The following is a 55,945-nucleotide window of genomic DNA, read 5'->3' on the forward strand; positions in this document are numbered from 1 at the left end:
AAAAACCCCGACGTGCCGGAGCTGGTACGCGGCAAGAGCGGCCGTGTATTCGGTGCGCTGATGGGCCTGTTGACCCTGATGAAAGGCCAACCGCTGGCCTACAACAAGGACAACCAGGAAGACAAGGAACCGCTATTCGACGCCGCCGATACCCTGCGCGACTCGCTGCGAGCCTTTGCCGACATGATCCCGGCGATCAAGCCCAAGCACGCCATCATGCGTGAAGCGGCCCTGCGCGGTTTCTCCACCGCCACAGACCTGGCGGACTACCTGGTACGCCGTGGCCTGCCGTTCCGCGACTGCCACGAGATCGTCGGGCATGCCGTGAAGTACGGCGTGGACACCGGCAAGGACCTGGCGGAAATGAGCCTGGAAGAACTGCGCCAGTTCAGCGACCAGATCGAGCAGGACGTGTTTGCGGTGCTGACCCTGGAAGGCTCGGTGAATGCCCGTAACCATATCGGCGGGACTGCGCCGGCGCAGGTGAAGGCTGCCGTGGTTCGCGGCCAGGCATTGCTCGCCAGCCGCTAAAAGCTTCGCGAGCAAGCCCGCTCCCACATTCGACTGCATTCCAAAGGTGGAACTCGGTCAATTGTGGGAGCGGGCTTGCTCGCGAAACCCTCATCACAAACACCCAAGATCTATTTCTTCGCAGCAATCATCGCCATAAACGCCGGCATCGCCGCTTCCTTGTCCGCCGCCACCCGCTGGGCATTCGGCAGCGCCTGCAAGCGCTCCAGCAACGCCTTGGCCTTCGGCAACTCAGCCAACAGATCCAGCCCGAACAGCTTCCCGGCCACGGCACAGGCCAGGTCCACGCTGTACACAAAATACAAATCCGCAATCGTGAAACTGTCCCCCGCCACATACGGCGCAAACTTCCCGTGCCGCCCCAGCGATGCGATCCCCAGCAATAACTCCGCCCTGGACTTTTCCTTGATCGCCTCCGGCACCGGCATTCCGAAAAACGCCTCGGCAAAACACGCCCGGGCCGGCAACTCGATGTACAGCTCGATTTCCCTGCACAACGCCAGCACTTGGGCGCGCTGGAACGGCTCGCTCGGCAGCAGCGATCGCCCGCCCTGGGTCTGTTCGAGGTATTCGAGGATCACGCTGGTTTCGTTGATAAACCCTTGCTCGACACCCAGCACCGGCACCTTGCCCCGGGGGCTCACAGCCAAGGCTTCAGGGGTCTGGCCTGCGTAGAACGGCACCTCTTCGAAGGGCAGCCCTTTCTCCAGCAGCGCCAGTTTGACCATGTTGTAGTAGTTGCTGACCGAAAATCCATAAAGCTTGAGCATCACAAAGCCTCCAGGCCGTGTACGGGGTTGGCAGCAGTGGTTATAGATCGGGAGGCCGCGCCTGGCCAGCAGCATCAGCCGAGTGAATGGGGGTAGACTGGCGCCCTTTCCTCCAGGAGCCTGCCATGAGCGAGCCAACCGATATCGACAACGACGAAGAAGAGTTCGCCGAGACCACCTTGATTGAAGCGATCGAAAACCAGATCGAAAGCGACAACCCGCCCGCCGCCAAGGCCACGTTCAACAAGCTGACCCTGGTGGGCTACGAGCGCGAAGACATCCTGCAAATGATGGCCCACGTCCTCGCCATCGAAATTGACGCGCTGCTCGAAGAAGATCGCGCCTTCAATACCGAATGGTATGAAACTGCGTTGCGTGCGCTGCCGGAGCTGCCGCCCGAGAAGCAATAAGCCTCACACCGCGCTGGCCAGCAAACTCTTGCTGGCCACAATCCTGCCCCACATCAACACCGCATGAGTTCCGACTGGACAGCTCGCCCAAGTGCGTTCACCTTATGGCTGCTAACGTCTAAAAATTCCTAGAAAGTCTGGAGTCCTTATGTCGTATACCCCTGAGTTGGTTGCCGAACTGGAAATCCTTGCACTCTTCAACCTGGGCAGCTCCCAGGAAGGTCTGAAAGTTCATCAGACTGCCGCTCCCACTGCCATTGCCGCCGCCCGGCGCCTGTTTGATAAAGACCTGATCGACCAGCCAGACGGTGGTTACCTCACCAGCCTCGGCCGGGACGCTGCCGAACACGCACAAAGCCTGCTGACTATTCTGACGACCGCCAAAGAAGCCGCCTGACACCTCGTATCGCCCACGGGATCCTCTCTTCACGGATTCCGCGGGCATTCCCGCGCCCGGGATAAAATTCCGGCGTCAAAAACAAATTCCCTCTAAACCTCCTACGCTACTGGCTGTAAACTCCCACACGGCCGCCCACGTCGGGCCCTGCGAGCCACCGAGTTCGACATGACCCGCACCCACGAAATCCGCCCCGACCTGGACGAAGGCATCGACCGCAAGGTGCTGGCCCAGTTGCGCGCGCGGTTTCTGGCTCTGAACGAAGGCCGCATGGCCCGGGCCGTCGAGGGGCTGACGCCACGCCAGCAAAGCGTATTGACCCTGCTGCCGCTGTTTTTCCACGTGAATCACCCGCTGTTGCCGGGCTATGTGTCGGGCAGCACGCCGGCCGGCCTGTCGAATTTTGAACCCGACGCGCAAGCCTTGGCCGAGGCCCAGCGCCTGACCCGCACGTTTTCCTACAAGCCCCGCCACGGCAACCCACCGCGGCCGATTCACGGCCTGTTCCTGATGGGCAGCCTGGGCACCCTGGCCCAGGCCGATCAAAGTGATATGGACGTGTGGGTCTGCCATGCGGCCGATCTCAGCGAGAACGAGCTGGCCGAGTTGCGCAAGAAATGCCAACTGCTCGAAACCTGGGCCCTGAGCATGGGCGCCGAGGCGCACTTCTTCCTGATCGAGCCGACGCGGTTTATCCAGGGCGAGCGCGACACCCAACTGAGTTCAGAAGACTGCGGCACCAGCCAGCATTACCTGCTGCTGGACGAGTTCTACCGCACCGCCATCTGGCTGGCCGGGCGCACGCCGATCTGGTGGCTGGTGCCGGTGTACGAAGAAACCCGCTATGCCGACTTCACCCACGCGCTGATTTCCAAACGCTTTATTCGCGCCGATGAAACCCTCGACCTGGGCCACCTGGCGCACATCCCGCCGGGTGAATTTATCGGTGCCGGCTTGTGGCAGTTGTTCAAGGGCATCGAATCGCCCTACAAATCAGTACTGAAACTCCTGCTGACCGAGGTCTACGCCAGCGAGCACCCGAAGGTGCAGTGCCTGAGCCTGCGCTTCAAGCGCGCTGTGTTTGCCAATCAGCTGGACCTGGACGAGCTGGACCCGTACATCGTCGTCTACCGCCGGATCGAGGAGTACCTCAAGGCCCGTAATGAGCCGGAACGCCTGGAACTGGTGCGGCGCAGCCTGTACCTGAAGGTCAACCGCAAGCTCAGCGCGGGCCAGCGCACCGGGTGGCAGCGTTTGCTGCTGGAGCGCCTGGCCAGCGAATGGGGTTGGGACCAGCGCCAACTGGCCCTGCTGGACAGCCGCAGCCAATGGAAAGTCCGCCAGGTGGCCTCCGAGCGCCGGGCGCTGGTCAACGAGCTGAACTACAGCTATCGCTTCCTGACCCAGTTTGCCCGCACCGAACAGACCGTCAGCCTGATCAACAAGCGCGATCTCAATGTGCTGGGCCGGCGCCTGTACGCCGCCTTCGAGCGCAAGGCCGGCAAGGTCGAGTTCATCAACCCCGGCATTGCGCCCGACCTTGCCGAAGACACCCTGACCCTGGTGCAGTCGCCCAACCGCAAAGAGCCCGGCCAGCATCATTGGGGCTTGTACAACGGCAGCCTGACCGCCCTGGAATGGGAGCACTTCGCGCCGATCAAGCGCAGCCGCGATTTGCTGGAAATGCTCACCTGGTGCCACCGCAACGGCGTGATCGACAGCAGTACCCGCCTGGCGCTGCATCCCGGCAGCAGTGACATGACCGAATTCGAGCTGTTCAACCTGCTGGGCAGCCTGCAACAAACCGTCGTCCTGCCCCTGGCCAGCGTCGATGAAGACCGCCTGCTGCGCTCGGCAGTGCCCGAGGAAGTGCTGCTGCTGATCAACGTCGGCGTCGACCCGCTCAAGCATCACCGGGACTTGAACATCCTGATGACCACCGAGCGCACCGACTCCCTGAGTTACGCGGGCGTACGGGAAAACCTGGTGCTGACCCTGGACCAGGTCACGCTCAACAGTTGGAACGAGGTGATGGTCAGCCGCTATGACGGCCCCCACGCGCTGCTCGATTGCCTGCGCGACTACCTCAATCAGCTACCGCCCAATCACTTGCCGCGCTTGCGGGTGCGCTGTTTCTGCCACAACCGCGCGCAGTTCATTGCCCAGCGCGTGGAAGAAATCTTCGACACTGCGCAAAACCTGCTGCTGGGCCAGGAAAACCATCGCTACCTGGTGCAGGTGCAACAGCACTACCACGTGATGGAGCTGACACCCGGCCAGGCCAACCATGTGTCACTGGCGACCCAGGACGCGCTGATCGCCTACCTCAGTGAGGAACTGGCCAGCTACAGCCCGCTGCACCTGGACACCATGGCCCTGGAAGACCACGACCTGGCGCTGCTGCTGCCCATGGGCCTGCCCGACTGTGTGCAGGTGTTCTACCGGATCAACGACGGGGTTGCCGAGCTGTACGTGCTGGATGAGTTCAACGCGCTCTGGCAGCAGCGCCTGCCGTTCCACGACGAGCAAAGCCTGTTGGTGCCGTTGCAGCGCTTCCTGCAGTCGATCATTTATCGCCGCGACGCGCTGCTGCCGCTGGATCCGCAACAGCCCTTCGGCGCGGTGCAAATCCTGTATTACCAGCTGTTGCCGTCAGGCAGCGGCCGTGCACGGCGGGCCGAACCGCGCCCAGCGCCGCAAACCCCGGCCAACAAGCCGTTCTACGACGTGCAGGCGATTATCGGCAAGGCAGCACCGGGCCAGGTGGGGATCACCTTGTACTGCAATCAACGGGAGTTTTCCGAGCTGGAATTTGGCGACCAACTGTTTGCGGTGGTCGCCCAGCAAATCGTCGGGCAACGCCGGGAAGCCGAGCGTTACCGCTGCTACATCACCGATCTGGACCTGTCCGGCCTGCTCGGTGATGTTCAAAGCCCGAGCAATCTGTACCTGCGCTACAAGGCTGATCTGGAACTGGCGCTCAATGAAGCGCTGAACCAGGTTTAGAGAGGAAAGGCGCCACCGTCTTTCGGCTGGCCTTCGACGCCGAGCAATTCAAGCTTGAGGGTCTTGCCACCCGGTGCTGGCCAGTCGATGTGCTGGCCGACTTGCAGGCCCAGCAATGCACTGCCCACCGGCGCCAGGATCGAGATTTTGCCTTCGTCGGCGTTCGCGTCCTTGGGGTAGACCAGGGTCAGGTGATAGTCCTTGCCACTGCCTTGTTCACGGCAATGCACGCTGGAGTTCATGGTCACGACAGATGCAGGCACTTCATCGTGGCCAACCACTTCTTCGGCGCGGTCGAGTTCGTGTTGCAGGGCTTCAACGCCCGGCGACGCCTCGCCGACACGGTCGATCAGTTGCTCAAGACGCTGCACGTCAAGACGGGTGAGGATGATGGAAGGTGCGGTCATGATTCAGGCAGACTCCTTTTTTCTGCACAAAAAAGCAAAACCCCGCCAGGAAAAGGCGGGGTTCTCACGGACCTCGATGAGTTGAGGTGTATCCGGACACTACCACAGCACAATAAATAAACAAGACGGCCTCAGGCGCAGGTCCTGCGCTGCTCGGCCTGGGCGACGATCACGCGGCGTCGCGCATCGTCGGCAGAGCGCCATTCGCGGATGTCTTCCACATGACGGAAGCAACCGAGGCAGACTTTGTGCTCATCCAGCCGACATAAACTGATACAAGGTGACGGCACCGCCGGGCTGACATTGCTGAACAGCGGCTTGGGCGGGCGTACGGGAACGGGCTGCGTCACGATCAGATCTCGTCGAAGTCCAGCTCGACGCCGGCTTGTTCCTGGGTGAGGCGCGCGAGCATTTCGCTCAGCAGCTCATCGGTGGTGTCGTGGGTCCAGCGTTTTTCTTCTTCATCGTAATCGAAGTGGAAACCACCGGAACGCGCCGCCAGCCATAGCTGACGCAGGGGCTCCTGGCGGCTGAAAATCAATTGGGTGCCATTTTCAAACTTGACGGTGAGCACACCGGCCGAGTTCTCCAGGTCCACATCCAGACCGCTGTCGTCGAAAATATCCTCCAGCGCTTGCTGGGTCGCATCCACCAGGTCGTGAAAACGCGCTTCGGTCAAACTCATTGTGGGAACCTCGAAAAGTGTCTGGTCTCGCTCAAGCGCCGCACAATACGGACGCGCCATCATGATTGCAAAGGATACCGATTTCATTACCCGCAGCTGCGTGAATTATCCCTGATTGGTGTAAGCACAATCGCGACAAACTCGGCAAAGCCCCGCCGGACGGGTATTTCGGCGCATAGGCAATCCGGCGGGTGGTCGGTATACTCGGGCGCAATTAATGCATATTCAAGGATTTCGCCATGAAGCGCCTGATCTCTTCCCTTGCTGCGCTCGTCGCGGTCGCTTGCCTCGTTAGTGCCTGTGGTCAAAAAGGCCCGCTGTATCTGCCCGATGACAGCAAAGACCCGAATGAACAGGCGCAATCGTCGCAAACCAAAGCGCACAAGCACGACACCTATTAAGGGAACATCATGGACGCTTTTAACTACCGGGACGGCGAGCTGTTCGCGGAAGGTGTCGCGCTGTCCGCCATCGCCGAGCGCTTTGGTACCCCGACCTACGTGTACTCCCGTGCCCACATCGAAGCGCAATACCGCTCCTTTGCCGATGCGCTGGAAGGCACGCCGAGCCTGGTGTGCTTCGCCGTAAAAGCCAACTCCAACCTGGGTGTACTCAATGTCCTGGCGCGCCTGGGCGCCGGTTTCGACATCGTGTCCCGGGGCGAGCTTGAGCGTGTACTGGCCGCCGGCGGCAAGGCTGACAAAATTGTGTTCTCCGGTGTCGGCAAGAGCCGCGAAGACATGCGCCGCGCCCTGGAAGTTGGCGTGCACTGCTTCAACGTCGAATCCACCGACGAGCTGGAGCGCCTGCAAGTGGTGGCCGCCGAGATGGGCGTTCGCGCGCCGATCTCCCTGCGGGTCAACCCGGACGTCGACGCCGGCACTCACCCGTACATTTCCACCGGTCTCAAAGAGAACAAGTTCGGCATCGCCATTGCCGACGCCGAGGACGTGTACATCCGCGCCGCGCAGTTGCCGAACCTGGAAGTCTTGGGTGTCGACTGCCATATCGGCTCGCAACTGACCAGCCTGCCACCGTTCCTCGACGCCCTCGACCGCCTGCTGGCGCTGGTCGACCGCCTCGGCGAGTGCGGCATCTACCTGCACCACATCGACCTCGGTGGCGGCGTGGGTGTGCGTTATCGCGACGAAGAGCCGCCGCTGGTGTCCGACTACATCAAGGCCGTGCGCGAGCGCCTCGAAGGCCGCGACCTGACGCTGATGTTCGAGCCGGGCCGCTACATCGTCGCCAACGCCGGCCTGCTGCTGACCCAGGTCGAGTACCTCAAGCACACCGAGCACAAGGATTTCGCCATCGTCGACGCGGCGATGAACGACCTGATCCGTCCGGCGCTGTACCAGGCCTGGATGAATGTGACGGCCGTCAAGCCACGCGCAGGCGAAGGCCGCAGCTACGATATCGTCGGCCCGATCTGCGAGACCGGCGACTTCCTGGCCAAGGAACGTCAGCTGGCCCTGGAAGAAGGCGACCTGCTGGCCGTGCATTCGGCCGGTGCCTATGGGTTTGTCATGAGCTCCAACTACAACACCCGCGGGCGTACCGCCGAGGTGCTGGTGGACGGTGATCAAGCGTTTGAAGTGCGTCGCCGCGAGACGGTAGCCGAGTTGTTTGCTGGCGAAAGCCTGCTGCCGGAGTAAGGTCATGTTGCTGCGTTTTACCAAGATGCACGGGCTGGGCAATGACTTCATGGTCCTCGACCTGGTCAGCCAGCACGCGCACATCCTGCCCAAGCACGCCAAGCTGTGGGGCGACCGGCACACCGGTGTCGGCTTCGACCAATTGTTGCTGGTGGAAGCGCCGAGTAACCCGGAAGTGGATTTCCGTTACCGGATCTTCAACTCCGATGGCTCCGAAGTGGAACAGTGCGGCAACGGTGCCCGCTGTTTCGCCCGTTTTGTCCTGGACAAGCGCCTGACCGCCAAGCGGCAGATTCGCGTCGAGACCAAAAGCGGCATCATCGAGCTGGATATTCGCAGCGACGGCCAGATCGGCGTCAACATGGGCGCGCCACGGCTGGTGCCGGCGGACATTCCGTTCCAGGCCACCGAGCAAGCCCTGAGCTACCCGGTGGACGTGGACGGCAAGACCGTCAACCTGGCCGCCGTGTCCATGGGCAACCCCCATGCCGTGCTGCGGGTGGATGACATCAACAACGCGCCGGTGCATGAACTGGGGCCGAAGATCGAAAACCATCCGCGCTTTCCCGCGCGGGTCAATGTGGGCTTCCTGCAGGTCATCGACCGTTCCCGTGCGCAGTTGCGCGTCTGGGAACGCGGGGCCGGCGAAACCCAGGCTTGCGGTACCGGCGCCTGCGCCGCTGCCGTAGCCGCGATCAGCCAGGGGTGGATGGATTCGCCGCTGCTGATCGACCTGCCCGGTGGACGCCTGTCCATCGAATGGGCAGGCCCCGGCCAACCGGTGAAAATGACCGGCCCGGCCACCCGCGTCTACGAAGGACAGGTCCGTCTATGAGTGAGCAAATCTAATGACTGATAAGCCTCAAGTACCCGCGCAAGCATCCCCAAGCGAAAGTCTGGAGGCCGCAGCCGTTGCGGCGTATCTGGAGGCTAACCCGGACTTCTTCGTTGAACACGAAGAACTGCTGCCGGCCCTGCGTATTCCCCACCAGCGCGGCGATACCGTGTCGCTGGTGGAGCGGCAGATGAAGATCCTGCGCGAGCGCAATATCGAAATGCGCCATCGGCTCTCGCAGCTGATGGATGTGGCCCGCGACAACGACCGCCTGTTCGACAAGACTCGCCGCCTGGTCCTGACCCTGATGGACGCCGCCAGCCTGGAAGAAGCGGTGATCGCCGTCGAAGACAGCCTGCGCCAGGACTTCCAGGTACCCTTTGTCAGCCTGATCCTGTTCAGCGACAACCCGATGCCGGTGGGTCGCTGGGTCAGCGGCAGCGATGCCCAGACCGCGATTGGCGGCCTGCTGTCCGAAGGCAAGACCATCAGCGGCACCTTGCGCGAGCATGAACTGGACTTCCTGTTTGGCGCCGAGCAGCGCCAGCAGATCGGCTCCACCGCCGTGGTTGCCCTCAGTCATCAAGGTTTGCATGGCGTGCTGGCCATCGCCAGCCGTGATCCGCAGCATTACAAAAGCTCGGTGGGCACGCTGTTCCTGAGCTACATCGCCGAAGTGCTGGGCCGCGTCCTGCCACGCTTCACCAGCGCATTGCGCGCGGTGCGCTAGCCATGGAACGACAACTGGACGCCTACTGCGCTCACCTGCGCAGCGAGCGCCAGGTGTCGCCGCATACCCTGGAAGCCTACCGGCGGGACTTGAACAAGGTCCTGGCGTTCTGCGAGAAACAACACATCGGCAGCTGGAAGGCCCTGGACATCCAGGGTCTGCGCAGCCTGATCGCCCGCCTGCACCAGCAAGGCCAATCCTCCCGCAGCCTGGCACGCCTGCTGTCGGCGGTACGCGGCCTCTATCACTACCTGAACCGCGAAGGTCTGTGCGACCACGACCCGGCCAACGGCCTGGCGCCGCCCAAGGGTGAACGCCGCCTGCCCAAGACCCTCGACACGGATCGCGCCCTGCAATTGCTCGATGGCGCCGTGGAGGACGACTTCCTGGCCCATCGCGACCAGGCAATCCTTGAACTCTTCTACTCCTCGGGCCTGCGCCTGTCGGAGCTGACCGGGCTTAACCTCGATCAACTGGACCTGGCGGATGGCCTGGTGCAGGTGCTCGGCAAAGGCAGCAAGACCCGCGTATTACCGGTGGGCAAGAAGGCCCGCGAAGCCTTGCTGCTATGGCTGCCCCTGCGCGCCCTGGCCAACCCGGCGGACGACGCGGTGTTTATCAGCCAGCAAGGCCGGCGCCTCGGGCCCCGGGCCATACAAGTGCGGGTCAAGGCCGCCGGCGAGCGCGAGCTGGGGCAGAACCTGCACCCGCACATGCTCCGGCACTCCTTTGCCAGCCACTTGCTGGAGTCCTCCCAGGACCTGCGTGCGGTGCAGGAACTGCTGGGCCACTCCGACATCAAGACCACCCAGATCTACACCCACCTGGACTTCCAGCACCTGGCAACGGTGTACGACAGCGCCCATCCACGGGCCAAACGCATTAAGGGCAGTGACTCATGAGCATCAAGCTGATCACCTTCGACCTGGACGATACGCTCTGGGATAACGTGCCGGTCATCATCAGCGCCGAGGCATCGATGCGCGAGTGGCTGGCGACCCACGCCACCAAGGTGGGCGACTTGCCCCTGGAGAAGTTTGCCAGCCTTCGCCAGCAGGTGCTGGAGCGTCATCCCGAGCTGAAATATCGCATCAGCGTGTTGCGTCACAAGGTGCTGCAATACGCCTTCGAGGAAGCCGGGTACCCGCTGCCGGAAGCGGCGCAGATGGCGGATGTGTGCTTTGAAGCGTTCATCCATGCCCGGCATCAACTCACCGTATTCCCCGAAGCGGAACCGATGCTGCAAGCACTGCGCCGCGACTATCTGCTGGGGGTGATTACCAACGGTAATGCCGATGTGCAACGTGTGGGGTTGGCGGACTACTTCCACTTTGCACTGCGGGCTGAAGACATGGGTATTGCCAAGCCGGATGCGCGGTTGTTTCAGGAAGCCTTGCAGCGCGGTGGCGTAGCGCCGGGCGCGGCAGTGCATGTGGGTGACCATCCAGGGGATGACATTGCCGGTGCGCAGCAGGCGGGGCTGCGGGCCGTGTGGTTCAACCCGGCAGGCAAGGCCTGGGAGGCCGAGAAATTGCCGGATGCCGAGATTCGCAGCCTGACCGAGCTACCCGACGTGCTAGCCCGCTGGAACGCATAACCTGATGATGAAGGGCTTTTGTGGCGAGGGAGCTTGCTCCCGCTGGCCTGCGAAGCGGCCCCTGAACCAGCCACGACGGCCTTTCTGAAAGACCGCGTCGACCCAACCAGGGGCCGCTTCGCGCCCCAACGGGAGCAAGCTCCCTCGCCACACACGCTCTTCATCCTTGGATGGGTGTTGGCCCTGACCATTTTGTAGCGCCCATGAAAAAGCCCGCAGCGACGGCGGGCTTTTTCAGCAAGCAAGCAGCAGGCCTTAGATAGGCCGGCTGCCGTACTTGTTATCCGGCTTCTTCGGTGGATCTGCCACCACGTTAGCCTCGACTTCCTGCACTTTGCCGCCTTTGGCGAGGAATTCTTCCATCGCCCGGGCCAGCGCATCGCGCTCTTTGTTCTTGGCTTCTACGCTCGGCAACTCGTCAACCGACACTGCAGCCTTGGCCTTGCCCTTGGCTGCCGGGACCGGTGCATCGTCGCCACCGTCGTCGTCAGCCACGTCTTCGGCAGCCGCCTCAAGACCTTCCTCGGTTTCGTCGTCGTCGCCTACTTCGAGGTCGTCGTTTTCCAGATCATCGTCGCTCATGTTCTACCTCATGACTTGCGAAAAGCAGATTAGTTATAGCCCAGCTTCGCCGCCTGTCGACGGCCGCCGGAAAAAAATCAACATCCACCGGTTAACCAGTGGCTTATGCCCCATCACCGTGCAAGGTGGCGAGGACTTTACGAGCACCGCCATGATCACGGTGCTCGCCCAGATAAACACCTTGCCAGGTCCCCATCGCCAAGCGGCCGGCCCTTACCGGCAAACTCAGCTGACAGCCCAGCAGACTGGCCTTGAAGTGCGCCGGCAGATCATCCGGACCCTCGTCGTTGTGTTCATATCCCGCCGTGCCTTGCGGCACCAGCGCATTGAAAAAACGCTCGAAGTCACGGCGAACCGCCGGGTCGGCATTCTCGTTGACCGTCAACGAGGCCGAGGTGTGCTGCAGCCACAAATGCAACAGTCCCACCCGACAGGCCTTCAATTCAGGCAGGCCGGCGAGCAACTCGTCCGTCACCAGATGAAAGCCCCGGGGCTTGGCCCGCAGGGTTATCAGGGTCTGTTGCCACATACAGTTCTCCGCCTATCGGCGCGCATTCTAGCGCGCTCAGGGAAAAAACAAAGTGCCGAATACGCCTACATGCCTGTAAGACATTCGCACACTGAAAAGTGCAGTGCGGATCCCATCACAAAGTCGCAAAAAAACCCATACACCTTTAGCCACAGACAAACCCAAGGCAAAAAAATGCCCGGCAAGCCGGGCATCTTTTTTTCGCGTACTTACAAGTTGTAGCCGCGCTCGTTGTGTTGCGCCAGATCGAGGCCAACCGCCTCTTCTTCTTCGGTCACCCGCAGGCCCATCACCACGTCCAGCACCTTGAGGATGATGTACGTAACGATAGCGGTGTAGATGACGGTGAAGCCGACGCCTTTGCACTGGATCCAGACTTGAGCCGCGATATCAGTGGTGGTGGCGTTGAAGCCGCCCATCGCCGGTGCCGCGAACACGCCGGTCAGGATCGCGCCGAGGATACCGCCGATACCGTGCACGCCGAAGGCGTCCAGGGAGTCGTCGTAGCCCAGTTTGCGTTTCAGGGTAGTGGCGCAGAAGAAGCACACTACACCAGCAGCCAGGCCGATCACCAGGGCACCCATCGGGCCCACGGTGCCAGCGGCTGGGGTGATTGCCACCAGGCCCGCAACCACACCCGAGGCGATGCCCAGTGCGCTCGGTTTGCCGTGGGTGACCCACTCGGCGAACATCCAGCCCAGGGCCGCAGCAGCGGTAGCGATCTGGGTCACCAGCATCGCCATGCCGGCAGTGCCGTTGGCCGCAGCAGCGGAGCCGGCGTTGAAGCCGAACCAGCCGACCCACAGCATCGCCGCGCCCACCAGGGTGTAACCGAGGTTGTGCGGGGCCATTGGGGTGGTTGGGAAGCCTTTACGCTTGCCGAGTACCAGGCACGCTACCAGGCCGGCCACACCGGCGTTGATGTGCACCACGGTGCCGCCTGCGAAGTCGAGCACGCCCCAGTCGCCCAGCAACGAACCCGGACCGCCCCATACCATGTGGGCGATCGGTGCGTAGACCAGGGTGAACCAGACGCCCATGAAGATCAGCATCGCGGAGAACTTCATCCGCTCGGCGAATGCACCGACGATCAGCGCCGGGGTGATGATCGCGAAGGTCATCTGGAAGGTCACGAACACGGCCTCAGGGAACAACGCCGCCGGGCCGGTGATGCTGGCCGGGGTCACACCCGAGAGGAACAGTTTGGACAAGCCACCCACAAACGAGTTGAGGTTGACGACGCCTGCTTCCATACCGGTGGTGTCGAACGCCATGCTGTAGCCGTACACGAACCACAGGATGGTGATCAGGCCGGTGATGGCAAAGCACTGCATCATCACGGAAAGAATGTTTTTGGAGCGAACCATGCCGCCGTAGAACAGCGCGAGGCCTGGAATGGTCATGAACAGCACCAGCGCGGTGGACGTGAGCATCCACGCGGTGTCGCCGGAATTGAGGACTGGAGCAGGTACTGGGTCCGCCGCCATGGCCAGGGCCGGCATTACGAGGGACAACAGGGCTCCTAGCCCTGCGAATTTACGCAGAGTCATATTGTTTTCTCCTGGGGCGTTGGGGTTTGGCGGCTTAGATTGCGTCGGTATCGGTTTCGCCGGTACGGATGCGAATAGCCTGTTCCAGATTGACCACGAAGATCTTGCCGTCACCGATCTTGCCGGTGTTGGCGGCCTTGGTTATCGCCTCGATAACCCGGTCAAGATCCTTGTCGTCAATGGCGACATCAATCTTCACCTTTGGCAGGAAATCGACCACGTATTCCGCGCCGCGATACAGCTCGGTGTGACCCTTCTGCCGACCGAAGCCTTTGACCTCAGTAACGGTAATGCCCTGCACGCCGATCTCGGACAGTGACTCGCGTACATCGTCCAACTTGAACGGCTTGATGATGGCAGTGACTAGCTTCATGAAAACTCTCTCCCGAATTGGTGGACTTGCCCCAGGAAAACAAACCCGTCTCAAGTCTAAGCGCAGTGCCTGGCTTTGTAACGCTTCGTCGCCCTGGCATTTGCCATTGCGACGCTCGCTAACCACTGGTGACGAAACATGTACCGCTGGTCCGTCGGCGCACTGCATCGTCACAGCGACTGCATCAGTGCATGGGTCATGATCGTCTAAGCAGAAAGCTTGCCAGCTCCGTAAAAATCACTGAAATCAGTCCTTTGTTCGCCTGTGCCCACCTACCGGGCGCCACGACAGCGAAGATACGCACGAAAACGGTGCGCGACCGCCCGTCCTCATGCGCGAAAAGCGTGCGCCGCAGGGGCTGGAAAAGACTATAGACGCTGCGTGATACACTGCCGGCCAACAGATTTTCCGGACGATTTCCCATGCTCGCGCCCAAAGACCTCCTCGACGCCCTGAGCGGCCACGCCTCCCGCCTGTTCAGCAGCGACACGCCGCTGCCACGCAATGAAATTGAAAGCCAGTTCAAGGCGCTGCTGCAAAGCGGTTTCAGCAAGCTGGACCTGGTAAGCCGGGAAGAGTTTGATAGCCAGATGGTGGTGTTGGCGCGCACTCGGGCGCGATTGGAAAGCCTTGAGGCCAAGGTGGCGGAGCTGGAAGCGCGATTGACGCCTGCCGCCGAATAAGCCGGCCCAACCGGGGCAGGTTTCGCCTGTCCCCGTTAAACCGTTGCAACCCTCAGCTCACCCGCTGATACCCGCCGACAACCCCCTTCTTCGACAATACCCACTGCCACAGCTGGATATCCCGCGCGCGAAACGCCCCTGCACACGACAGCAGGTAGTAGCGCCACATCCGGTAGAAGCGCTGGCCGAAGGTGTCTGCGAAATCCGGCCACGCCAGTTCGAAGTTTTCACACCAGGCCATCAGCGTCTTGTCGTAGTCGGCGCCAAAGTTGTGCAAATCCTCGGCAACAAATAACCCGTCCATGGCGTCGCCGATCTGCCCGATCGAGGGCAAATCACCGTTGGGAAAGATGTATTTGTCGATCCACGGATCCGGCGTGCTGTTGCGTTGGTTCTTGCCGATAGTGTGTAGCAGGAACAACCCATCGTCTTTCAGGCAGCGGTTGGCGACCTCCATATACGCCCGATGGTTCTTGCGCCCCACATGCTCGAACATGCCGACACTGGCGATATGGTCGAACTGCTCGTCGATATCCCGATAGTCCTGCAGACGAAACTCGATCGGCAGATGTGAATACTTGGCCCGCCCCCACTCCGCCTGCTCCTTGGAGATGGTCACGCCGACACACTCGACCCCATAGTGCTCGGCCGCATGGCTCATGAAACTGCCCCAGCCACAGCCGATATCCAGCACGCGCATGCCCGGCTTGAGCCCCAGTTTTTTACAGATCAGGTCCAGCTTGGCGAACTGCGCCTGCTCCAGGGTGGTGGCATCTTTCCAGTAGCCACAGGTGTAGGTCATGCGCGAGTCGAGCATGCGTGCGTAGAAGTCATTGCCGAGGTCGTAATGTGCTTCGCCGACTTGCCAGGCGCGTTTCTTGTTTTGCAGGTTCAGCCAGCGGGAGCTGAACGCGTGAAACAACAAGGTGGCCGGGTTGGCCTGGTCGATCACGCCGGAGCGCATGAGGCGGAAAAAAAACTCATCCAGCGCCTCGGCGTCCCAGCCGCCATCCATGTAGTCTTCGCCAAGGCCAAGATTGCCCTTGGCCAGGGCGAGATCAAATGTGGCACTGTGGTGCAGTTGCATATCGGCAGCCGATGGCCCGTTGACCTCGATCTGCGCCTGCGCCAGCAACTCCTTAACGAAGCGCGCTCCCTGAGACATCTCATCAGAACCGGAAAAAGAATGACGCGTTTTGTTAAGCACAGTTGCTCTCCAGAAATAGCGTTGCCTTTGATTCATACACTGCGAGAAATCTGGCCATGGAAGCGTCTGGCAAGGCCCTTAAGGCGTCATGGAAGCGCTGGCTGGGAACAGATGTAACAAATCTTATCCAGCCATTTTTTAAAGATATAATGAATTAATATTATGAAAACCATGCAAAATTGGAATGCAAGATGGACATCCGGGCGCTCCGTTATTTCGTAGAAGTCGTCGACCAGCAGAGCTTTACCAAAGCCGCTGTGAAGCTGCACCTGACCCAGCCAACAGTCAGCAAGATGGTGCAGCAATTGGAGTCGAGCCTGGGCCTGAAGCTGCTCGACCGCATGGGAAAACGCTTCACCCTGACGGACGCCGGGGAAATTGTGCTCAAGCGCGCCAAGGAAATGATCGCGCTGCACGATGAAATGACGGTAGAGCTGCAAGACTTGCAGCAAGTCGGGCGCGGCGCCCTGCGCATGGGGCTTTCGCCCTCCACCCACCTCGCACTGGCGCCGATTTTTGCGGAGTATCATGCCCGTTACCCGAAGATCGAACTGAAACTGTTCGAAAGCGGCGGCAATATCACCATCCAGGATCTGCGCCAGGGCACGCTGGAGTTCGGCACCATCCTGGACTCGCCGCGCGTGGCGGATATCTGGTCCGAATTCGAATCCATGCCCCTGTTCGAATCGCCACTGTGCCTGCTCGCGCCCCATGACTCGCCCTGGCAAGGCCGCAGCTCGGTGGAGTTGAGCGAACTGCAAGCCTGCGAATTCATCTTTTACGATGACACCTTCACCCTGAACCAATTCGTACTTGATGCCTGTGCACAAGCCGGTTTTGAGCCGCGGATCAGTGGCCGCAGCAGCCAATGGGACTTTATCGCCTCCCTGGTACGACTGGGCGTGGGCATCACCCTGCTGCCCCGGGCATTCTGCGAAACCCTTGATGCGAGCCAGTTCAGCATCGCGGAAATACAGTCGCCGGCCCTGAACTGGCGACTGATGCTGGCGTGGCGGCGGCAGTGCAAGTTGTCGTTTGCGGCGCAGGCGTGGTTGACGTTGGCGAAGGAGTTTTTGTGTGTGCCGCCGTCGGACCGTTAGCGCGATACGTTCTGTAAAACCTCGCCGCCGCGCGCCGCCATCATTCGACTACCCTTGAAAAACCGCAGGAAGCGGCCACTCATTTCAAGGAACCAGCATGTCCCTCGCAATCGTCCATAGTCGCGCCCAGATAGGCGTCGAAGCGCCCGCCGTCACTGTCGAGGTGCACATGGCCAACGGCTTGCCGTCGCTGACGCTGGTGGGCCTGCCGGAAACCGCCGTCAAGGAAAGCAAAGACCGCGTGCGCAGCGCCATTCTCAATTCTGCGCTGCAATACCCGTCCCGCCGCATCACCCTCAACCTCGCGCCCGCCGACCTGCCCAAGGACGGCGGGCGTTTTGATTTGGCGATTGCCCTGGGGATTCTCGCCGCCAGCGTGCAGGTACCGGCGCTGACCCTCGATAACGTGGAATGCCTGGGCGAGCTGGCGCTGTCCGGCGAGGTGCGGCCGGTGAAAGGTGTGTTGCCGGCAGCCCTGGCGGCGCGCAAGGTCGGGCGCACCTTGATCGTGCCACGGGCCAATGCCGAGGAAGCCTGCCTGGCTTCGGGGTTGAAGGTGATTGCCGTGGATCACCTGCTGCAAGTGGTGGCGCACCTGAACGGTCACGTGCCGATCGAGCCCTTCGTTTCCAGTGGCCTGATGTACTTGAACAAACCCTACCCCGACCTGAGTGAAGTGCAGGGCCAACTGGCGGCCAAGCGTGCGCTGTTGATCGCTGCGGCGGGCGCCCACAACCTGTTGCTCAGCGGGCCACCGGGCACCGGCAAGACCTTGCTCGCCAGCCGTCTACCAGGGTTGTTGCCGCCCTTGAGTGAACAGGAAGCGCTGGAGGTGGCGGCGATTCAATCGGTGGTCAGCCTGGCGCCGCTGAGCCATTGGCCACACCGGCCATTTCGCCAGCCGCATCATTCGGCATCCGGCCCGGCGCTGGTGGGCGGCGGCTCGAAACCGCAGCCGGGGGAAATAACCCTGGCCCATCACGGTGTGTTGTTTCTCGACGAGTTGCCGGAGTTTGATCGCAAGGTCCTGGAGGTGCTGCGTGAGCCGCTGGAGTCCGGGCATATCGTGATTTGCCGCGCTCGCGACCGGGTGCGTTTCCCGGCGCGCTTTCAGTTGGTGGCGGCGATGAACCCCTGCCCTTGCGGCTATGTGGGCGAGCCCAGTGGGCGCTGTCGCTGCACGCCGGAGCAGATCCAGCGCTATCGCAACAAACTCTCGGGGCCGCTGCTGGACCGGATCGACCTGCACGTGACCGTCGCCCGGGAAAGCACCGCGCTGAACCCGGGCATACAGTCCGGTGATGACACCGCCAGCGCCTCCGTCCTCGTCGCCGATGCCCGGGACCGCCAACAACGGCGCCAGGGCTGCGCCAATGCATTTCTCGATCTGCCGGGGCTACGCCAGCACTGCAAACTGAAAAAGGCTGATGAAGGCTGGCTGGAAAGCGCCTGCGAACGGCTGACGCTGTCGTTGCGGGCGGCCCATCGCCTGCTCAAGGTCGCCCGCACCCTGGCCGACCTGGAACAAGTGGAAGCCATCGCCCGCCATCATCTGGCGGAGGCCTTGCAGTACCGCCCTGCTAGCGCGTCCTAGGCAACGCCAGAAGCAGCCCCGCCACTTCCATCACCTCATCCATCACCGCTTCAGCTGACTCAACGGAGGGTTTGAGCAACAAGTCATCGGCATAGCCCATGGCGACGGCGAACAGTTGCCGCGCGGCGCGCTTGGGCGACTCACAGCGAAACACCTTGGCCGCTACACCGTGCTCGATGATCTCGGCGAGCATGGCTTGCCATTGGGCGTTGATCACCAGGTAGGCCTGGGCCAATGGCTCGTCATGCATGGCTTCGTCCCAGGCATCCAGCCACAGCGCCCAACCGGCGTCTGCCGTGGAGGGCAGGCAGTCACGCAGGAAACCTTCGAGGGCTTCCAATGGTGGCAGATCCACCAGCGGCGCCCTCACCTCGTCCAGTTGCTCGTTGGCGAACCGCACGAACGCTTCGCGGCGCAGTTCTTTCCAGTCGCTGAAGTAGTGATAGACGTGGCTGCGGGACAGCCCGGCATGCTCCGCCAGGTCGCGGGTGGAAACATCGGCAAACCCTTTGCTGCGAAATAGCTCCAGGGCGGCGGCGATGATCTGGTCTTTACGGTCGATACGCGACATGAGGCTTTTCCTTCAGGCACCGGCAGATCGACGGCGCTTGCTTTTTGAGCGGTCGCTCAAGGATACTTGAGCAGTCGCTCAATAATAGCGTTTATCTCACTCTCGGTGCACCCCATGTCATCCGTAACACCCCAGATCCTGATCGAAGAAAGCAAAAAGATCGGGCAACAATCCGCCAGCCAAACCCTCAAGGCGATCGCCAAGGCCTATCCCGGCAAGTTGTTCTGCACCTTGTCGCTGGTGGCCCTGGAGAACGCATTGCTGCTGGCCTACCCACTGTTTGCGGGGTTCGCGGTGGACTCGATTATCCGCGGCGATGCCGGCAGCGCGCTGTTCTACGCCGCCGTGGTGCTGGCGTTCTGGGTGGTCGGGGCGGCGCGACGGGCGCTGGATACGCGCACCTTCACCCGTATCTACGCGGACCTTGCGGTGCCGGTGATTCTCAACCAGCGCCTGCAAAACCACAGCACTTCACGAGCGGCGGCGCGGGTGGTGCTGGCGCGGGACTTTGTCGACTTCTTCGAAAAACACGTGCCGATCATCGCGACGGCGCTGGTTTCCATCGTCGGTGCGGCAGTGATGCTGTTGGTGATCGAGCCGTGGATAGGCCTGGCGTGCCTGACGGCGCTGGTGCTGTGCACAACCCTGCTGCCACGCTTTGCCCGGCGCAATCAGGAACTGCATGAGCGCTTGAATGACCGCCTGGAAAAGGAAATCGGCCTGGTGGAAAAGGTCGGCGCACAGACCTTGCAGCGCCACTACCAGGTGCTGTCACGCCTGCGCATCTGGCTGTCGGACCGCGAGGCCGCAGCGTTCCTGTTTATCGGCACGCTGGCGGCGCTGTTGTTTGTGGTCGCCATCAGCCAGTTGGCGCTGTCGCCGGCGGTCAAGGCCGGCCATGTGTATGCGGTGATGACTTACCTGTGGACCTTTGTCAGCAGCCTGGATGAAGCGCCAGGGATGGTTGATCAACTGGCGCGACTCAAGGACATTGGCAAGCGTGTGGACCCGGGGCTGGGCGACCGATCCGACGTTTGACGCGTCGGGTAGGCCGTCATCGCGGGCAAGCCCGGCTCCCACAGTGGACCGCGTACTCCAGAACAACACGGTCAACTGTGGGAGCGGGCTTGCCCGCGATGAGGCCCGAACAGTCAATCAACGAAACCGGTCAACCTCATGCCGCAAGCCCGCCGCCAGGGTCTCCAGTTCCTTGGCGGTGATCGCAAGGTTGGACACCACTTCACGCTGCTCGCTGTTGGCCAGGGCGATGCTCTGCAAGTTGCTGCTCAGCAGGGTCGCCGTGCTGCTCTGCTCCTGGGTCGCCGTGGTAATGGCCGCAAACTGCTGGCCCGCCGAGCGGCTTTGCTCGTCGATCCGCGCCAGCGCAGAGGCGACGTCAGCGTTGCGAGCCAGGCCTTCCTGCATCAGCACGTTGCCTTGCTCCATGGTGCTGATGGCGTTGCCGGTTTCCTGCTGGATACTCTGGATCATCCCGGAAATCTCATCCGTAGCCTGACGAGTGCGCGATGCGAGGTTGCGCACTTCATCGGCCACCACCGCAAACCCGCGCCCCTGCTCACCGGCCCGCGCCGCTTCGATGGCGGCGTTGAGCGCCAGCAGGTTGGTCTGTTCGGCAATCGCGGTAATCACCCCGACGATCCCGCCGATTTCCTGGGAGCGCTGGCCCAGGGTGTTGATCACCGTGGCCGTGCTGTTCAGCGCGGTGGCGATGTGTTCCAGGGACGACGACGCTTCCTGCATCGAGGTGCGGCCGATCCTGGTTTGCTGGGCGTTGTCCTGGGCCAGGCGCTCGGTGTTGCCCATGTTGTCGGCAATATTCAGCGAGGTGGCGCTGAACTCCTCCACCGCGCCGGCCATGCTGGTGATCTCGCCGGACTGTTGCTCCATGCCTTCGTACGCACCGCCGGACAAACCCGACAACGCCTGGGCGCGGCTGTTCACGTCTTCAGCCGCCTTGCGGATATGCGACACCATGGTCGACAGCGCTTCGCCCATCTGGTTGAAACTGCGGGCTAGTTGGCCGATTTCATCATGGCTGGAAACGTTCAGCCGTGCGCTCAAATCACCGGCGCCCAGGGCTTCGGCCTGACGCACCAGGTCGCCCAATGGCTGCAACTTGCTGCGCAGCAACCAGACCGCCGCGCCCACCGCCAGCAGCATCGCGAGCAAGCTGCCGATCGCCAGGCGAATCCCCACCGACCAGGTCACCGCGCGAATTTCGGCTTTCGGCATGCTCGCCACCACCGACCACGGGCCGCCTTCAAACGGCACGGCAACGCTGTAGAAGTCTTCGTTCTTGTCGCTCCAGAAACGGCCTTTTCCAGGTTTGGCGGCCAGGTCGAGCATCACCGGAATCGACTGATCCAGCGCCTGCACGCCAGCGGGCGGTACCAGCCAGTGCTTCTGTTCGTCCAGCAGCGCCAGGGAACCGGTCTGGCCGATGCGGAAACGCTTGAGGTTGTCGAACTGGGCGTTCTGCGCATCGGTGTAGTCGAAGCCGACAAACAGCACCGCAATCACTTTGCCGCTGGCGTCCCGCACCGGGCTGTACTGGGTCATGTAGGAGCGATCGAACAATACCGCACGGCCAACGTAGCCCTGCCCGCCCAGCAAGCGTTGATAGGCCGGATGCTGGTGATCCAGCGCCGTACCGATGGCGCGGCTGCCATCCTGCTTGGTCAGGGAGGTGCTGACGCGGATAAAGTCCTCGCCGCTGCGTACGAACAAGGTCGCCACGCCGCCGGACATCTGCTTGAACTCATCGACTTCAGCGAAGTTGTTGTTGAGCACTTCCTCGCCCATGTACAGGCCCGGCGTCTGCACGCCCGCCACCGTCACCGGTTGCTCAGGGCGCGTACTCAAGCCGGCGCTGAAGCGCTTTTCAAACAGCCCGCTCAAACGCTGGGTACTTTCGCGCAAGGTGCTGTGGAAGGTATTGAGTTGGTCGGCCAGCAAGCGGGCCTCGCTGGCCAGGTGCTCCTCGCGGGTGTCGAGGTTGGCGGAATCCAGCGAACGCAACGCGAATACCGTGCTGCCGCTGATGACGACAGCCAGTATCACGGCGAGGGCAAGCCCCAGTTGAGAGGCAATCCGGGCGCGAGGTTGAGACATGAAGGCTCCTGGCCGAGGCCAGGATCATCCTGATCTCATAGCGCTGCTCGGCAAAATTCTAATAGGGGAAACGTTGCAGAACGGTAGTTCCAACAACCCTACTTCGGCGGGCAGGCTCAATACTTGAGCGAATCACAGGGGTATCGCGCAAACGATTGCTGGCCGGTGCGCAATCCACTCAGTCGAGGCGCTCGACCTGGGGCAATTCCATGGCCTGCACTTCGCCCTGGAGAAAGTCACCCAGCCGTCGCAAACGCTCGCCACCCGGCCGGGTCTTCGGCCACACCAGATAGTAATTTTCCCCACTGGCCACAGCGGTGGGCCATGGCAGACTCAGGCGGCCCTGGGCCACGTCTTCGGCCACCATCAGCAAGTCGCCCATGGACACGCCGTACCCTCGGGCGGCGGCGATCATGCCCAACTCCAAGGTGTCGAACACCTGCCCGCCCTTGAGCGAAACCTGGGATGACAGCCCCATGCGCTCCAGCCAGTTGCGCCAGTCACGCCGGTCCGGCGTCGGGTGGAGCAGCTCGGCAGAGGCCAGGCGTGCAACGTCCCAGGGTCCGTCGCTCAACAGGTTCGGCGCGCCCACCGGAATCAGCAACTCCGGAAACAGGTAGCTGGCTTCCCAGTCCGGCGGGAAATGCCCGTTGCTCAACAACACCGCGCAATCGAATGGTTCCTGGTTGAAATCCACCTCATCGACGCTCATCCAGGCGCTGGTCAGTTGCACTTCATTGCCCGGCTGCAGGTGCCGGAAGCGACTGAGGCGCGCCAGCAGCCAGCGCATGGTCAGGGTGGACGGCGCCTTCATGCGCAAGATGTCGTCCTCGGCATTCAAGGTATGGCAGGCGCGCTCCAGGGCCGCAAAGCCTTCACGCACGCCCGGCAGCAACAGGCGCGCCGCCTCGGTGAGTTGCAAGGTGCGGCCGCTGCGCTGGAACAGGCGGCAGGCGAAATGCTCTTCCAGGGTACGAATGTGCCGGCTCACCGCACTTTGGGTAATCGACAACTCTTCCGCCGCCCGGGTGAACGAGTTGTAGCGGGACGCAGCTTCAAACGCGCGCAAGGCGTAAAGAGGAGGAAGACGACGAGACATGGCGAAAACTCCGACGGCGCAATATCGAAACCCTACCAGAATCATTCAGGCATGAGTTTTAATCATGCAAACCATCGGATTTATCCCTTTGTGCAATGCGCTGTGAGCGCCGAGAATCAACCCTTCCACCCTTCCCTGACTTTTTGAGCGTGATGATCATGCAGCATCCGGCACGTACCGAACTCTGGGCCATTCTGCGGTTGTCAGGGCCGCTGATTGCCTCACAGTTGGCCCACATGCTGATGGTGCTGACCGACACCCTGATGATGGCCCGCCTGAGCCCCGAGGCCCTGGCCGGCGGAGGCCTGGGGGCGGCGAGCTATTCGTTCGTGTCGATTTTCTGCATCGGCGTGATCGCTGCCGTGGGCACGCTGGTCGCGATCCGCCAGGGCGCCGGCGACATCGAAGGCGCCACCCGCCTGACCCAGGCCGGGCTGTGGCTGGCCTGGTTGATGGCGCTGGTGGCTGGTTTGCTGCTGTGGAACCTCAAGCCAGTGCTGCTGATGTTCGGCCAGACCGAAACCAACGTCGCGTCCGCCGGCCAGTTCCTGACCATCCTGCCGTTCGCCCTGCCCGGCTACCTGACGTTCATGGCGCTACGCGGCTTCACCAGCGCTATCGGCAAGGCCACGCCGGTGATGGTGATCAGCCTGTGCGGCACGGTGATCAACTACCTGCTCAACCACGCGTTGATCGAAGGCATGTTCGGCCTGCCGAAACTCGGGCTGGTGGGCATTGGCCTGGTCACCGCCATCGTTGCCAACTGCATGGCCCTGGCGCTGATCTGGTACATCAAATACAACCGTGCCTACGACGCGTATCCGCTGCGCAAGGGCCTGCTGCGGCCCAACCTGCATTACCTGCGGGAACTGTGGCGCCTGGGCCTGCCGATTGGTGGCACCTATGCGGTGGAAGTCGGGCTGTTTGCGTTCGCCGCGCTGTGCATGGGCACCATGGGCAGTACGCAATTGGCTGCGCACCAGATCGCCCTGCAGATCGTGTCGGTGGCGTTCATGGTGCCGGCGGGCATGTCGTACGCGATCACCATGCGTATCGGCCAGCATTATGGTGCTGGGCAGTTGCTGGAAGCGCGGCTGGCCGGGCGAGTTGGCATAGGCTTTGGCGCGGTGGTGATGCTGGGCTTTGCAGCGGTGCTGTGGTTGTTCTCGCACCAACTGATCAGCCTGTTCCTCGACCAGCATGACCCAGCGTTTCGCGACGTGATCAACCTCGCCGTCAGCCTGCTGGCGGTGGCCGCATGGTTTGAGCTGTTCGACGGCGTGCAGACCATCGCCATGGGCTGCATTCGCGGGCTCAAGGATGCCAAGACCACCTTCCTGGTCGGGCTGGGCTGCTACTGGCTGATCGGCGCACCGGCCGCATGGTTGATGGCGTTCAATCTCGGCTGGGGGCCGACGGGCGTTTGGTGGGGCCTGGCCCTGGGCCTGGCGTGCGCGGCAGTCAGCCTGACCTGGGCGTTTGAACGGAAGATGAAGCGGATGATTCGCCAGGAGCCTGAAACCCACCAAGGATTTCAAGCCGCGCAGCCGGAGTAACGGCTGTACTCGGTCAAATGTGGGAGCGGGTTTACACGGTCAGATCACGCCGCCCACCAGTTCCTGGCTGTCACCAAACGTCAGGTAGTCCACCAGTTCCGCCAACGGCAACGGCTTGCTGATCAGGTAACCCTGGGCCTGATCGCAGCCGAACAACCGCAGCAACGCCAGTTGCTCGGCGGTTTCCACGCCCTCGGCGACCACTTCCAGGTTCAGGTTATGAGCCAGGTTGATCATGGCGTGCACCAGCTTGCGATTCTCTTCGCGCTCTTCCATGCCGCCGACAAAGCTCTTGTCGATCTTCAGCAAGGCAATCGGCAGGCTGTTGAGGTGCACGAACGACGAAAAGCCGGTGCCAAAGTCATCCAGGGAAAAGCGCACACCCAGGCGGCCCAGTGCATCCATGGTCTGCTTGACCAGGTCGCTGCGGCGCATCACGGCGGTTTCCGTCAGCTCAAATTCCAGCCACTGGGCTTCCACGCCGCGCTCGGCAATCAGCCGGCTGAGGGTGCTGAGCAGTTGGCTGTCCTGAAACTGGCGGAACGACAGGTTGACCGCCATGTGCAACGGCGCAATCCCGCGTTCGCGCAGGTCCTGCATGTCGCGCAGGGCCCGGGAAATCACCCAGTAGCCCAGCGGCACGATCAAGCCGCTCTGCTCGGCCAGCGGCACGAACTCGCTCGGCGGCAACAGGCCGCGCTCACCGTGGCGCCAGCGCACCAGTGCTTCCAGGCCGACAATATGCCCATCGTCGAGGTCCAGGCGGGGCTGGTAATGCAGCTCCAGTTCGTCACGGCGCAACGCCCGGCGCAGTTCGCTCTCAAGGTCGGCGAGGCTGCGGGCATTGCGGTTGATGCGTTCGTTGAAGATATGAAAGGTGCAGCCCTGGGTGCTTTTGGCTTGCTGCATGGCGATGTGGGCGTGCCACATCAACGGGTCGGCGCCAGCCTTGGCGCGGGCATGGGCCACGCCGAGGCTGCAACCGATCAGCAGGCTTTCGCCATCGACCCAATAGGGTTCGGCCATGGCTTCGACGATGCGCTCGGCCATCCATTCGGCGCGCTGGGGCGCACGGCGGGTATCGATCAGCAGGGCAAATTCGTCGCTGCCCAGGCGCGCCAGTTGATCGCCGGCCTCCAGCTGGCTCTTGAGCCGCGAGACCACTTGCAGGATCAGCCGGTCGCCGGCCTGGTGGCCGAGGGCGTCGTTGGCGTGACGGAAGTTGTCCAGGTCGAGGTGGCCGAGGGCAACGCCACGGCCTTCGTTTTCCGCCAGGCGGGCGGTCAGCAGGGTCTGGAAGCCCTGGCGGTTGGCGATACCGGTCAGCGGGTCCTGTTCGGCCAGGCGTTGCAGGGTGTTTTCCAGTACACCGCGCTCGCGCACATGCCGCAGGCAACGGCGCAATGTATCGACATCCAATGCATTCAGGATCAGCCAGTCACTGACGCCGAGGGGCGAAACCAGGGGTTCCTCTTCCAACAGCAATACCGTTGGCAAGCTGCAGCGACCGGGGCCGGGCTGAAGGTTGGCCGTGGTCAACAGCACCGCGCTGTGATCGTCGTCGAACAGGTTGCTCACAGACTCCCAGTTTGGCGCGCTGATCAGCACAGCTCCGTCGCCCATCGGCGCCAGGCACTCGCGCAATAACGCTGCCCACGCTGGCTCATCGGCCAGTAGCAGCAAACGCAAGGGTTCGACAGGCGTAGACAAGCTAGCTCCCTAGACTCTGCAAAATTTCGTTGGCGGCGGGCATTATGACGCGCGCCCCGATAATGACCAATGATATGGGTTATCAAATGCGCACTGTGCAGCTCTAGACCGAACAATAGTCCTAAATACCCTGCACATCCTGCGGCAAAGTAACAAAACCGGCAAATTTAGATCGAGTGGTACGTCACACTGTCGTTCAGAGGCAGCAGAATCTTGCCAGCCTGTTAAAATGCCCGCCCTTTTGATCAATGACCTCCTGAATTTCGTATGTCCCGACTCAATCCCCGGCAGCAAGAAGCCGTGAACTACGTCGGCGGCCCTCTATTGGTGCTCGCCGGTGCCGGTTCCGGCAAGACCAGCGTGATCACCCGCAAGATCGCGCACCTGATCCAGAGCTGTGGCATCCGTGCCCAGTACATCGTCGCCATGACCTTTACCAACAAGGCGGCGCGGGAAATGAAAGAGCGCGTCGGCACCCTGCTCAAGGGTGGCGAAGGCCGTGGCCTCACCGTGTGTACCTTCCACAACCTGGGGCTGAACATCATCCGCAAGGAACACGTGCGGTTGGGCTACAAGCCGGGCTTCTCGATCTTTGACGAGACAGACGTCAAGGCGCTGATGACCGACATCATGCAGAAGGAATACGCGGGCGACGACGGCGTCGACGAGATCAAGAACATGATCGGCTCGTGGAAAAACGACCTGATCCTGCCCGCCGAAGCCCTGGAAGCTGCGCGCAACCCCAAGGAGCAGACTGCCGCCATTGTCTACACCCACTACCAGCGCACGCTCAAGGCGTTCAACGCGGTGGACTTCGACGACCTGATCCTGCTGCCGGTGAAGCTGTTCCAGGAACACGCCGACATCCTCGAAAAGTGGCAGAACAAAGTCCGCTACCTGCTGGTGGACGAATACCAGGACACCAACGCCAGCCAATACCTGCTGGTGAAGCTGCTGATCGGCAAGCGCAACCAGTTCACCGTGGTGGGCGATGACGACCAGTCGATCTACGCCTGGCGCGGCGCCCGCCCGGAAAACCTGATGCTGCTCAAGGACGACTACCCGTCCCTGAAAGTGGTGATGCTGGAGCAGAACTACCGCTCCACCAGCCGCATCCTGCGTTGCGCCAACGTGCTGATCTCCAACAACCCCCACGAGTTTGAAAAGCAACTGTGGAGCGAGATGGGCCACGGCGACGAGATCCGCGTGATCCGCTGCCGCAACGAAGACGCCGAAGCCGAGCGCGTGGCCGTCGAACTGCTCACGCTGCACCTGCGTACCGACCGGCCCTACAGCGATTTCGCGATCCTGTACCGCGGCAACTACCAGGCCAAGCTGATCGAGCTGAAGCTGCAGCACCACCAGATTCCGTATCGCCTGTCGGGCGGCAACAGCTTTTTCGGACGCCAGGAAGTGAAAGACCTGATGGCCTACTTCCGGCTGATCGTGAACCCGGACGACGACAACGCCTTCCTGCGGGTGATCAACGTCCCACGCCGGGAAATCGGTTCGACTACCCTGGAAAAGCTCGGCAACTACGCCACCGAACGCAAGATCTCGATGTACGCCGCCACCGACGAAATCGGCCTGGGCGAGCACCTCGACACTCGTTTCACCGACCGCCTGGCGCGCTTCAAGCGCTTCATGGACAAGGTGCGCGAGCAGTGCGCCGGCGAAGACCCGATCAGCGCCCTGCGCAGCATGGTCATGGACATCGACTACGAGAACTGGCTGCGCACCAACAGCTCCAGCGACAAGGCTGCCGATTACCGCATGGGCAACGTGTGGTTCCTGATCGAGGCGTTGAAAAATACCCTGGAGAAGGACGAAGAAGGCGAGATGACCGTCGAGGACGCCATCGGCAAGCTGGTGCTGCGGGACATGCTTGAACGCCAGCAGGAAGAGGAAGACGGCGCCGAAGGCGTGCAGATGATGACCTTGCATGCGTCCAAGGGCCTGGAATTCCCCTACGTGTTCATCATGGGCATGGAAGAGGAAATCCTCCCGCACCGCTCCAGCATCGAAGCCGACACCATCGAAGAAGAACGGCGCCTGGCCTACGTGGGCATTACCCGCGCGCGTCAGACCCTGGCCTTCACCTTTGCCGCCAAGCGCAAGCAGTACGGCGAGATCATCGATTGTGCCCCCAGCCGGTTCCTCGACGAACTGCCGCCGGACGACCTGGCCTGGGAAGGCAACGACGACACACCGACCGAAGTCAAAGCCGTTCGCGGCAACACCGCCCTGGCGGATATACGCGCGATGTTAAAGCGCTAGAATCGACTACTTTTTAATCTACTTTCGGCGCGTGTTGCGCCAACAGAGGAAGCTTTCGTGGAAGCACTGCACAAGAAAATTCGCGAAGAAGGCATCGTGCTTTCCGATCAGGTACTCAAGGTCGACGCCTTTCTGAACCACCAGATCGACCCGGCGCTGATGAAACTGATCGGTGACGAGTTTGCTGCGTTGTTCAAGGATTCGGGCATTACCAAGATCGTCACCATCGAAGCCTCGGGCATTGCACCGGCGATCATGACCGGCCTGAACCTCGGCGTGCCGGTGATTTTCGCCCGCAAGCAACAGTCCCTGACCCTGACCGAAAACCTGCTGTCGGCGACGGTGTATTCCTTCACCAAGAAAACCGAAAGCACCGTGGCGATTTCCCCGCGCCACCTGACCAGCAGCGACCGCGTGCTGATCATTGACGACTTCCTGGCCAACGGTAAGGCGTCCCAGGCGCTGATCTCGATCATCAAACAGGCCGGCGCGACCGTTGCAGGTTTGGGGATCGTGATCGAGAAGTCGTTCCAGGGTGGCCGTGCGGAGCTGGATGCCCAGGGTTACCGGGTTGAGTCGCTGGCGCGGGTGCAGTCGTTGGCGGGTGGGGTTGTGACCTTTATCGAGTAATCGGTGCGGGCACGGTTAAACATGTGGGAGCGGGCTTGCTCGCGAAAGCGGTGTGTCAGTCACCGGATAGGTCGACTGATCCACCGCTTTCGCGAGCAAGCCCGCTCCCACATTTGATCTCCTGTGTTTGTTAGTGCGCGGTAGCTTGTAGGCCCGCTAGCAACAGGCGCTGATACAAGTCCTCCTTCAACCCCTCCGGCTTATCCAGTCGCATCCGTACCAAATGCTCGGGAAACGCTTCCGGCTCCGGTGCATCCAGCGCTGCCTTGCCCAGCTCCAGAATCTCCGTCAGCTTGAATTTGCTCTTGAGCCAGTTCAACGCCCGCAACAAATCCCGCTCTTCATCCGTGAAGTCACTGCCCAGCGGATACTCCGGGAACAGCCGTGGATGCCGCGCCTGAATCCCCTGCAGACGCTCCGGCGTGTTGTCGGCAAACCGCGGATCCAGCTGGAAATCCTTCGGCAACTTCCCGGCCTTTTGCGCCTGCTCGATCAAATCTTCCTGGAACCGTGAGTCGGTGATATTCAGCAGCGCCTCGATCACCCTGGCATCAGTCTGCCCGCGTAAATCCGCGATGCCGTATTCGGTGATGACGATGTCTCGCAGGTGCCGGGGAATCGTGCAGTGCCCGTATTCCCAGACGATATTGGAACTGACCTCGCCGCCCGATTCGCGCCAGCTGCGCAGGATCAGGATCGAGCGCGCGCCTTCCAGCGCATGGCCCTGGGCGACAAAGTTGTATTGCCCGCCAACACCGCTGAGCACGCGGCCGTCTTCCAACTGGTCGGCCACGCCCGCGCCCAACAGGGTCACGGTAAACGCGCTGTTGATGAAGCGCGCATCCAGGCGCTGCAAACGCTTGAGTTCTTCCTGGCCGTACAGCTCGTTGATGTAGCTGATGCGGGTCATGTTGAATTCCAGGCGCTTGCTCTGCGGCAAGTCCCGCAAACGCTCGTAAAAGCTACGAGGCCCGAGGAAGAAGCCGCCATGCACCGAGATGCCGTCGGTCTGTGCCGCTTCGTCCAGGGTGCCGGCGTTGGCCCGCTCCTGGGTCGCGACGTCCGGGTATACCTTGCGCCGCACAATCCCGGCATCGGCCAGCACCAGCAGGCCGTTGACGAACATTTCGCTGCAACCGTACAGCCCACGGGCGAAAGGCGCGACGCCGCCTTCGTGGCTGATCAGCGGTGCCCATTGGTACACATCCAGGTCGGTGAGCAACAGGCGATACGCCTCGTTATCGGCCTGGCGCGCCAGCAAGGCCGCAGTCAGTGCATCGCCCATGGAGCCGATGCCGATCTGCAAGGTGCCGCCGTCGCGCACCAGGGTGCTGGCGTGCAAACCGATAAAGTGATCCTGGAAACCCACCGGCATGTTCGGGGTGGAGAACAGCGTGGTGCTGTCCTTCTCGTCGATCAGGAAGTCGAACTCATCCATGCCCAGCTCGGCGTCACCGGGCATGTAGGGCAAATCACTGTGAACCTGGCCTACCACCAGGATGGTTTCACCGGCCTCGCGGCGCTTGGCGATCATCGGCAACAGGTCGAGGGTGATGTCGGGGTTGCAGCTCAGGCTCAGGCGATCCGGATGTTCGGCGCTGCTGGCCACCAATTGCGCGACGAGGTTCAGGCCGGCGGCATTGATATCACGGGCAGCGTGGCTGTAGTTGCTGCTGACGTAATCCTGCTGCGCCGAAAGGCTGTGAAGCAAACTGCCGGGCTGCATGAAGAACTGCTGCACGTGAATGTTCGACGGCAGGCTGTCCTTGCGCAGTGCGGCGAGGAAGTCCAGCTCGGGATAGTCACCGAAGACCCGTTCGATAAAGGGCTCGAGAAAGCGCTTCTGCAAACCATCGCCCAAGGTAGGGCGACCCAGGGCCAGGGCTGTGTAGATGGTCAGCGCCCGGTCCGGCAACTTGGCGATACGCCGGTACAGCGCGTTGACGAACAGGTTGGGTTTGCCCAGGCCCAGGGGCATGCCCATGTGAATATGCGCCGGCAGCCGTGCCAGTACGTCGTCGACTGCTTGCTCGATTGAACACAACTGCACCATCCGACTTCTCCCGAACATTCCATGAATTGGGGTTGGACCGAGCTTGCCGGGTCTTTGCTGCAAAGAACAGCCTCAAAAGGCAAATCGCGGGCACAAAAAAGCCGCTGGTCAGCGGCTCTTTTGGCGAAGATCGGTTTATTTCAGACCCGACATCTTCTCGATCGCGCCTTTAAGCTCGGCATCCGAGCAATCGGCGCAGGTGCCTTTTGGCGGCATGGCGTTCAGACCGGTAATGGCCTTGGCCAGCAGGCCATCGAGGCCACCCTGATGGTCCGCGCGGTCTTTCCAGGCGGCAGTGTCGCCAATTTTCGGTGCGCCCAACAGGCCGGTACCGTGGCAAGCGTTGCAGTGCTTGGCGATTACGTCATCCGGCGATTTCGCGCCACCGCCGCCGCCCGCAGCCACTGCCACTTCCATCCCCTTGCACTCTTGCCCCTGGACGCACACCTGGCCGACAGGCTCCAGGCGTTTGGCAATTTCATCATTGGTCGCAGCTTGAGCGCTGACAGCCCATAGGGCCAGTACGGTTGCTGGTGCAGCCAGCATTTTCATAATTAGGTTCACGCGTTCACCCTCAATGGTGGCTATTCACGCCTGCGGCCACGGTTTCGCAGGCGGCGAAAGTATAACGGTTAGCCCGCCCCGCCGAAACAACCCTATTAACCAAGGGGAGATTCAGCAGGACAGAATGCTGCTACGGGCGTCTCTGCGACATAGGCAGGACGCCTCTTTTCTTAAAAGTTCGCGGGTGTGGCTGCGCTGATTAGTCGCGCCGGCACTTCGAACGGATTGCGAAAACGGTGCGGCTTGGTGCTTTCAAAGTAGTAGCTATCGCCGGCTTCGAGCACAAAAGTTTCAAGGCCGACCACCAGTTCCAGGCGACCTTCCACCAGGATCCCGGTTTCCTCGCCCTCGTGGGTGAGCATCTCTTCGCCGGTATCAGCACCTGGCGGGTAGATCTCGTTGAGGAACGCAATCGCCCGGCTCGGATGCGCGCGGCCCACCAGTTTCATGGTGACGGCGCCGTCGGAGATATCGATCAGCTCATTGGCTTTATAGACGATCTGGGTCGGTTTTTCCTGGAGGATCTCCTCGGAAAAGAACTCCACCATCGACATGGGAATGCCGCCCAGCACCTTGCGCAAGGAGCTGATGGAGGGGCTGACACTGTTTTTTTCGATCATCGAAATGGTGCTGTTGGTGACGCCCGCGCGCTTGGCTAGCTCACGCTGGGAAAGACCTTTCAGTTTACGGATGGATTGCAGTCGTTCGCCGACGTCCAATGCAGGAGCCTCCTAGGATTCAGGCGTTGTTGTAATTGAGCGTTATCATGGCGACAGCGTTCAGTATTTACAACACTTTGGCCTAAATCCCGGGATCTGCCATTCGTGGGTGCCGCTCAAGCGCCGGAATAGAGCCGTGGCACTCGGCGCAGGTTGCAGAAGATCTGGTACGGAATGGTGTCGGCGGCGGTGGCAACGTCACTGGCGAGGATGTTTTTGCCCCACAATTCGACGGTGGAACCGAGCCCGGCCTGGGGCACGTCGGTCAGGTCGACACACAGCATGTCCATCGACACACGGCCCAGCAACTGGCTGCGCTGGCCGGCCACCATCACCGGGGTGCCGGTGGGTGCGTGGCGCGGGTAGCCGTCGGCGTAGCCCATGGCAACTACCCCGATGCGCATCGGTTTCGGGGTAATGAACCTGGCCCCGTAGCCCACAGGTTCGCCGGCCGGCAGTTCACGTACGCAGATGACTTTCGATTCGAGGGTCATCACCGGCTGCAAGCGTGCGGCGATGGCCTGGTCTTCGCCAAACGGCGTGGCGCCGTAGAGCATGATGCCCGGGCGTACCCAGTCACTGGAAACGTTCGGCCAGCCCAGCACCGATGGCGAATTGCGCAGGCTGACCTGGGCCGACAAGCCCTGGCGCGCCGCTTCAAACACCGCTACTTGCTCTTCGCTGCTGGTGCTGTCCAGCTCATCGGCGCGGGCGAAGTGGCTCATCAGCACGATCTTCGCGACTTTGCCGCTGGCCAGCAGGCGCTGGTAAGCGTCGTGATAATCCTTGGGGTGCAAGCCAACGCGGTGCATGCCCGAATCAAGCTTGAGCCAGACGGTCAGCGGCTTGCTGAGTTGCGCCTGTTCAATCGCGTCCAGCTGCCACAGCGAATGCACCACGCACCAGAAATCATGCTCGATGATCAGCGGCAGCTCGTCGGCTTCGAAAAAACCCTCGAGCAACAGCACCGGCCCGCGAATCCCGGCGGCCCGCAGCTCCAGCGCTTCCTCGATGCAGGCCACGGCAAACCCGTCCGCCTCGGCTTCCAGCGCCTGGGCAACACGCACGGCACCGTGGCCGTAGGCATCCGCCTTGATCACGGCGAGGGCCTTGGCCCCACCCGTGACTTCACGGGCCAGTTGGTAGTTATGGCGCAGGGCTTGGAGGTCGATCAGGGCACGGGCAGGACGCATGGCGGCAGGCTTCTAGGCGGCGGTGGGAAGAAAAAACCGGTACCCGCTGACAACGCAGGCACCGGGAGAGGATTTTTTGCTTACGGCAGAGCGGCCACAACCGACAGCTCCACCAGGATTTCCGGTTCGCAGAGTTTCGCTTCAACCGTGGCACGGGCCGGCGCGACGCCTTTTGGCAGCCACTTGTCCCATACCGCGTTCATTCCGGCGAAATCGGCGTCGATGTCTTTCAGGTAGATGGTCACCGACAGCAGCTTGGTCTTGTCGGTACCGGCCAGGTCCAGCAAACGCTCGATATTGACGAGGGTTTCGCGGGTCTGCTGTTCAATCCCGGCACTCATGTCGTCGCCGACCTGCCCTGCCAGATACACGGTACCGCTGTGAACAACGATCTGGCTCATGCGCTCATTGGTGAGCTGGCGCTGGATTGACATGTTTTGCGGACTCCTGGTGGTTGCCATAACGGGAAATATCGAGGCCTTCGGCACTGATTTGCGGAGTTTTCTTCGCCATCAAATCGGCCAGCAAACGACCAGAGCCACAGGCCATGGTCCAACCGAGGGTGCCGTGGCCGGTGTTCAGGAACAGGTTTTTGAACGGGGTTGCACCCACGATCGGCGTGCCGTCCGGGGTGGTCGGGCGCAGGCCGGTCCAGAAACTGGCCTGGCTCAAATCACCGCCCTGAGGATAAAGGTCGTTGACGATCATCTCCAGGGTTTCCCGCCGACGCGGGTTCAGCGACAGGTCAAAACCGGCTATCTCAGCCATGCCACCGACGCGAATACGGTTGTCGAAACGGGTGATCGCGACTTTGTAGGTCTCATCGAGAATGGTCGAGGTCGGGGCCATCGCCGGGTTGGTGATCGGCACGGTCATCGAGTAACCCTTGAGCGGGTACACCGGCGCCTTGATTCCCAGCGGCTTGAGCAATTTCGGCGAGTAGCTGCCGAGGGCCAGCACGTAGCGGTCGGCAGTTTCCAGCTTGCCGTCGATCCACACGCCGTTGATCCGGTCACCGGCGTAGTCCAGGCGCTGGATATCTTGCTCGAAGCGGAATTCGACACCCAGTTGCTTGCACATGTCGGCAAGGCGGGTGGTAAACATCTGACAGTCGCCGGTCTGGTCGTTCGGCAGGCGCAGGGCACCGGCGAGGATATCGGTGACGCTGGCCAGGGCTGGTTCAACCCGGGCAATGCCGGCGCGGTCCAGCAGCTCGTAAGGCACACCGGACTCTTTCAACACGGCGATGTCCTTGGCAGCACCGTCCAGCTGAGCCTGGGTACGGAACAGTTGGGTAGTCCCCAAGGTGCGCCCTTCGTAGGCGATGCCGGTCTCGGCACGCAGCTCGTCGATACAATCGCGGCTGTATTCGGACAGGCGCACCATGCGCTCCTTGTTCACCGCATAACGGCTGGCGGTGCAGTTGCGCAGCATCTGCGCCATCCACAGGTACTGGTCGATATCGGCGGTGGCCTTGATCGCCAGGGGCGCATGGCGCTCCAGCAGCCATTTGATGGCCTTGAGCGGCACACCCGGCGCAGCCCATGGCGAGGCGTAGCCTGGCGAGATCTGCCCGGCGTTGGCGAAACTGGTCTCCATGGCCACAGCCGGCTGACGGTCGACCACGACCACTTCAAAACCAGCTCGTGCCAAATAGTAGGCACTGGCCACGCCAATGACACCGCTACCCAAGACCAGAACGCGCATTTTTATTCCCTCATCACGGCTTGACCGCTGACGTTTGTTGTTCAGCACAAAGATGTGGGCAGTATAAAAAGCAATCACCAGTGCATTTCACTATATAACTGCCTATATTTGGCGACAATTCTCGGCAAAAACCCTTTTCACGGAGGAGCATCCCCTATGCGGACCAACACTCAGACCAAGCGGGAGCTGGACAAGATCGACCGCAACATCCTGCGCATCCTGCAGGCCGACGGGCGAATTTCGTTTACTGAACTGGGGGAAAAGGTCGGGCTGTCGACCACGCCGTGCACCGAGCGGGTCCGGCGCCTGGAGCGCGAAGGGATCATCATGGGCTACAACGCCCGGCTCAACCCGCAGCATCTGAAGGGCAGCCTGCTGGTGTTTGTCGAGATCAGCCTCGACTACAAGTCCGGCGACACCTTTGAAGAATTCCGACGCGCCGTGCTGAAACTGCCCCACGTGCTGGAGTGCCACCTGGTGTCGGGGGATTTTGACTATCTGGTGAAGGCGCGCATTTCGGAGATGGCGTCGTACCGCAAGTTGCTCGGCGATATCCTGCTCAAGCTGCCCCACGTACGGGAGTCCAAGAGCTATATCGTGATGGAAGAGGTGAAAGAGAGCCTGAACCTGCCGATCCCGGATTAAGACAGCACCACAGGCCAATGTGGGAGCGGGCTTGCTCGCGAATGCGGAGTGTCAGTCACCTGATGTATTGACTGATCCACCGCATTCGCGAGCAAGCCCGTTCCCACACTAGTTGATCGGGGACATCCGTTAGACCAATACCTGACGCGTCGACGCCATGTACGCATGAATCTGCTTTTCCACCCGTGGGTGGATCAACTCCACCGGGCGGCGGTCGTTGGGGCATGGCAAGGTCGGCGTGGTGCCGAACAAGCGGCAAATCAGCGGGCGCTCGTCGTACACGGTGCAGCCATTGGGGCCAAGGTGCACGCAGTTGAGTTCGTCCATCGCCGCTTCCTGCTCGGCAGCGGTCTTGCGCGGCAGGCGCGACATTTCCTCGGGGGACGTGGTCACCGGCCCACAGCAGTCGTGGCAACCCGGGACACACTCGAACGAGGGAATCTGCCGGCGCAGCGCGTTGACTTTCTGACTGTTGCAACTCATCGACACAGGGACCGAACGGCGAATAGGCGTGGATTCTGCCCTAAAAGCCCCCGGTGAGACAGCTTCGCCCGACCGCTGTATCCTGCGTCAAATTTTCCAAACAGGGATGCTCCCCATGACCGCCAGCGCCCGGCACGCCAATTCCTACTACGCCGCCAGCAGTTTCCCGCAGCCTGATTATCCGGTGCTGACAGGTGAAATCGTGGCCGATGTGTGCGTGGTCGGCGGCGGCTTTTCGGGGCTCAACACCGCTCTGGAACTGGCTGAACGGGGTTTCAGCGTGGTCCTGCTGGAAGCCCGCAAGATTGCCTGGGGCGCCAGCGGGCGCAATGGCGGGCAACTGATTCGTGGCGTCGGTCATGGCCTGGATCAGTTCACCAACGTCATCGGCACCGAGGGCGTGCGCCAGATGAAACTGATGGGCCTGGAAGCCGTGGAAATCGTACGGCAGCGGGTCGAACGTTCGCAGATCGCCTGCGACCTGACCTGGGGCTACTGCGACCTGGCCAACAAACCCCGCGACCTGGAACACCTGGCCGCCGACGCCGAAGAGCTGCAAGGCCTTGGCTATCGCCATGAAGTGCGCCTGCTGCAAGCCAGCGAGATGCGCAGTGTGATCGGCTCCAACCGCTATGTTGGCGGCATGATCGACATGGGCTCCGGCCACCTGCACTCGCTGAACCTGGCCCTCGGCGAGGCAGCCGCTGCACAGCAGTTGGGCGTCCAGTTGTTCGAGCATTCCGAGGCGGTGCGGATCGATTACGGCCCGGAGGTCAACGTTCACACCGCCCAGGGCAATGTGCGCGCCAAGACCCTGGTGCTGGGCTGCAATGCTTATTTGAACGGCCTCAACCCGCATCTGAGCGGCAAGGTGCTGCCCGCCGGCAGCTACATCATCGCCACCGAGCCCTTGAGCGAAGCCCAGGCAGCCGAGTTGCTGCCGCAAAACATGGCGGTGTGTGACCAGCGGGTGACGGTGGATTACTTCCGGCTATCCGCCGACCGACGCTTGCTGTTCGGCGGTGCCTGCCATTACTCCGGACGGGATCCGAAGGACATCGGTGCCTATATGCGTCCGAAAATGCTGCAGGTGTTTCCACAACTGGCCAACGTGAAAATCGACTACCAGTGGGGCGGGATGATCGGCATTGGCGCCAACCGCCTGCCGCAGATTGGCCGACTGGCCGACCAGCCCAATGTGTATTTCGCCCAGGCCTATGCCGGCCATGGCCTCAACGCCACCCACCTGGCAGGCAAACTGTTGGGCGAAGCCATCAGCGGCCAGCAAAGCGGGCGCTTTGATCTGTTTGCCAAGGTGCCGCACATCACTTTCCCGGGCGGCAAGCATTTGCGCTCGCCGCTGCTGGCGCTGGGAATGCTCTGGCACCGATTGAAAGAACTGGTCTGAATCAGCCGCGCCAGAAGGGCTTCAAGCCTTCCCGGCGCGCCTGCTCGGCACTCAAGCCCACGTCTCGCAGTTGCTCGGGGGTCAGCTCCAGCAAGGTTTTGCGCGTATGCATGCGGTGCCAGAACAACGCCCATGAACTGAGTGTGGGGGCCTTGGTACGCGCCGCCATGCGCCGCTCCTGCCCGGCTTCCAGTTCCTGACTGTGTAACGCCAACCGCACATCGCTCATACCGCTCATTTTCCTGCCCCTCATTAACGTGTTGCCATGAGTACGTAGGATGAGCCGGCGCGTAAAACCATGACAGATTCAACCACCCTGTATTAAATCCATACAGATACTGCCTATCGGCCGCTGAATCCTGTATTTTCGGCCTATCTGTACTGGTAACCGGGAAGCACCGCCATGACCCTATACGTCAACCTCGCCGAACTGTTGGGCACGCGCATCGAGCAGGGCTTCTATCGCCCGGGCGACAGATTGCCGTCAGTTCGGGCCTTGAGTGTGGAGCATGGGGTCAGCCTGAGCACCGTGCAGCAGGCCTACCGCGTACTGGAAGACAACGGCCTGGCGATGCCCAAACCCAAATCCGGCTACTTCGTACCGGTGGGCCGCGACTTGCCGGCATTGCCCGCCGTAGGCCGCCCGGCCCAGCGCCCGGTGGAAATTTCCCAGTGGGACCAAGTGCTGGAGCTGATCCGCGCGGTGCCACGCAAAGACGCCATACAGTTGGGCCGGGGCATGCCGGATGTATTGTCGCCGACCATGAAACCCCTGCTACGCAGCCTCGCCCGGATCAGTCGGCGCCAGGACATGCCGGGGCTGTATTACGACACTATCCACGGCAACCTGGACCTGCGTGAACAGATTGCCCGCCTGATGCTCGATTCAGGCTGCCAACTGACGCCCCAGGACCTGGTGATCACCACCGGCTGCCACGAGGCCCTGTCCGCCAGCATCCACGCCATTTGCGAGCCCGGCGACATCGTTGCCGTCGACTCGCCAAGCTTCCACGGCGCCATGCAAACCCTGAAGGGCCTGGGCATGAAAGCCCTGGAAATCCCCACCGACCCACTCACCGGTATCAGCCTGGAAGCGCTGGAACTGGCACTGGAACAATGGCCGATCAAAGTCATACAGTTGACCCCCAACTGCAACAACCCACTGGGCTACATCATGCCGGAGTCGCGCAAACGCGCACTGCTGACCCTGGCCCAGCGCTTTGACGTGGCGATCATCGAAGACGACGTGTATGGCGAACTGGCCTACAGCTACCCGCGGCCACGCACCATCAAGTCCTTCGACGAAGATGGCCGCGTCGTACTGTGCAGCTCTTTCTCGAAGACCCTCGCACCCGGCCTGCGGATTGGCTGGGTCGCACCCGGTCGCTATCTGGAGCGTGTGCTGCACATGAAATACATCAGCACCGGCTCCACCGCGACCCAGCCGCAGATCGCGATTGCCGAGTTTCTGAAAGGTGGGCATTTCGAGCCACATTTGCGGCGGATGCGCACGCAATACCAGCGCAATCGCGACCTGATGCTCGATTGGGTCAGCCGCTATTTCCCGGCGGGCACCCGCGCCAGCCGCCCCCAGGGCAGTTTCATGCTGTGGGTGGAACTGCCGGAAGGCTTCGATACCCTGAAACTCAACCGGCTGCTGGTGGATGAAGGTGTACAGATTGCAGTGGGAAGTATCTTTTCCGCCTCCGGCAAGTACAGGAACTGCCTGCGCATGAACTACGCTGCCAAACCAACGCCGCAGATTGAAGAGGCTGTACGCAAGGTCGGCGCGACCGCCATCCGGTTGCTGGCCGAAGCGATGGACTGACCTTTTACGGGAAATAGCCGTCATATGCCGACAATCGCCCTGATTCGGAACCCATGTCATTGATGACCCACCGGCTATTACCGTTTTTCCTGCTGGGCATCCTGGCCCTGGGCGGCTGCGCCACCATCGACGCGCCACGCACACCCAGCGAGGCGCTGCCGGCCAGCGAATCTTCCTTCGGCCGCTCGATCCAGGCCCAGGCCGCTCCCTACAAAGGCCGCTCCGGGTTCCGCCTGCTACCCAACAGCAGCGAAGCCTTCATGGCCCGCGCCGAACTGATCCGCAACGCCCAGACCAGCCTCGACTTGCAGTACTACATCGTCCACGACGGCATCAGCACCCGCATGCTCGTGGATGAACTGCTCAAGGCCGCCGACCGTGGCGTGCGCGTGCGCATCCTGCTGGACGACACCACCAGCGACGGCCTGGACCAGATCATCGCCACCCTCGCCGCCCACCCGCAGATCCAGATTCGCCTGTTCAACCCGCTGCACCTGGGCCGCAGCACCGGCGTGACGCGGGCCATGGCGCGGCTGTTCGACCTGTCGCTGCAACACCGGCGCATGCACAACAAGCTGTGGCTGGCAGACAACAGCGTGGCCATCGTCGGCGGGCGCAACCTGGGGGATGAGTATTTCGACGCCGAGCCCAACCTCAACTTCACCGATATCGACATGCTCAGCGTGGGCCCGGTGGCCGAGCAACTCGGCCACAGTTTCGATCAGTACTGGAACAGTGCCCTGAGCAAACCCATTGGTGACTTCGTCAGCAGCGCTTCCAAAGGCGACCTGGCCAGTGCCCGCGTACGCCTGGAAGATTCCCTTGCCGAGTCTCGCCAACAAAACCATGCCCTGTACAACCGCCTGCGCACCTACAAGACCCAGCCGCGCATGGACATCTGGCGTCGCGAGCTGATCTGGGCCTGGAACCAGGCGCTGTGGGATGCGCCGAGCAAGGTGCTGGCCAAGGCCGATCCGGATCCACGGCTGCTGCTGACCACCCAACTGGCGCCCGAGCTGGAAGGTGTCAGCCATGAGCTGATGATGATTTCGGCTTACTTCGTTCCAGGCCAGCCTGGCCTGGTATACCTGACCGGTCGCGCGGACGCCGGTGTATCGGTAAGCCTGCTGACCAATTCCCTGGAAGCCACCGACGTACCGGCCGTGCACGGCGGTTATGCGCCCTATCGCAAGGCGCTGCTGGAACACGGGGTGAAGCTATACGAGTTGCGTCGCCAGCCGGGAGACGGTGGCGGCAGCGGCCCTCATCTGTTCCGCAAAGGTACATTCCACGGTTCGGATTCCAGCCTGCACAGCAAGGCGATCATCTTTGATCGGGAGAAATCCTTCATCGGCTCATTCAACTTCGACCCGCGCTCGGTGCTGTGGAACACCGAAGTCGGGGTGCTGGTGGACAGTCCCGAACTGGCGGAACACGTGCGCAACCTGGCACTGGAGGGCATGGCGCCCCCGTTGAGCTATCAGGCGAAGCTGCAGGATGGCCAGGTGGTATGGGTGACCGAAGACAACGGCCAACTGCACACCCTGACCCGCGAACCCGGCAGTTGGTGGCGCCGGTTCAATGCCTGGTTTGCTACATCCGTCGGGCTGGAACGCATGCTTTAAGAACAGCGACGGGACCTATGGGAGCTGGCTTGCCTGCGATGGCGGAGTGTCAGTTTACGTATCCGGTGCTGACACTCCGCCATCGCGGGCAAGCCCGGCTCCCGCAGGTGATCGCATTTCAAGTTCAGGCGGGTTGTGCGGCGCCGAACGCACCTTGGCGCAGCAACAGGATCACCAACCCCAACGCCCCCGCCGCCATCAACAACGGCAACGCATGCCCGCTGATCCACTGGCTGCCGGCACCGGCCACCAGCGGGCCGATCAGGCAGCCAATGCCCCACAGCTGCGCGATATGCGCATTGGCGCGCACCAGTGCGTCGTCGCGGTAGCGCTCGCCAATCAGGATCAGCGACAGGGTGAATAACCCGCCGGCGCTGGCCCCGAACAGCACCCACACCGGCCAGATCATCAGCGTATCGAGCAACAGCGGAATCGCCAGGCTCGTCACCAGCAGCATCAGCGCGCAGCCGAGAAACAGCGTGCGCCGAGGCAGGTAGTCCGCCAGCGCGCCAATCGGCAGTTGCAGCAACGCATCACCGACCACCACCGTGCTGACCATCGCCAGAGCAATCTCGGCGGTGAAACCCTGTTGCAGGCAATACACCGGCAACAACGTAAGAATCATCGCCTCGAATGCGGCGAACAACGCCACCGCCCAGGCAATCGCCGGCAAGCCCTGGCAGAAGCGCAGCAGGTCGCCAAAGGTCACGCTGAAAGACTCGGCAGTGGGCGCACCGGTGCGGCCCAGCAGCAGGATCGGCGCGCACGTCAGCAGGCCGACACCCACCCAGAAGCCAATATCGTTGTCCGTACCCAGCGCGCCCAGCAGCAACGGGCCCGACAGCTGGCTCAAGGCATAGCTGCAGCCATACAGCGCCACCAGACGGCCGCGCCAGCGTTCGATCACCAGTTGGTTGATCCAGCTTTCGCCGAGGATAAACACGATGGTCAGGATCACCCCGATCATCAGCCGCAACACCAGCCATACCGGGTAGCTGGGCAATACCGCCAGCAAGCCGATGGAAATCGCCCCCGCCCACAGGCACAGGCGCATCAGGTTCGCCGTGCCCAGGCGCGAGGCCAGGCCGCTGGAGACCTTGGCACCCAGTAGCACACCGAAGGCCGGCATCGCCGCCATGACTCCGATGGCGAAGCTGCCATAGCCCCAGCTTTCCAGGCGCAGGGACACCAGCGGCATGCTCACGCCCAAGGCCAGGCCCACGCTCAAGACCGACGCCAACACGGCGAAATAGGTCGCCCAACGCATTTCCACGCTCCTGTGGATTACTTGGAGATCATACAAAACAGTGTGGGAGCGGGCTTGCTCGCGAATGCGGTGTACCAGTCAATACATCAGCGACTGTGATACCTCATTCGCGAGCAAGCCCGCTCCCACATTTTTTACAGCGGTGTTCCTGGAGGCTTACAACTTGATCCAGGTCGCCTTCAGCTCGGTGTACTTGTCGAACGCGTGCAGCGACTTGTCGCGGCCGTTACCCGACTGCTTGAAACCACCGAACGGTGCGGTCATGTCGCCGCCATCGTACTGGTTGACCCATACGCTGCCGGCACGCAGGGCCTTGGCAGTCAGGTGCGCCTTGGAGATGTTCGACGTCCACACCGCAGCGGCCAGGCCGTATTGGGTGTCGTTGGCGATCGCAATGGCTTCTTCCACGCTGTCGAAGGCAATCACCGACAGCACCGGGCCGAAGATTTCTTCCTGGGCGATCTTCATGGCGTTGGTCACGCCGTCGAAAATCGTCGGCTCGACATAGGTGCCACCGCTTTCCTGCAGCGTGCGCTTGCCGCCGGCCACCAGCTTGGCGCCATCGGCATGCCCGGCTTCGATGTACGACAGCACGGTGTTCATCTGCTGGGTATCCACCAGCGCACCGACCGTGGTGGCCGGGTCGAGCGGGTTGCCCGGCTTCCAGGCCTTGAGGGCCTCGATCACCAGCGGCAGGAATTTATCCTTGATCGAACGCTCCACCAGCAGGCGCGAACCGGCGGTGCACACTTCGCCCTGGTTGAAGGCGATGGCGCCAGCCGCGGATTCGGCGGCGGCTTGCAGGTCCGGGGCATCGGCAAACACGATGTTCGGGCTCTTGCCGCCAGCTTCCAGCCAGACGCGCTTCATGTTCGACTCGCCGGAGCGAATCAGCAGTTGCTTGGCGATCTTGGTGGAACCGGTGAACACCAGGGTGTCGACGTCCATGTGCAGCGCCAGGGCGTTGCCCACGGTGTGGCCATAACCCGGCAGCACGTTGAACACGCCTTTCGGGATGCCGGCTTCAACCGCGAGGGCAGCGATGCGGATGGCAGTCAGCGGTGATTTTTCAGATGGCTTGAGGATCACCGAGTTACCGGTGGACAACGCCGGCCCGAGTTTCCAGCAGGCCATCATCAGCGGGAAGTTCCACGGCACGATGGCCGCGACAACGCCGACGGGCTCACGGGTCACCAGGCCCAGCTGGTCGTGAGGGGTTGCTGCGACTTCATCGTAGATCTTGTCGATGGCCTCGCCGCTCCAGCTCAGCGCTTGCGCCGCGCCTGGGACGTCGATGTTCAGGGAGTCGCTGATCGGCTTGCCCATGTCCAGGGTTTCAAGCAGCGCCAGCTCTTCGGCGTTGGCCTTGAGCAGGCCGGCGAAACGGATCATGGTGGCTTTGCGCTTGGCTGGCGCCAGGCGCGACCAGGCACCGGAATTGAACGTGGCACGGGCGTTTTCTACGGCACGCTGGGCGTCGGCCACGTCACAGCTGGCAACGGTTGCCAGCAGGCGGCCATCGACTGGGCTCAGGCATTCGAACGTGTCGCCGGAAACGGCGGCGGTGTATTCGCCATTGATGTAGGCGCGGCCTTCGATCTTCAGATCCTTGGCGCGTTGTTCCCAGTCGGCACGGGTCAGGGTGGTCATGCGAGTGTCCTCCTCTTATTGAATACAAGGGCCGGGCGATGTGCCCAGGCACCTTCGAAGAATTCTTGCCCGGCCAGCCAGCTGTTCGGCTCAAGGCAGCTGCCACCCTAAACCAGCGGCGATGGATGTTTCAATATATTTGACATAACGGCAGCAAACGCCCTTGCGATGTTCATTTTAATAAACATAGACTTTGAGCTCTCCAACCGCAGGCCAGACGGGACACGCCCATGAACATCCAGAATATCGTCGACTTCAGCCAGGCCAGGACCGAGCCAGATCGCTACCGTCCGGCTGCGGAGAAAATCCTCAAGGGCGACCCGGAGCAAACCGTCTACAACCACTACAACAGTCCGTGCGGCCAGATGAGCGCCGGGGTCTGGGAAGGTGAAGTCGGACAGTGGAAGGTCAACTACACCGAGCATGAGTATTGCGAGATCGTGCAGGGTGTTTCGGTGTTGCGCGATGCCGACGGCAACGCCAAGACCTTGCGGGCCGGTGATCGCTTCGTCATTCCGGCCGGCTTCAGCGGCACCTGGGAAGTGCTGGAACCCTGCCGCAAGATCTACGTGGTGTTCGAAGAAAAGGCCTGATCATTTAACAGGCACAAAAAAAAGCCCGCATCGTGAGATACGGGCTTTTTTTCACAAGAAAGAAAACCAATTACTTGATTTTGCCTTCTTTGTAGATCACGTGCTTGCGAACGCGCGGGTCGAACATTTTCTTTTCGAGCTTGTCCGGGGTAGTACGCTTGTTCTTGTCGGTAGTGTAGAAGTGACCAGTACCGGCGCTAGAGATCATTCGAATCAATTCACGCATGATTTAGCTCCTTAGATTTTGCCGTCGCGGCGCAGTTCGGCCAGCACGACAGTGATGCCGCGCTTGTCGATAACACGCATGCCTTTGGCAGATACGCGCAGACGAACAAAACGTTTCTCTTCTTCAACCCAAAAGCGGTGATGCTGCAGGTTTGGCAGGAAACGACGACGGGTTTTGTTGTTTGCGTGGGAAATGTTATTCCCAGTCACCGGACCCTTACCGGTAACTTGACAGACTCTCGACATGCCTCAGCCCTCTAAAACCACATGCCCAACCCGGCATGGGTTGGCCGCTTAATCTCTCAGTCATTTGGCGCCAGGCGCCGCGTTTCTTTAGGGTCTTACCGGCTACACCTACTAGCGAAGGAACCGGGCCCCTAGAAAAGAGCGCTGCTTTATACCAGAAAGACCCCAGTGCAACAACAGGCCGTGTACTTTTATACGCGTAAATCCAGGCCATGGACGCCTGAACCGTTGCCAGGGTGGGCCGCTATAGAAGCTAACCGCTCGTCGCACAGAATGATTTACAGCGCCCGCGCGCACTGCAAAGTGCTCGGCAAAACGACCTGAGGCGCCATCAAAACAGTATTTGCGGCAAAAGCACAGGCAAAAATGGGCTAGTCATTTGTCAATCAGCCCACTACGGTAGGACTTTTCCAGACTGCACTCGCAGATGGGCCTTCGATCTGCAAAGGAAACCGAATATGCGCCTCGCTGCCCTACCGCTATTGCTAGCCCCTCTTTTTATTGCTGCACACGCCCAGGCGGCCACTACCCTGAGCGTCTGCACCGAAGCCAGCCCCGAAGGCTTCGACGTGGTGCAATACAACTCGCTGACCACCACCAACGCCTCGGCAGACGTATTGATGAACCGCCTGGTGGACTTCGACGCCACCAGCGGCAAGCTGGTCCCGAGCCTCGCGGACAGCTGGGAAGTGTCGCCGGACGGCCTCACCTACACCTTCAAGCTGCACCCGGACGTTAAATTCCACCGTACCGACTACTTCACGCCAAGCCGCAGCCTGACCGCCGAAGACGTGCGCTTCAGCTTCGAGCGCATGCTCGACCCGGCCAACCCCTGGCACAAGATCGCCCAGAGCGGCTTCCCCCACGCCCAGTCGCTGCAGTTGCCCACGCTGATCAAGAAGATCGACGCCCTCGACCCGCTGACCGTGCGCTTCACCCTGGACCACGCCGATTCGACCTTCCTCGCCGCCTTGAGCATGGGCTTTGCCTCGATCTACCCGGCGGAATATGCCGACAAACTGCTCAAGGCCGGCACCCCGGAGAAGCTCAACAGCCAGCCTATCGGCACCGGGCCGTTCATTTTCGGGCGCTTCCAGAAGGACGCGACGATTCGCTACAAGGCCAACCCGGATTACTTCGCCGGCAAGCCTGCGGTAGATAACCTGATCTTTGCGATCACCCCGGACGCCAACGTGCGCCTGCAGAGACTGCGTCGCGACGAGTGCCAGATCGCCTTGTCGCCCAAGCCCCTGGATATTGATGCCGCCCAGAAAGACGCCGACCTGAAGATCGAGAAAACCGCGGCCTTCATGACCGCGTTTGTCGCCATCAACAGCCAGCATCCGCCACTGGACAAGCCGGAAGTTCGCCAGGCGATCAACCTGGCCTTCGACAAGGCCAGCTATCTGAAGGCCGTATTCGAAGGCACCGCCGAAGCCGCCAACGGCCCTTACCCACCCAATACCTGGAGCTATGCCAAGGACCTGCCGGGCTATCCGCAGGACATTGCCAAGGCCAAGCAACTGCTGGATCGCGCCGGGCTCAAGGATGGCTTCAAGACCACGATCTGGACCCGGCCGTCGGGCAGCCTGCTGAACCCCAACCCCAGCCTGGGCGCACAACTGCTGCAGGCGGACCTGGCCAAGGTCGGCATCCAGGCTGAAATCCGTGTGATCGAGTGGGGCGAACTGATCCGCCGCGCCAAGGCCGGCGAGCACGACTTGCTGTTCATGGGCTGGGCCGGTGACAACGGCGACCCGGATAACTTCCTGACGCCGCAGTTCTCCTGCGCGGCCGTGAAGTCCGGCACCAACTTCGCCCGCTACTGCGACCCGGCGCTGGACAAGCTGATCAGCGCCGGCAAGACCACCAGCGAACAAGGCGTGCGCAGCAAGCTGTACCAGCAGGCCCAGGCGCAGATCCAGCAACAGGCGCTCTGGCTGCCACTGGCGCACCCGACCGCGTTTGCGCTGACCCGCAAGAATGTCGAGGGGTATCAGGTGAGCCCGTTCGGGCGCCAGGATTACTCCAAGGTCAGCGTCAAGCCCTGACCCCTGCCAGGGGCTGGCATGCCAGCCCCTACATCCACCCAAATTCCGCCATCGACAGCGGGTCACCCTCCCCCACAATGATGTGGTCCAGCACACGCACGTCCACCATCTCCAGCGCCTTTTGCAGCACCTTGGTCAATTTTCGATCAGCGATGCTGGGCTCGGGGCTGCCGGAAGGATGGTTGTGGCACAGGATCAGCGCCGCGGCGTTGTAGTCCAGCGCGCGCTTCACCACTTGTCGCGGGTAGACGATGGCGTTGTCGATGGTGCCTTGAAACAGCTTTTCGAAGCCCAGCACTCGATGCTTGGCGTCGAGAAACAGGCAGCCGAATATCTCGTGAGGCTCGTGGCGCAGCAGTGCCTTGAGGTAGTCGCGCACGGCCTCCGGGCTTTCCAGCACCGAATCGTTGCGCAGGCGTTCAGCCAAATGGCGGCGCGCCATCTCCAGTACGGCTTGAAGCTGGGCGAACTTCGCCGGCCCCAACCCCAAATGCTGGCTGAACACCGGCTGCCTCGCCTCCATCAGCGCCCGAAGGCTGCCAAATTGCGCCAGCAGATGGCGCGCCAGGTCCACGGCACTTTTGCCTGACACCCCGGTGCGCAGGAAAATCGCCAGCAATTCCGCGTCGGAAAGGTTCTCCGCTCCCAGCTCCAACAGCTTCTCCCGCGGACGCTCTGCCGCAGGCCAATCGCGAATACTCATGGCACCTCCGTGTGCATGTGCGCCGCTGTTGCATGGCGGACGCTGTGGTATCTTAGGCCATCTTTTTGCGTGCGATTTCACCTGGGGAGGGGGCATCGCAACGCCATCACTGAACTGGAAAGGCAAGCCAATGCAGCGTCTGTATCGGAAACGCATCGTTCTCGGCGTCGGCGGCGGCATTGCCGCCTACAAGAGCGCAGAGCTGGTTCGCAGGCTTCTCGACCAAGGCGCCGAAGTGCGCGTGGTCATGACCCGTGGCGGCAGTGAATTCATCACCCCGTTGACCATGCAGGCCTTGTCCGGCCACCCGGTTCACCTCGACCTGCTGGACCCTGCGGCCGAAGCCGCCATGGGCCACATCGAGCTGGCCAAGTGGGCCGACCTGGTGCTGATCGCCCCGGCCACCGCCGACCTGATCGCCCGCCTGGCCCAAGGCATTGCCGACGACCTGCTGACCACCCTGGTACTGGCCACCGACGCCACCGTCGCGATCGCCCCGGCCATGAACCAGGCCATGTGGCGCGACCCGGCCACCCAGGCCAACACCCAACTCCTGCAAAGCCGCGGCCTCAAGGTTTTCGGCCCGGCCTCCGGCAGCCAGGCCTGCGGCGACGTGGGCATGGGCCGCATGCTCGAAGCCACCGACCTGGCCCACTGCGCCGCCGACTGCTTCCAGCACCTGGCCCTGACCGGCAAGCACGTGCTGATCACCGCCGGCCCGACCCAGGAAAACATCGACCCGGTGCGCTACATCACCAACCATAGCTCAGGAAAAATGGGCTTTGCCCTGGCGGAAGCGGCGGTCGAGGCAGGCGCCCGTGTGACGTTGATCACCGGCCCGGTGCATCTGCCGACCCCGGATCGCGTCACCCGAATCGACGTAGTCAGCGCCCGCGACATGCTGGCGGCCTGTGAAGCGGCGATTCCCTGCGACCTGTTCATCGCTTCGGCTGCGGTAGCGGACTACCGCCCCGAGGTGGTTGCGCCGCAGAAACTCAAGAAAGACCCTACAAGCGGCGACGGCCTGCTCCTGCAAATGGTCCGTAACCCGGACATCCTGGCGACCATCGCCACCCGTGAGGACCGCCCGTTCAGCGTCGGTTTTGCCGCCGAAACCGAGCATTTGCTGGACTATGCCGCACGCAAATTGAAAGACAAAAACCTCGACCTGATTGTCGCCAACGATGTCGCCAACCCGAGCATCGGCTTCAACAGCGAGGAAAATGCCATCAGCGTGATCGACCGCGAGTTGCACGCTACCGTTTTCGCCCAGACCAGCAAGGGCAAGATTGCCCGCCAACTGATCTCTTTTATCGCCCAACGGCTGAACCAGGTTTAATTTCCATGCACGCTTTGCAAGCCAAGATCCTCGACCCCCGCATCGGCAACGAATTCCCGCTGCCGGCCTACGCCACACCAGGCTCCGCCGGCCTCGACCTGCGCGCCATGCTCAAGCAGGACACCGTGCTTGAGCCAGGCCAGACCATTCTGATTCCGACCGGCCTGTCGATCTACGTGGGCGACCCGGGCCTGGCGGCGCTGATCCTGCCGCGCTCCGGCCTGGGCCACAAACACGGCATCGTCCTCGGCAACCTGGTGGGGCTGATCGACTCGGACTACCAGGGCGAGTTGATGGTGTCCTGCTGGAACCGTGGCCAGACCGCGTTCAATATCGCCGTCGGCGAGCGCATTGCCCAACTCGTACTGGTACCGGTGGTGCAGGCGCACTTCGAGCTGGTCGAAGAGTTCGACGAAACACAACGCGGCGCAGGTGGCTTCGGGCATTCCGGCAGCCACTGACTAAGCTGAATTGACTTAGCCGAACAAGCCGGGTGCCTCACCCGGCCTGATGCCAACGCATGGCCTTTCAGGATGAAGAATGCGCGGAACTTACCAGCAAGGTTTCCCCAGTGAAATCAGGGCATTAAGGGGGCAAAAGGGCGGAGCTTCGGCGCCGATGGCACTTTTGCACCACGAACTCTATGCCAAAAACGCCGTCTTACCCTTCAGTTTGAGCCTGCCGGTCAGCACCCTTGAGGCCAGCCCAGCCCCTTATCGATGGAGTTCCCCCCCGCAATGAGCAACCCAGCCCGAGTCGCCCCGACATTTCCCGACAGCATTTTCCGCGCCTATGACATTCGTGGCGTGGTCCCCAAGACCCTGACCGCCGAGACCGCCTACTGGATCGGCCGCGCCATTGGCTCCCAGAGCCTGGCACAGGGCGAGCCCAACGTTTCCGTAGGCCGTGATGGCCGCCTGTCCGGCCCCGAGCTGGTCGAGCAACTGATCCAGGGCCTGGCCGACAGCGGTTGCCACGTCAGCGACGTGGGCCTGGTGCCGACGCCTGCGCTGTACTACGCAGCCAACGTACTGGCCGGCAAGTCGGGCGTGATGCTCACCGGCAGCCATAACCCGTCGGACTACAACGGCTTCAAGATCGTCATCGCTGGCGATACCCTCGCCAACGAACAGATCCAGGCCCTGCACACCCGCCTGAAGACCAACGACCTGACCAGCGGCGAAGGCAGCGTCACCAAAGTCGACATCCTGCAGCGCTACTCTGACCAAATCACCGGCGACGTCAAACTCGCGCGCCGCCTCAAAGTGGTGGTGGACTGCGGCAATGGCGCGGCCGGAGTGATCGCCCCGCAACTGCTCGAGGCCCTGAACTGCGAAGTGATCCCACTGTTCTGTGACGTAGACGGCAACTTCCCGAACCATCACCCGGATCCAGGCAAGCCCGAGAACCTGGTGGACCTGATCGCCAAGGTCAAGGAGACCGGGGCTGACGTCGGCCTGGCCTTCGACGGTGACGGCGACCGCGTTGGCGTGGTGACGGACACCGGCGAAAACGTGTTTGCGGACCGCCTGCTGATGCTGTTTGCCCGTGACGTGGTTGCGCGCAACCCAGGTGCCGAAATTATCTTCGACGTGAAGTGCACCCGCCGCCTCACACCGCTGATCAAGGAATACGGCGGTCGCCCGCTAATGTGGAAGACTGGCCACTCGTTGATCAAAAAGAAAATGAAAGAAACCGGCGCGCTGTTGGCCGGCGAAATGAGCGGCCATGTGTTCTTCAAGGAGCGCTGGTTCGGCTTTGACGACGGCATTTACAGCGCCGCTCGTCTGCTGGAGATCCTCAGCAAGGAAAAATCGACCGCGCAGGAGCTGTTCCAGACCTTCCCGAATGATATTTCTACGCCAGAGATCAATATCCATGTGACCGAGGAGAGCAAATTCAGCATCATTGACGCACTGCACGATGCGCAATGGGGCGAAGGCGCCGACCTGACCAGCATTGATGGTGTGCGAGTCGATTACGCCAAAGGCTGGGGCCTGGTTCGCGCATCCAACACCACACCGGTGCTGGTGCTGCGTTTCGAGGCGGATACCGAGGCTGAGTTGCAGCGCATCAAGGACGTGTTCCACGCCCAGTTGAAACGTGTTGCCCCTGATCTCCAATTACCGTTCTGATTTTTTACCGGAGCCCTGAATGACCCTCGAACGCGAAGCCGCCGCCAATACCGCCAAGGTCCTTTCCGAAGCGTTGCCTTACATTCGACGCTACGTCGGCAAGACGCTGGTGATCAAGTACGGCGGCAATGCCATGGAAAGCGACGAGCTGAAAACCGGCTTTGCCCGCGACATCGTGTTGATGAAAGCCGTCGGGATCAACCCGGTGGTGGTACACGGTGGCGGCCCGCAAATCGGTGACCTGCTCAAGCGCCTGTCCATCGAGAGTCACTTCATCGACGGCATGCGTGTAACCGACGCCCAGACCATGGACGTGGTGGAGATGGTCCTGGGCGGCCAGGTGAACAAAGACATCGTCAACCTGATCAACCGCCATGGCGGCAGCGCCATCGGCCTGACCGGCAAGGACGCCGAACTGATCCGGGCGAAGAAGCTCACCGTGACCCGCAAGACCCCGGAGATGACCCAGCCGGAAATCATCGACATCGGCCAGGTGGGCGAAGTGATCGGCATCAACACCGACCTGCTGAACCTGCTGGTGAAAGGCGATTTCATTCCGGTGATCGCGCCGATCGGTGTCGGTGCCAACGGTGAGTCCTACAACATCAACGCCGACCTCGTGGCCGGCAAGGTGGCCGAGGCGCTGAAGGCCGAGAAGCTGATGCTGCTCACCAACATCGCCGGCTTGATGGACAAGGAAGGCAAGGTCTTGACCGGCCTGACGACCCAGCAAGTGGACGACCTGATCGCCGACGGCACCATCTACGGCGGCATGCTGCCGAAGATCCGCTGCGCGCTGGAAGCGGTGCAAGGCGGCGTTGGCAGCTCGTTGATCCTGGATGGCCGGGTGCCGAATGCGATCCTGCTGGAAATCTTCACCGATACCGGTGTGGGTACCCTGATCAGCAACCGCAAGCGCCCCTAAGCGCTGGTAAACAAAAAGGCCCCGTTCAATTCGATTGAACGGGGCCTTTTCTATGTACTCGGTCTAAAAATGTGGGAGCGGGCTTGCTCGCGAAAGCGGCGGGTCAGTCGACACATATATCAACTGACAAGCCGTATTCGCGAGCAAGCCCGCTCCCACATGGATCTTCTAAACGCCGAACTGCTCGCGATAAGCCTTGACCGCCGGCAAATGCTGCTTGAGCTGCGGGTCATCTTCCAGGAACTGCAACACCTGGTTCAGGGACACGATGCTCACCACTGGAATCGCGAAATCACGTTCCACTTCCTGGATCGCCGACAATTCACCGTTGCCGCGCTCCTGGCGGTTCAGCGCGATCAACACGCCGGCCGCCTTGGCGCCGTCCTGGGAAGCGATGATCTGCATCACTTCGCGAATCGCCGTACCGGCAGTGATCACGTCGTCGATGATCAGCACGTCGCCCTTGAGCGGCGCACCCACGAGGCTACCGCCTTCGCCGTGGGCCTTGGCTTCTTTGCGGTTGAAGCACCAAGGCAGATCCAGCTCGTGATGTTCAGCCAACGCCACGGCGGTCGCGGCCGCCAGGGGGATGCCTTTGTAGGCAGGGCCGAACAGCACGTCGAAGGAAATGCCGCTTTCAACGATGGCGGCCGCATAGAAACGACCCAGCTGCGCCAGGGCAGAACCCGAGTTGAAAAGGCCGGCATTGAAGAAGTAAGGGCTGGTGCGCCCGGACTTCAAAGTGAACTCACCGAAGCGCAATACGCCGCGATCGATGGCAAAACGAATGAAATCGCGTTGATACGCCTGCATGAAAAAAGCCTCAGATACCACGGATTTAGCTAATTAGGTAGACGGCGTGTATCATACACGCACGCGATTTTTGGGGCCATTTATGCGGATCATCAGTGTGAACGTCAATGGTATTCAGGCTGCAGTCGAGCGTGGTTTGCTCAGTTGGCTGCAAGCCCAGAATGCCGACGTCATCTGCCTGCAGGACACCCGCGCCTCCGCCTTTGAACTGGACGACCCAGCCTTCCAACTGGATGGCTACTTCCTTTATGCCTGTGATGCCGAAGTTCCCGCCCAAGGCGGCGTGGCTTTGTATTCGCGGTTGCAACCCAAGGCGGTCATCAGCGGCCTCGGCTTCGAGACAGCCGACCGCTACGGGCGCTACCTGCAAGCCGATTTCGATAAGGTCAGCATTGCGACCTTGCTGCTTCCATCAGGGCAGAATGGCGATGAAGACTTGAACCAGAAGTTCAAGCTAATGGACGACTTCGCCCGTTATCTGGATAAACAGCGACGCAAACGTCGCGAGTACATTTACTGTGGCTCGCTGTACGTGGCGCAACAGAAGCTGGATATCAAGAACTGGCGCGACAGCCAGCAATCCCCGGGCTTCCTGGCGCCGGAACGGGCCTGGATGGACGAGATTGTCGGCAACATGGGCTATGTCGATGCCCTGCGGGAAGTCAGCCGCGAAGGCGACCAGTACAGCTGGTGGCCGGATAACGAACAGGCCGAGATGCTCAACCTCGGCTGGCGTTTTGACTACCAGCTGCTGACGCCAGGCTTGCGTCGCTTCGTGCGCAGCGCACGTCTGCCACGCCAGCCGCGCTTCTCGCAGCACGCGCCGCTGATCGTGGACTACGACTGGACCTTGACCATCTAAAGTCTTTTTCCAGGCACAAAAAAACCGACATCGCTGTCGGTTTTTTTGTGGGCGGTGGTTATTTGATCAACCGCAATGTCCACGGATAACGATAAGCCACGCCCTTGTTGGCCTTGATGCCCGCAATGATCGTCATCACCACCGCGCCGATCACCAGCACGGTCATCAACACAAAGCCGATCACGATAAAACCCAGCAGGAAGCAGACCGCCCAGGCAATGCCCACGGTGATCTGGAAATTCAGCGCTTCCTTGCCCTGGTCATCAATGAACGGGTCTGCATCCTTCTTCACCTGCCAGAGAATCAAGGGCCCCAGCAGGCTGCCGAACGGGAACATCAGCCCGAAGAACGCCGCAAAATGACAGAGCATCGCCCACTGGCGAACTTCCTTGGACGGTGTCGGCAGTGGAAGTTGGCTGTCACTCATGGCGTCGCTCCTTGGGATTGAATCAGTCGGCCAATGCGGCGTTCTGCAGTTCGAAGATTTCGGTCATGCCCTTCTGGGCCAGGGCCAGCATGGCATTCAGGTCCGCCGGCTGGAATGGCGCGCCTTCGGCGGTGCCCTGCACTTCGATGAAACCACCGGTGCTGGTCATCACCACGTTCAGGTCGGTCTCGGCAGCCGAATCTTCAAGATAGTCCAGATCCAGCACTGGCTCGCCCTGATACATGCCGACCGATACAGCCGCGATCATCTGCTTGAGCGGATCGCCGCCTTTCAGGCCACCACGTTTCTTGATGACCTTGAGCGCGTCGACCAGGGCAACCATGGCCCCGGTGATGGAGGCAGTACGGGTGCCACCGTCGGCCTGGATCACGTCGCAGTCGACGTACAGGGTCACGTCGCCCAGCTTGGACATGTCCAGGGCTGCACGCAGGGAGCGACCGATCAGGCGCTGGATTTCCAGGGTGCGGCCGCCTTGCTTGCCACGGCTGGCTTCACGCTGGTTACGCTCGCCGGTGGCGCGCGGCAGCATGCCGTATTCGGCGGTCAACCAACCTTGGCCCTGGCCCTTGAGGAAACGCGGCACGCCGTTTTCGACGCTGACGGTGCAGATAACCTTGGTATCGCCAAACTCGACCAGTACAGATCCCTCGGCGTGTTTGGTGTAGTTGCGGGTGATGCGGATCGAGCGGAGCTGATCGGCAGCGCGACCACTTGGACGTTTCATAGGGGATACCTGTACGGAGGACGAAAAACTGCCGAGCATTATAGAGCCGCCAGCCCTGATCGGCACGGCTAAAAAATCCTGTTACAAACCCGGGCACCGAAGCCACTGTTTGGGGCCACC

56 protein-coding genes and 1 pseudogene (1 of these 57 only partly in view) are annotated in these 55,945 nt (G+C 61.5%); 28 read left to right on the forward strand and 29 right to left on the reverse strand.

Going from position 1 to position 55,945, the window contains the following annotated elements; genetic code table 11:
* Window positions 1–531, forward strand: partial view of an argininosuccinate lyase gene (gene argH, locus HX839_RS06515; protein ID WP_003208818.1) — the 3' end only. 864 nt of this gene lie to the left of the window's left edge; only the last 531 of its 1,395 coding nucleotides appear in the window; the start codon falls outside the window, past its left edge; its stop codon occupies window positions 529–531.
* Window positions 532–641: 110 nt separating this feature from the next.
* Here argH and HX839_RS06520 read toward each other — a convergent pair whose 3' ends face one another.
* The gene (locus HX839_RS06520) at window positions 642–1,301 is read right to left on the reverse strand and encodes a glutathione S-transferase family protein (protein ID WP_003208816.1); all 660 of its coding nucleotides are present in this window, start codon (window positions 1,299–1,301) and stop codon (window positions 642–644) included.
* Between the two features lie 125 nt (window positions 1,302–1,426).
* Here HX839_RS06520 and HX839_RS06525 point away from each other — a divergent pair, with 125 nt between their 5' ends.
* From HX839_RS06525 to HX839_RS06535, 3 genes are all read left to right on the forward strand, one after another.
* Complete coding sequence (locus HX839_RS06525) at window positions 1,427–1,711, forward strand: hypothetical protein (protein ID WP_003208814.1); 285 nt, start codon at window positions 1,427–1,429, stop codon at window positions 1,709–1,711.
* Between the two features lie 148 nt (window positions 1,712–1,859).
* A complete protein-coding gene (locus HX839_RS06530; RefSeq protein WP_003208812.1) occupies window positions 1,860–2,108 on the forward strand; it encodes a TIGR02647 family protein in 249 nt (82 codons plus the stop codon).
* A gap of 168 nt (window positions 2,109–2,276) precedes the next feature.
* On the forward strand, window positions 2,277–5,114 hold the full coding sequence (locus HX839_RS06535) for a class I adenylate cyclase (protein ID WP_177009063.1): 2,838 nt from the start codon (window positions 2,277–2,279) through the stop codon (window positions 5,112–5,114).
* On the opposite strand, the gene rnk is transcribed toward HX839_RS06535, so the two are convergent.
* The 3 genes from rnk to cyaY form a co-directional block, all read right to left on the reverse strand.
* A complete protein-coding gene (rnk, locus tag HX839_RS06540; protein WP_003208808.1) occupies window positions 5,111–5,521 on the reverse strand; it encodes a nucleoside diphosphate kinase regulator in 411 nt (136 codons plus the stop codon). The two genes, HX839_RS06535 and rnk, sit on opposite strands and share 4 nt — an antisense overlap.
* A gap of 131 nt (window positions 5,522–5,652) precedes the next feature.
* A complete protein-coding gene (locus HX839_RS06545; protein WP_003208805.1) occupies window positions 5,653–5,871 on the reverse strand; it encodes a DUF1289 domain-containing protein in 219 nt (72 codons plus the stop codon).
* A 2-nt stretch (window positions 5,872–5,873) separates the two neighbouring features.
* On the reverse strand, window positions 5,874–6,206 hold the full coding sequence (gene cyaY / locus HX839_RS06550) for an iron donor protein CyaY (protein ID WP_003208803.1): 333 nt from the start codon (window positions 6,204–6,206) through the stop codon (window positions 5,874–5,876).
* 239 nt (window positions 6,207–6,445) lie between these two features.
* Here cyaY and HX839_RS06555 point away from each other — a divergent pair, with 239 nt between their 5' ends.
* The 6 genes from HX839_RS06555 to HX839_RS06580 are packed head-to-tail and all read left to right on the forward strand — an operon-like array spanning window position 6,446 to window position 11,026.
* Window positions 6,446–6,607 carry a lipoprotein gene (locus HX839_RS06555; protein WP_003208801.1) on the forward strand — a complete coding sequence of 54 codons (162 nt, stop codon included), beginning with the start codon at window positions 6,446–6,448 and terminating at the stop codon, window positions 6,605–6,607.
* A 9-nt stretch (window positions 6,608–6,616) separates the two neighbouring features.
* Window positions 6,617–7,864 carry a diaminopimelate decarboxylase gene (gene lysA / locus HX839_RS06560; protein WP_008439346.1) on the forward strand — a complete coding sequence of 416 codons (1,248 nt, stop codon included), beginning with the start codon at window positions 6,617–6,619 and terminating at the stop codon, window positions 7,862–7,864.
* 4 nt (window positions 7,865–7,868) lie between these two features.
* Window positions 7,869–8,699 (forward strand): diaminopimelate epimerase, encoded by an 831-nt coding sequence (gene dapF, locus HX839_RS06565; protein WP_008439347.1) that lies wholly within the window; start codon window positions 7,869–7,871, stop codon window positions 8,697–8,699.
* Window positions 8,700–8,712: 13 nt separating this feature from the next.
* On the forward strand, window positions 8,713–9,429 hold the full coding sequence (locus tag HX839_RS06570) for a DUF484 family protein (RefSeq protein WP_003208796.1): 717 nt from the start codon (window positions 8,713–8,715) through the stop codon (window positions 9,427–9,429).
* A gap of 2 nt (window positions 9,430–9,431) precedes the next feature.
* The gene (gene xerC / locus HX839_RS06575) at window positions 9,432–10,331 is read left to right on the forward strand and encodes a tyrosine recombinase XerC (RefSeq protein WP_008439350.1); all 900 of its coding nucleotides are present in this window, start codon (window positions 9,432–9,434) and stop codon (window positions 10,329–10,331) included.
* Entirely contained in the window at window positions 10,328–11,026 is a 699-nt protein-coding gene (locus HX839_RS06580) for an HAD family hydrolase (RefSeq protein WP_177066875.1), read from the forward strand. The genes xerC and HX839_RS06580 overlap by 4 nt, the downstream gene beginning before the upstream one ends.
* A 255-nt stretch (window positions 11,027–11,281) precedes the next feature.
* Here the strand turns inward: HX839_RS06580 and sutA are convergent, their stop codons facing one another.
* From sutA to glnK, 4 genes are all read right to left on the reverse strand, one after another.
* Entirely contained in the window at window positions 11,282–11,608 is a 327-nt protein-coding gene (sutA, locus tag HX839_RS06585) for a transcriptional regulator SutA (RefSeq protein WP_003208791.1), read from the reverse strand.
* Between the two features lie 103 nt (window positions 11,609–11,711).
* Window positions 11,712–12,137: a secondary thiamine-phosphate synthase enzyme YjbQ gene (locus tag HX839_RS06590; RefSeq protein ID WP_003208787.1), complete on the reverse strand. Its 426-nt coding sequence runs from the start codon at window positions 12,135–12,137 to the stop codon at window positions 11,712–11,714.
* A 209-nt stretch (window positions 12,138–12,346) separates the two neighbouring features.
* Entirely contained in the window at window positions 12,347–13,687 is a 1,341-nt protein-coding gene (locus tag HX839_RS06595; RefSeq protein ID WP_177020286.1) for an ammonium transporter, read from the reverse strand.
* Between the two features lie 34 nt (window positions 13,688–13,721).
* The gene (gene glnK, locus HX839_RS06600; RefSeq protein ID WP_002555808.1) at window positions 13,722–14,060 is read right to left on the reverse strand and encodes a P-II family nitrogen regulator; all 339 of its coding nucleotides are present in this window, start codon (window positions 14,058–14,060) and stop codon (window positions 13,722–13,724) included.
* A 473-nt stretch (window positions 14,061–14,533) separates the two neighbouring features.
* Here glnK and HX839_RS06605 point away from each other — a divergent pair, with 473 nt between their 5' ends.
* Complete coding sequence (locus HX839_RS06605) at window positions 14,534–14,743, forward strand: accessory factor UbiK family protein (RefSeq protein ID WP_371103568.1); 210 nt, start codon at window positions 14,534–14,536, stop codon at window positions 14,741–14,743.
* Window positions 14,744–14,795: 52 nt separating this feature from the next.
* On the opposite strand, the gene cfa is transcribed toward HX839_RS06605, so the two are convergent.
* A complete protein-coding gene (gene cfa, locus HX839_RS06610; RefSeq protein WP_003208781.1) occupies window positions 14,796–15,878 on the reverse strand; it encodes a cyclopropane fatty acyl phospholipid synthase in 1,083 nt (360 codons plus the stop codon).
* A 263-nt stretch (window positions 15,879–16,141) separates the two neighbouring features.
* Between cfa and HX839_RS06615 the strand changes: the two genes are divergently transcribed.
* Window positions 16,142–17,050, forward strand: coding sequence for a LysR family transcriptional regulator (locus tag HX839_RS06615; RefSeq protein ID WP_177020287.1), 909 nt, complete (start codon window positions 16,142–16,144; stop codon window positions 17,048–17,050).
* A gap of 97 nt (window positions 17,051–17,147) precedes the next feature.
* Window positions 17,148–18,644 carry a YifB family Mg chelatase-like AAA ATPase gene (locus tag HX839_RS06620; protein WP_177066876.1) on the forward strand — a complete coding sequence of 499 codons (1,497 nt, stop codon included), beginning with the start codon at window positions 17,148–17,150 and terminating at the stop codon, window positions 18,642–18,644.
* On the opposite strand, the gene HX839_RS06625 is transcribed toward HX839_RS06620, so the two are convergent.
* Window positions 18,631–19,215 (reverse strand): TetR/AcrR family transcriptional regulator, encoded by a 585-nt coding sequence (locus HX839_RS06625; protein WP_177028054.1) that lies wholly within the window; start codon window positions 19,213–19,215, stop codon window positions 18,631–18,633. The two genes, HX839_RS06620 and HX839_RS06625, sit on opposite strands and share 14 nt — an antisense overlap.
* A gap of 114 nt (window positions 19,216–19,329) precedes the next feature.
* Here HX839_RS06625 and HX839_RS06630 point away from each other — a divergent pair, with 114 nt between their 5' ends.
* Entirely contained in the window at window positions 19,330–20,253 is a 924-nt protein-coding gene (locus HX839_RS06630; protein WP_008439408.1) for an ABC transporter six-transmembrane domain-containing protein, read from the forward strand.
* A gap of 117 nt (window positions 20,254–20,370) precedes the next feature.
* On the opposite strand, the gene HX839_RS06635 is transcribed toward HX839_RS06630, so the two are convergent.
* Both HX839_RS06635 and HX839_RS06640 read right to left on the reverse strand, forming a co-directional pair.
* The gene (locus tag HX839_RS06635) at window positions 20,371–22,347 is read right to left on the reverse strand and encodes a methyl-accepting chemotaxis protein (protein ID WP_177066877.1); all 1,977 of its coding nucleotides are present in this window, start codon (window positions 22,345–22,347) and stop codon (window positions 20,371–20,373) included.
* 178 nt (window positions 22,348–22,525) lie between these two features.
* Window positions 22,526–23,446: a LysR substrate-binding domain-containing protein gene (locus tag HX839_RS06640; protein WP_003208769.1), complete on the reverse strand. Its 921-nt coding sequence runs from the start codon at window positions 23,444–23,446 to the stop codon at window positions 22,526–22,528.
* A 152-nt stretch (window positions 23,447–23,598) separates the two neighbouring features.
* On the opposite strand from HX839_RS06640, the gene HX839_RS06645 reads away from it, so the two are divergent.
* Window positions 23,599–25,002 (forward strand): NorM family multidrug efflux MATE transporter, encoded by a 1,404-nt coding sequence (locus HX839_RS06645; RefSeq protein ID WP_003208767.1) that lies wholly within the window; start codon window positions 23,599–23,601, stop codon window positions 25,000–25,002.
* Window positions 25,003–25,041: 39 nt separating this feature from the next.
* On the opposite strand, the gene HX839_RS06650 is transcribed toward HX839_RS06645, so the two are convergent.
* Window positions 25,042–26,712 (reverse strand): bifunctional diguanylate cyclase/phosphodiesterase, encoded by a 1,671-nt coding sequence (locus HX839_RS06650; protein ID WP_008439412.1) that lies wholly within the window; start codon window positions 26,710–26,712, stop codon window positions 25,042–25,044.
* Window positions 26,713–26,979: 267 nt separating this feature from the next.
* Between HX839_RS06650 and rep the strand changes: the two genes are divergently transcribed.
* Complete coding sequence (gene rep / locus HX839_RS06655) at window positions 26,980–28,989, forward strand: DNA helicase Rep (protein WP_008439414.1); 2,010 nt, start codon at window positions 26,980–26,982, stop codon at window positions 28,987–28,989.
* 57 nt (window positions 28,990–29,046) lie between these two features.
* Window positions 29,047–29,619 (forward strand): xanthine phosphoribosyltransferase, encoded by a 573-nt coding sequence (locus HX839_RS06660; protein WP_008439415.1) that lies wholly within the window; start codon window positions 29,047–29,049, stop codon window positions 29,617–29,619.
* Between the two features lie 130 nt (window positions 29,620–29,749).
* Here HX839_RS06660 and HX839_RS06665 read toward each other — a convergent pair whose 3' ends face one another.
* The 6 genes from HX839_RS06665 to dadA all read right to left on the reverse strand — a co-directional run bounded on the left by HX839_RS06665 (window position 29,750) and on the right by dadA (window position 35,855).
* The gene (locus tag HX839_RS06665; protein ID WP_003208758.1) at window positions 29,750–31,672 is read right to left on the reverse strand and encodes an acetyl-CoA hydrolase/transferase C-terminal domain-containing protein; all 1,923 of its coding nucleotides are present in this window, start codon (window positions 31,670–31,672) and stop codon (window positions 29,750–29,752) included.
* 135 nt (window positions 31,673–31,807) lie between these two features.
* Window positions 31,808–32,224: a cytochrome c5 family protein gene (locus HX839_RS06670; RefSeq protein WP_003208757.1), complete on the reverse strand. Its 417-nt coding sequence runs from the start codon at window positions 32,222–32,224 to the stop codon at window positions 31,808–31,810.
* A 182-nt stretch (window positions 32,225–32,406) separates the two neighbouring features.
* On the reverse strand, window positions 32,407–32,955 hold the full coding sequence (locus tag HX839_RS06675) for a cupin domain-containing protein (protein ID WP_003208755.1): 549 nt from the start codon (window positions 32,953–32,955) through the stop codon (window positions 32,407–32,409).
* Window positions 32,956–33,071: 116 nt separating this feature from the next.
* Complete coding sequence (gene alr, locus HX839_RS06680; RefSeq protein WP_177066878.1) at window positions 33,072–34,148, reverse strand: alanine racemase; 1,077 nt, start codon at window positions 34,146–34,148, stop codon at window positions 33,072–33,074.
* 80 nt (window positions 34,149–34,228) lie between these two features.
* Entirely contained in the window at window positions 34,229–34,582 is a 354-nt protein-coding gene (locus tag HX839_RS06685; protein WP_003208752.1) for a RidA family protein, read from the reverse strand.
* Window positions 34,554–35,855, reverse strand: coding sequence for a D-amino acid dehydrogenase (dadA, locus tag HX839_RS06690; RefSeq protein WP_003208750.1), 1,302 nt, complete (start codon window positions 35,853–35,855; stop codon window positions 34,554–34,556). Before dadA ends, HX839_RS06685 begins: the two co-directional genes overlap by 29 nt.
* 156 nt (window positions 35,856–36,011) lie before the next feature.
* On the opposite strand from dadA, the gene HX839_RS06695 reads away from it, so the two are divergent.
* Window positions 36,012–36,500, forward strand: coding sequence for an Lrp/AsnC ligand binding domain-containing protein (locus tag HX839_RS06695; RefSeq protein WP_003206849.1), 489 nt, complete (start codon window positions 36,012–36,014; stop codon window positions 36,498–36,500).
* 129 nt (window positions 36,501–36,629) lie between these two features.
* On the opposite strand, the gene HX839_RS06700 is transcribed toward HX839_RS06695, so the two are convergent.
* Window positions 36,630–36,983 (reverse strand): YkgJ family cysteine cluster protein, encoded by a 354-nt coding sequence (locus HX839_RS06700; RefSeq protein ID WP_003208747.1) that lies wholly within the window; start codon window positions 36,981–36,983, stop codon window positions 36,630–36,632.
* 115 nt (window positions 36,984–37,098) lie between these two features.
* On the opposite strand from HX839_RS06700, the gene HX839_RS06705 reads away from it, so the two are divergent.
* Complete coding sequence (locus HX839_RS06705; protein WP_177066879.1) at window positions 37,099–38,391, forward strand: FAD-binding oxidoreductase; 1,293 nt, start codon at window positions 37,099–37,101, stop codon at window positions 38,389–38,391.
* 1 nt (window position 38,392) lies between these two features.
* Here HX839_RS06705 and HX839_RS06710 read toward each other — a convergent pair whose 3' ends face one another.
* Window positions 38,393–38,629: a DUF1127 domain-containing protein gene (locus HX839_RS06710; protein ID WP_023659297.1), complete on the reverse strand. Its 237-nt coding sequence runs from the start codon at window positions 38,627–38,629 to the stop codon at window positions 38,393–38,395.
* A gap of 165 nt (window positions 38,630–38,794) precedes the next feature.
* On the opposite strand from HX839_RS06710, the gene HX839_RS06715 reads away from it, so the two are divergent.
* Window positions 38,795–40,219 carry a PLP-dependent aminotransferase family protein gene (locus HX839_RS06715; protein WP_008439421.1) on the forward strand — a complete coding sequence of 475 codons (1,425 nt, stop codon included), beginning with the start codon at window positions 38,795–38,797 and terminating at the stop codon, window positions 40,217–40,219.
* A gap of 62 nt (window positions 40,220–40,281) precedes the next feature.
* Window positions 40,282–41,844 carry a phospholipase D family protein gene (locus HX839_RS06720; protein WP_003208738.1) on the forward strand — a complete coding sequence of 521 codons (1,563 nt, stop codon included), beginning with the start codon at window positions 40,282–40,284 and terminating at the stop codon, window positions 41,842–41,844.
* Window positions 41,845–41,968: 124 nt separating this feature from the next.
* On the opposite strand, the gene HX839_RS06725 is transcribed toward HX839_RS06720, so the two are convergent.
* Window positions 41,969–43,111 (reverse strand): MFS transporter, encoded by a 1,143-nt coding sequence (locus HX839_RS06725; RefSeq protein WP_087693708.1) that lies wholly within the window; start codon window positions 43,109–43,111, stop codon window positions 41,969–41,971.
* 156 nt (window positions 43,112–43,267) lie between these two features.
* Window positions 43,268–44,761 (reverse strand): aldehyde dehydrogenase, encoded by a 1,494-nt coding sequence (locus HX839_RS06730; protein WP_003213259.1) that lies wholly within the window; start codon window positions 44,759–44,761, stop codon window positions 43,268–43,270.
* Window positions 44,762–44,991: 230 nt separating this feature from the next.
* Between HX839_RS06730 and HX839_RS06735 the strand changes: the two genes are divergently transcribed.
* Window positions 44,992–45,354: a cupin domain-containing protein gene (locus HX839_RS06735; protein ID WP_003213261.1), complete on the forward strand. Its 363-nt coding sequence runs from the start codon at window positions 44,992–44,994 to the stop codon at window positions 45,352–45,354.
* A gap of 70 nt (window positions 45,355–45,424) precedes the next feature.
* Here the strand turns inward: HX839_RS06735 and rpmG are convergent, their stop codons facing one another.
* Window positions 45,425–45,580, reverse strand: a complete 156-nt coding sequence (gene rpmG / locus HX839_RS06740; protein ID WP_003176906.1) for a 50S ribosomal protein L33 — start codon at window positions 45,578–45,580, stop codon at window positions 45,425–45,427.
* An 11-nt stretch (window positions 45,581–45,591) separates the two neighbouring features.
* Window positions 45,592–45,825, reverse strand: a complete 234-nt coding sequence (gene rpmB / locus HX839_RS06745) for a 50S ribosomal protein L28 (RefSeq protein WP_003213263.1) — start codon at window positions 45,823–45,825, stop codon at window positions 45,592–45,594.
* 458 nt (window positions 45,826–46,283) lie between these two features.
* On the opposite strand from rpmB, the gene HX839_RS06750 reads away from it, so the two are divergent.
* Window positions 46,284–47,876, forward strand: coding sequence for an ABC transporter substrate-binding protein (locus tag HX839_RS06750; RefSeq protein ID WP_008439424.1), 1,593 nt, complete (start codon window positions 46,284–46,286; stop codon window positions 47,874–47,876).
* A 28-nt stretch (window positions 47,877–47,904) separates the two neighbouring features.
* Here HX839_RS06750 and radC read toward each other — a convergent pair whose 3' ends face one another.
* A complete protein-coding gene (radC, locus tag HX839_RS06755; RefSeq protein WP_087693709.1) occupies window positions 47,905–48,579 on the reverse strand; it encodes a DNA repair protein RadC in 675 nt (224 codons plus the stop codon).
* A 130-nt stretch (window positions 48,580–48,709) separates the two neighbouring features.
* On the opposite strand from radC, the gene coaBC reads away from it, so the two are divergent.
* The 4 genes and pseudogenes from coaBC to argB all read left to right on the forward strand — a co-directional run bounded on the left by coaBC (window position 48,710) and on the right by argB (window position 52,978).
* Window positions 48,710–49,918, forward strand: a complete 1,209-nt coding sequence (coaBC, locus tag HX839_RS06760) for a bifunctional phosphopantothenoylcysteine decarboxylase/phosphopantothenate--cysteine ligase CoaBC (protein ID WP_008439425.1) — start codon at window positions 48,710–48,712, stop codon at window positions 49,916–49,918.
* A 5-nt stretch (window positions 49,919–49,923) separates the two neighbouring features.
* Window positions 49,924–50,379: a dUTP diphosphatase gene (gene dut, locus HX839_RS06765; RefSeq protein ID WP_003213270.1), complete on the forward strand. Its 456-nt coding sequence runs from the start codon at window positions 49,924–49,926 to the stop codon at window positions 50,377–50,379.
* A 252-nt stretch (window positions 50,380–50,631) separates the two neighbouring features.
* Window positions 50,632–52,053, forward strand: a pseudogene (locus tag HX839_RS06770) (phosphomannomutase/phosphoglucomutase); the annotation flags it as partial.
* 19 nt (window positions 52,054–52,072) lie between these two features.
* Window positions 52,073–52,978 (forward strand): acetylglutamate kinase, encoded by a 906-nt coding sequence (gene argB, locus HX839_RS06775; RefSeq protein WP_003213275.1) that lies wholly within the window; start codon window positions 52,073–52,075, stop codon window positions 52,976–52,978.
* Between the two features lie 168 nt (window positions 52,979–53,146).
* On the opposite strand, the gene pyrE is transcribed toward argB, so the two are convergent.
* Window positions 53,147–53,791, reverse strand: a complete 645-nt coding sequence (pyrE, locus tag HX839_RS06780) for an orotate phosphoribosyltransferase (protein ID WP_003213276.1) — start codon at window positions 53,789–53,791, stop codon at window positions 53,147–53,149.
* Window positions 53,792–53,873: 82 nt separating this feature from the next.
* On the opposite strand from pyrE, the gene HX839_RS06785 reads away from it, so the two are divergent.
* A complete protein-coding gene (locus HX839_RS06785) occupies window positions 53,874–54,653 on the forward strand; it encodes an exodeoxyribonuclease III (protein WP_003176915.1) in 780 nt (259 codons plus the stop codon).
* Window positions 54,654–54,711: 58 nt separating this feature from the next.
* Here the strand turns inward: HX839_RS06785 and HX839_RS06790 are convergent, their stop codons facing one another.
* Together HX839_RS06790 and rph are read right to left on the reverse strand one after the other, a co-directional pair.
* A complete protein-coding gene (locus HX839_RS06790; RefSeq protein WP_003213278.1) occupies window positions 54,712–55,080 on the reverse strand; it encodes a DUF4870 domain-containing protein in 369 nt (122 codons plus the stop codon).
* Window positions 55,081–55,102: 22 nt separating this feature from the next.
* The gene (gene rph, locus HX839_RS06795; RefSeq protein WP_003213280.1) at window positions 55,103–55,825 is read right to left on the reverse strand and encodes a ribonuclease PH; all 723 of its coding nucleotides are present in this window, start codon (window positions 55,823–55,825) and stop codon (window positions 55,103–55,105) included.
* Between the last annotated feature and the right edge of the window lie 120 nt (window positions 55,826–55,945).

Origin of the sequence: Pseudomonas sp. I8001, from assembly GCF_013385345.1 — a bacterium.
Classification (GTDB): Bacteria; Pseudomonadota; Gammaproteobacteria; order Pseudomonadales; family Pseudomonadaceae; genus Aquipseudomonas.

Bases quoted from the DNA above. Each gene is read 5' to 3' on its own strand.
- HX839_RS06520 (WP_003208816.1), bottom strand. From the start codon at position 1,301: ATGCTCAAGCTTTATGGATTTTCGGTCAGCAACTACTACAACATGGTC.
- HX839_RS06525 (WP_003208814.1), top strand. From the start codon at position 1,427: ATGAGCGAGCCAACCGATATCGACAACGACGAAGAAGAGTTCGCCGAG.
- HX839_RS06530 (WP_003208812.1), top strand. From the start codon at position 1,860: ATGTCGTATACCCCTGAGTTGGTTGCCGAACTGGAAATCCTTGCACTC.
- HX839_RS06535 (WP_177009063.1), top strand. From the start codon at position 2,277: ATGACCCGCACCCACGAAATCCGCCCCGACCTGGACGAAGGCATCGAC.
- rnk (WP_003208808.1), bottom strand. From the start codon at position 5,521: ATGACCGCACCTTCCATCATCCTCACCCGTCTTGACGTGCAGCGTCTT.
- cyaY (WP_003208803.1), bottom strand. From the start codon at position 6,206: ATGAGTTTGACCGAAGCGCGTTTTCACGACCTGGTGGATGCGACCCAG.
- HX839_RS06555 (WP_003208801.1), top strand. From the start codon at position 6,446: ATGAAGCGCCTGATCTCTTCCCTTGCTGCGCTCGTCGCGGTCGCTTGC.
- lysA (WP_008439346.1), top strand. From the start codon at position 6,617: ATGGACGCTTTTAACTACCGGGACGGCGAGCTGTTCGCGGAAGGTGTC.
- dapF (WP_008439347.1), top strand. From the start codon at position 7,869: ATGTTGCTGCGTTTTACCAAGATGCACGGGCTGGGCAATGACTTCATG.
- HX839_RS06570 (WP_003208796.1), top strand. From the start codon at position 8,713: ATGACTGATAAGCCTCAAGTACCCGCGCAAGCATCCCCAAGCGAAAGT.
- xerC (WP_008439350.1), top strand. From the start codon at position 9,432: ATGGAACGACAACTGGACGCCTACTGCGCTCACCTGCGCAGCGAGCGC.
- HX839_RS06580 (WP_177066875.1), top strand. From the start codon at position 10,328: ATGAGCATCAAGCTGATCACCTTCGACCTGGACGATACGCTCTGGGAT.
- sutA (WP_003208791.1), bottom strand. From the start codon at position 11,608: ATGAGCGACGATGATCTGGAAAACGACGACCTCGAAGTAGGCGACGAC.
- HX839_RS06590 (WP_003208787.1), bottom strand. From the start codon at position 12,137: ATGTGGCAACAGACCCTGATAACCCTGCGGGCCAAGCCCCGGGGCTTT.
- HX839_RS06595 (WP_177020286.1), bottom strand. From the start codon at position 13,687: ATGACTCTGCGTAAATTCGCAGGGCTAGGAGCCCTGTTGTCCCTCGTA.
- glnK (WP_002555808.1), bottom strand. From the start codon at position 14,060: ATGAAGCTAGTCACTGCCATCATCAAGCCGTTCAAGTTGGACGATGTA.
- HX839_RS06615 (WP_177020287.1), top strand. From the start codon at position 16,142: ATGGACATCCGGGCGCTCCGTTATTTCGTAGAAGTCGTCGACCAGCAG.
- HX839_RS06620 (WP_177066876.1), top strand. From the start codon at position 17,148: ATGTCCCTCGCAATCGTCCATAGTCGCGCCCAGATAGGCGTCGAAGCG.
- HX839_RS06625 (WP_177028054.1), bottom strand. From the start codon at position 19,215: ATGTCGCGTATCGACCGTAAAGACCAGATCATCGCCGCCGCCCTGGAG.
- HX839_RS06630 (WP_008439408.1), top strand. From the start codon at position 19,330: ATGTCATCCGTAACACCCCAGATCCTGATCGAAGAAAGCAAAAAGATC.
- HX839_RS06635 (WP_177066877.1), bottom strand. From the start codon at position 22,347: ATGTCTCAACCTCGCGCCCGGATTGCCTCTCAACTGGGGCTTGCCCTC.
- HX839_RS06640 (WP_003208769.1), bottom strand. From the start codon at position 23,446: ATGTCTCGTCGTCTTCCTCCTCTTTACGCCTTGCGCGCGTTTGAAGCT.
- HX839_RS06645 (WP_003208767.1), top strand. From the start codon at position 23,599: ATGATCATGCAGCATCCGGCACGTACCGAACTCTGGGCCATTCTGCGG.
- rep (WP_008439414.1), top strand. From the start codon at position 26,980: ATGTCCCGACTCAATCCCCGGCAGCAAGAAGCCGTGAACTACGTCGGC.
- HX839_RS06665 (WP_003208758.1), bottom strand. From the start codon at position 31,672: ATGGTGCAGTTGTGTTCAATCGAGCAAGCAGTCGACGACGTACTGGCA.
- HX839_RS06670 (WP_003208757.1), bottom strand. From the start codon at position 32,224: ATGAAAATGCTGGCTGCACCAGCAACCGTACTGGCCCTATGGGCTGTC.
- alr (WP_177066878.1), bottom strand. From the start codon at position 34,148: ATGCGTCCTGCCCGTGCCCTGATCGACCTCCAAGCCCTGCGCCATAAC.
- HX839_RS06685 (WP_003208752.1), bottom strand. From the start codon at position 34,582: ATGTCAATCCAGCGCCAGCTCACCAATGAGCGCATGAGCCAGATCGTT.
- dadA (WP_003208750.1), bottom strand. From the start codon at position 35,855: ATGCGCGTTCTGGTCTTGGGTAGCGGTGTCATTGGCGTGGCCAGTGCC.
- HX839_RS06695 (WP_003206849.1), top strand. From the start codon at position 36,012: ATGCGGACCAACACTCAGACCAAGCGGGAGCTGGACAAGATCGACCGC.
- HX839_RS06700 (WP_003208747.1), bottom strand. From the start codon at position 36,983: ATGAGTTGCAACAGTCAGAAAGTCAACGCGCTGCGCCGGCAGATTCCC.
- HX839_RS06705 (WP_177066879.1), top strand. From the start codon at position 37,099: ATGACCGCCAGCGCCCGGCACGCCAATTCCTACTACGCCGCCAGCAGT.
- HX839_RS06710 (WP_023659297.1), bottom strand. From the start codon at position 38,629: ATGAGCGGTATGAGCGATGTGCGGTTGGCGTTACACAGTCAGGAACTG.
- HX839_RS06715 (WP_008439421.1), top strand. From the start codon at position 38,795: ATGACCCTATACGTCAACCTCGCCGAACTGTTGGGCACGCGCATCGAG.
- HX839_RS06720 (WP_003208738.1), top strand. From the start codon at position 40,282: ATGACCCACCGGCTATTACCGTTTTTCCTGCTGGGCATCCTGGCCCTG.
- HX839_RS06725 (WP_087693708.1), bottom strand. From the start codon at position 43,111: ATGCGTTGGGCGACCTATTTCGCCGTGTTGGCGTCGGTCTTGAGCGTG.
- HX839_RS06730 (WP_003213259.1), bottom strand. From the start codon at position 44,761: ATGACCACCCTGACCCGTGCCGACTGGGAACAACGCGCCAAGGATCTG.
- HX839_RS06735 (WP_003213261.1), top strand. From the start codon at position 44,992: ATGAACATCCAGAATATCGTCGACTTCAGCCAGGCCAGGACCGAGCCA.
- rpmG (WP_003176906.1), bottom strand. From the start codon at position 45,580: ATGCGTGAATTGATTCGAATGATCTCTAGCGCCGGTACTGGTCACTTC.
- rpmB (WP_003213263.1), bottom strand. From the start codon at position 45,825: ATGTCGAGAGTCTGTCAAGTTACCGGTAAGGGTCCGGTGACTGGGAAT.
- HX839_RS06750 (WP_008439424.1), top strand. From the start codon at position 46,284: ATGCGCCTCGCTGCCCTACCGCTATTGCTAGCCCCTCTTTTTATTGCT.
- radC (WP_087693709.1), bottom strand. From the start codon at position 48,579: ATGAGTATTCGCGATTGGCCTGCGGCAGAGCGTCCGCGGGAGAAGCTG.
- coaBC (WP_008439425.1), top strand. From the start codon at position 48,710: ATGCAGCGTCTGTATCGGAAACGCATCGTTCTCGGCGTCGGCGGCGGC.
- dut (WP_003213270.1), top strand. From the start codon at position 49,924: ATGCACGCTTTGCAAGCCAAGATCCTCGACCCCCGCATCGGCAACGAA.
- argB (WP_003213275.1), top strand. From the start codon at position 52,073: ATGACCCTCGAACGCGAAGCCGCCGCCAATACCGCCAAGGTCCTTTCC.
- pyrE (WP_003213276.1), bottom strand. From the start codon at position 53,791: ATGCAGGCGTATCAACGCGATTTCATTCGTTTTGCCATCGATCGCGGC.
- HX839_RS06785 (WP_003176915.1), top strand. From the start codon at position 53,874: ATGCGGATCATCAGTGTGAACGTCAATGGTATTCAGGCTGCAGTCGAG.
- HX839_RS06790 (WP_003213278.1), bottom strand. From the start codon at position 55,080: ATGAGTGACAGCCAACTTCCACTGCCGACACCGTCCAAGGAAGTTCGC.
- rph (WP_003213280.1), bottom strand. From the start codon at position 55,825: ATGAAACGTCCAAGTGGTCGCGCTGCCGATCAGCTCCGCTCGATCCGC.